Raw genomic sequence first — 55,464 nt, forward strand, 5'->3', positions numbered from 1 at the left:
CCCTGGGCATCACTGCACGGCATGCTCCTGCGACCTGCCCACTCCCGTCGCGGCCCGCCCCTCCCTGCTGGGTTTGTCGCCCGGCGCGGCGGTCGCCCTGGTCCTGGGTGGCGGCGTGCTGGTCGCCGTGATCGTGGTGGCGCTGTTGCTGTCGATTGCGATTGTCGCTGGCACCCTGGCGGTCACAGCCGTCTCGGTCACAGCCTGCGTGTTGGCGCTGCGGTCCATGGCCAATAACCCGGGCGGGCACCGCGGCCGCCGCCGCTGAAACGCCTATCGCTTTCTCTCTCTTCACTTGCTCGCGGGCACGCCCCGTTGCGGTTTGGCGTGCCCGCCCAGCCCTTCCTCGAAGGCGGGATCACCACTCATGACCACCGACCACACCACCCCCGATATCTCCACGCTCACCGGCGACCTGCAGCACCTGCAGACCCTGGCCATCGACACCCGAGCCCAGATCGACGCGAACTGGGAAGCGCAGCAGATCGAGCGCGAGACGGCTGAGCGTCACACTGCGGTCAGCAACGCCACCTCCTACGTACAGCGCGCCTTCCCCAACACCCTCGCGAAGGTGATCAACCCGCAGGCATGGCTCGGGTACCGCGGCCTGGACGCGCTGCAGGACGGCACCGAGACGCTGCCCTCAGCCATCACCTACCTCGGCGACGGGCTCTGGGTCCGGTATGTCTCCGCTCCTGGCCTGGGCACCATGGGCGACCCTTTCGACGTCCTGACCCTCTGGTTCGCCTGCGGCTGCGGCAACTACATCGGCGCGGTGATCGGCGAGGAATACGACCTCGCCGACGTCCTAACCGATCTCGACCACTCCGAGTGCGTCGGCGCCTGCGAGCCGAGCACAGCCCTGTACGGCCCGGACGACGATGACGAGGACTACGAGGACGAGGGTCCGCAGGTCGAAGACGTCATCGCCGACCTCGCGCACTATGACGGCCCCATCGGACGGGCGTCATGAACACCCCGCTGCCTGACGGCATCACGGTCCTGGATCCCGTGATCCGCGACGGCGTCTACCTGGCCGCCGCCGTCCAGACCACCGGATCTTTCGGGCAGCGCTGGCACGTATGGCACGCCAGCGGCGCCTACGTCGGCTTCGCCACAGCCGCGGATCTGATTCCGCTGGTCATCGCCCGCCACCGCACCGCATAGCCGTACCTCTCGGCTCCCGCCCGGCGCGCCGGCCCCGACGCCCGCGCCGGGCGGGCACCACCACCCCTCCCCCGCTCTGCCCAGGAAGGTCCGCTGATGTCCATCGCCCTGTACACCGCCGCTCCGGCCGCTACCGCCGCACCCGTGGTGACCGTGTCCCTGACCCTGCTGCTGATCGTCGTCGGCATCGTGCTGTGCATGTGGGTCGGCCACCGCTGGTCCACCCTCATCGTCGGCCTGCTCATCGGCCTGTTCCTCACCGGCACGAGCATCGCTGACGGCATCAAGTCCACGGTCACCACCACCGTCACCTCCGTCGTCACGTCCCTGTCGAACACGGTCCAGTGACGGCAATGAACACCCCTACCGCTGCTCCCACTCCGGTCGAACCGGTAGGTCGGGACTGGCTGTTGGCCGGCGGGATGCTCCTGGTCGGTCTGGCCGCCGCCGCGTCCTCCTTCTCCGGGCTGTTCGACCTCGCGTTCCGCACCGGCTGGCTGCAGGAGCTGTGCGCGCTGCTCCCGCTCACGGTCGACGCGTACGCCATGACCGCCACCCGCGTCTGGCTCGCGAAATCCACCCGCAACCCGGCCGCCCGCCGCTGGGCCAAGTTCAACGCGATCGGCGCCATCACCGTCTCCGTCGCCGGCAACGCCCTCGACCATGCGGTCAGCGCGCACGTGATCCCGCTGGGCTGGCCGCTGGTCGTGGCTGTGTCCGCGATCCCCCCGGTCGTCCTGGGCCTGCTCGTGCACATGGCCCATCTCCGTACCCTCACCCCGCAGACCGATAGTCCTGCCACCGACACCCCTACCGCTAACCCGCAGCAGGGGCCCGGCCCTGAGGCATCGGCGCCCCCGCCGCCACCGCCTGCGGCACCCCCTGCCGCACCGTCCCCGCCGAAGCCTTCTCACCAGTCCCGCCGCCCGGTGCAGCAGGGCAAGACCCGGCAGGCCCTGCCCCCGGGCAAGACGGACGCCGAACTGATCGCTGCCGCACGGGAGTACGCGGCTACCGGAGCCGAAGCGTCCGCAACGTGGCTGATGAAGACGTTCGGCATCGGCACCGGCCGCGCCGCCCGGATCCGCGACGCAGCACAGCACTCCCCGGAGGCCGGTCCCGCCCTCGCGGTCCCGGACACCACCACGACCACCACCACCGAAACCGACACCGATGAGGAGTCCGCAGCATGAGCGCCATACTCGCCTTCCTCCCCGCCGCACCCCTGGCCGGATGGGCTGCCCACGCGGCCTTCCTCGCCGGACGGCTTCGCCTGGCCCACACCGACCCCCTCACCGGTCTGCCGACCCGGGCCGCGTTCACCGCCCGTGCGCACCGCGCGATCCGCCACCCGCACGCCGCCGTCCTGCTCCTGGACCTCAACGGCCTGAAGTACGTCAACGACCAGTTCGGGCACTCCGCAGGGGACCAACTCCTGGCCACCTTCGGACAGCGCCTCGCGGTGTGGAGCGAGCAGCACGGCGGGATCGCCGGGCGGCTGGGTGGCGATGAGTTCGCCGTCGTCGTCCGCCTGGCCCCTGACGCCGACCTGCACGCCGAGTTGACCGACGGCCTGGCCGCCGATCTCGCCGAACGGCTCGACCTCGCTGAGTCGGTGCTCTCGCCCCGGGCGGCGATCGGCGTGTGCCTGGCCGGCCACCGCCCCGGCACCCCGCTGACGGTCCGGCTGCGGGCGGCCGATGAGGCGATGTACCGGGCCAAGCGCGGAGGGCACCGCTGGCAGGCCGCTGGACGTCCGGACACCTTCCGCTCCGTCAACGGCCGCCGCATCGGCCGCACCGGTACCCACCACACCCCCTCCCACGGACAGGACACCGCCGCATGACCACCCCGTCCTCCAGCACCGGCAGCCCCCGCCGGTCCTACGCCGACCTGCTGGCCGCCGCCCGCGCCACTGTCGCCGCTCACTTCGACAGCGACCCGCGGGCCATCGACACCCTCATCGACCACCTGGACGCCATCGGCGAACTCCCCGCACCTACCTACTGGCCCACCGACGCCGCCGACCTGGCTTCGCTCAACAGCCCCGTCACCGCACGGCGCATCGCATGAGTGCCCGCACCCGCTGCCGGATCTGCGGCTGGCACCGCCACTACCGCAACCAAAGCGCCGGCCTGCGCGCCGCCCGCGACCACATCTGTCCGACCCGCACCCGTACCGGCACCCCAAGGAGCCAGTGATGGCCCGACGCATCACCACCCGATCCCGCCGCATCCCCGGCGGCGGCACCACCATCCACATCCCCACCCAGCGCGGGCGCCGTGGCCGCCGCGGCACCCCGCAGGTCCTGCTGGTCATGCCCGAACGCCACGCCTCGCTCACCGAGCGGGCCGCTGCAGCCGCATTCCACAAGCTATGGCTGAGCCGCCGCGCCTTACTCCCGCTGTGGATCGCGATAGCCACCTTCCTCGCCACTGGCGTCCTGCACGTTCTGACACCGTGGTTGTGGATCCCTCTGGCCGCCATCACCGCTGGCGGGCCGTGCGGAGCCGCATGGCTGCACTACCGGCGACCGGCGGACCAACGCACCTCCCGCTGGCGCCTGGCCGCTGCGATCGCCGCGTTTATCACCGGGCTCTGGCTGACGGCCGCCGTCGCCTCCGGGCCCCTGGCCCCCGGTCTGCCCGCTTTCTGGCTGCTGCTCACCGCTGCAGGCCAGACCGTCTGGCACTGGCTGCGCCGCTCCACACCGGACGCCCCCACCGACGACGTGCTTTCCGCCGACGTGGCCGCCGCTGATGAAGGAGTCTCCAAATGACGACGCCCCCTCCCCAGAGCAGCAGCGGCGGTGCGCACCGCCGGACCACGTCCAGCAGCCGCGGGGAGCGTGACCGGGCTACCCGGGAGCGGAACTCCTATCGCTCGCGCGAGCGCAACATTCACTTCCACTTCGGCGGCGGGGGTGGCGGTGATGGACAGGCACCCCGCGGCGGCGGTGCCGGCGGCGAGCGGAGCCAGGGTCCGGGCGGGATCGGGAGCCGCCAGCGCTCTCACAGCCCCCTGGCCGATCCGGAGTTCTTCACCAACGCCGACATCCGCAACTACTGCGACATCGCCCGCCAGGGCTTCCTGCAGCTGTCGTTCGAGCTGTCGATGGCGGCGGAAATCCTGCAGGCCGTGCTGAAGGAAATCCCGGACCCCGACGGGCGGGCGTTCGGGTCGCAGATGCGGGCGCGCCGGGTCGCCAAGCACCTCAGGAAGGTCGCCGACGACGCCAAGGACGCGGCAAAGAACAGCGCCCGCACCTACGCAGCATTTCAGCGCGAGTTCTCCCCCGAGCTGGAGGTCACCGCTCATCGGCGACCCCGTCAGACCCGCCGCAAGTTCGACTTCGGCAGCTGATCAGCCCATGAACCGACCCAAGAATGAGGACCAAGGCCGTGGCTGACACCGAACTGGACGCGTACGAAGCGCAGCTGCGTGCCCCCGACGGCGCCGGCGGTCTCGGCGCCTACCTCGCCCACCGTGCCAAGCCCCACGCCCCGCCCTGGCTGACCGTGATCGTCACCGGCGTCGTGTCGATCCCCGCGCACCTGTTCTGGGACGACAACGCCGCCGCGACCGCCGGCCTGACCCTGGCCTCCGTCGCCCTGACCGGGGTGACCTGGTGGGCGGGCAAAGCCACCACCGCACAACGCCGTCTGCACTCCGCGATCACCGTCGCCTGTGGCACGGGCTGGCTGACCGCCGCCTCGATCGCCGGGCCCGGCGCGGGGCCGCTGCCGAGCCTGTACGCGATCGGCGGCGGGGGTCTGGCCCTGTCGTGGAACATCCGACAGATCCTGCGCCGCAACCCCGACTCCCTGGGAGCCGGGGCCGGCGGCGGCCTGCTGGAGAAGGTCGGTCTGGCCAAGACCATGGTCACCAGCTCCGACGTCCAGCCGAACAAGGCCACGTTCAACCTGCAGCTGCCGCGCGGGGAACTCACCCACGACGACGTCACCAAAGCCCTGCCGAAACTGGCATCGGCCCTGGACGTCGCGCCCAACGCGGTCCGGGCGATGGGTGATCCCGATTCCGCGTCCCGCGCGCAGATCACCGTGGTCCCCCACGACCTGCTCAAGAACACCACCCCGGTCCCCGGACCCTCCTCGCCCGGCGGCTCCATCGCCGACGCGGTCGTCACCGGGATCTACGAGGACGGCACTCCCTGCGTCCTGTTCTTCCCTGGGGACTCCACCCGGGCCCGCAACGCCATGCACCTGCTCATCATGGGAATGACCGGGTCCGGCAAGTCCGAGGGCGGCCTGACGGCGCTGGCGGAGATCCTCACCCGCCGCGACGTCGTCGTGTGGGCCTCCGACCCCGCCAAGGCTGACCAGACTTTGGGCCCGCTGCTACCCGCCATCGACTGGGCAGCTCTCGACATCAAGTCCACCGCCGCGATGCTCGAAGCGCTCAAGGCCGCCATCCCGGCGCGCACCCGCTGGCTGGCGAAGTACGGCTACAAGCAGTGGGAACCTGCCTGCGCCAAGACCCAGGCCGACGGCGCCCCCGGCATGCCCTACCTGGTCGGCTGGTTCGAGGAAGCCGCCAAGACATTGCGGGAGATCGACGAGGACGCCTTCACCGGCATCGCGCAGGAAGCCCGCTCCGCCGGCGTCTCCCTCGTGGTCTCCATGCAACGCGCATCCGGCACCCAAGTCTCCACCGACACCCGCGCCTCGCTCGGCTCCTCCTGGTGCTTCGGAGTCCGCTCGGAAACCGACGCCGGTTTCGCGCTGCCCGGCGAAGTCCTGGACGCAGGCGCCGCACCGCACACCTGGAAGGACAAGAAGCCCGGCTACGCCTACCTGGTCGCCAACGGCATCCCCGAAACGTTCTGGGCCACCCCCGCCCGCTCCTACCTCACCGGCCGCGAATACCTCGACTGGGTCGTCATCACCTTCGGCCCCACCCGCTCCGCACTCGACCCGATCACCACCAAGGCCGCCACCACCGCCGCCGGAAAGCTCTTCACCGACCGCACCCGCTACCCCGTACCCGGCACCACCCCTACCATCACCGACGCGGATCCGGAGCTGGGCATGGACGACGACACCGGCCACGACGAGTACGACGGCGACCAGGCCGACGACGGATTCGACGATGAGGACCTGGACGACGTCGACCCCCAGGAGCAACTGGCCGGCGTCACCCACGTCGTGCAGCTCGCGGACCGGGCGCCGACCAAGCCGCGAACCGACGTCACCCCCGAGCAAGCCCGCCAGGTGATGGAAGAACTCCTGACCGAGTTCGAGGACGAAGGCCGCACGGTCGTCGGCCCCAAGGACTTCATGGAGCACTGCGACCGCCACGGCCGCAGCCGCCAATGGATCTCCGGACAGATCCCCGCCTTCGTCATGGCCGGCCGCCTCGCCGAAACCGACGTTGCAGGGCGTTACCGAATCGTCCGCGACGAAGCAGCCGCCTGACCCCCGGAACTGTCGGACAGCCGTCTGACACCTGTCTGACGCCGCAGCCCCCAGCACAGGTCACATACGCCCGCGACCCCCGTCTGACAGACGTCCGACACCTGTCAGACAGCTGATCTTGCACCGGGCTGACAGCTGCCCAACGCGCCCGAACTCTCCCTGACACCCACCTCCGCCATCACTGTCCGTAGCGAAATTGAGGAGCACCTGCCGGTGTCACACCGCGACCATCGCCACGCCGTGGCCGCCGCCCTCCTGGCCGCAGCACGTGGTCTCCCCGTCATCCCGCTGTCCCGGACCAAACTGCCCGCCGTGCGCTCCCCCCACCGCGGCGAGCGCCGCCCCTCCCCCTGCAGAGGTGAATGCGGCCAGATCGGCCACGGCATCCACGACGCCACCACCGAACCCGGCGCCGTACACGCCCTGTTCGCCGCAGCCCCGTGGGCAAGTGGCTACGGCATCGCCTGCGGCCGGGCCCCGCACCACCTCATCGGCCTCGACCTGGACGTCAAGAACGGCCTGAACGGCATCACCGCCCTGGACGACGTCGCCCAGCAGCACGGCTTCGCCGTCCCCGAGACCGTAACCATCCTCACCCCCAGCGGCGGCCGCCACCTCTGGCTGGCCGGCCCCGCCGACGTCCCTGTGCCGAACTCCGTCGGCACACCACGCAAGGGCCTCGCCCCCGGCATCGACGTACGCGGATCAGGCGGCTACCTGGTCGGCCCCGGCTCCCTCACCACCGCCGGCCGCTACACCCAGGCCCCCAACTCTCCCCACCTGCCCGCCGCTCCAACACCTGACGCCCTCCTGCAGCTTCTGCTCCCCTCGCCCCGCGCTGCGGGCCCCCATAGCCTCCGGCCCGCGGCTTCCGGAAAGCAGGACACCGCTCTGGTGCAGTTCGTCCTCGACTCCCAGGAGGGGCAGCGGAACGGGCGTCTGTACTGGGCTGCTTGCCGGGCCTTCCAGCACAGCGGACCGGACGTACGTGGCGTGGCGGCCGCGCTCGTGGATGCCGCGGTCCTGGTCGGCCTGCCCGAATCAGAGGCCCGCGCCACCGTCGACTCCGCATCACGCACCACCCGGAGCCACGTATGAGCACCACCACCGCCGCCGTCGCCGCGCAGCTGCTCGCCGACAACGGCGTGGACCCCAGTAAGAAGGGCCCTTCCCAGGCGTCCCAGCTCGTGGTCCTGGCCCGCGAGCGGTACTGGCTGTTCATGTCCGAGGACGGCCGCCCCTACGGCATCAAGAGCGACGGCCCCAACATCGCCCTCCCGCTCCGAGGCAAAGCCGGCCTGCGCTCCCAGCTCGCCCGGGTATTCACCGACACCACCGGCGGCACCGTCCCGTCGCAATCCGCTCTCGCGGACGCCATGACCGTTCTGGAAGGAATCGCCGCCGTGGCCGACCCCCAAGTCCCCCAACTGCGCGTCGCCCGCCACCACGACCGCATCATCGTCGACCTCGGCACCACTGACGGGGGTTGCGTCGCCGTCAGCCCCCACGGCTGGCAGCGCCTGGCCACCTCACCCGTGGTCTTCCGCCGTTCCGGCGCGATGAAGCCCCTGCCGGCACCAGTAAGCGACGGCGACGGCCTGGCCAAGCTCAGCGGCCTGATGAACACTACCGAGGACGGCTTTCACCTCCTGGTCGCGTGGATGGTCGCCGCCTTCATCCCGGACCTGCCTCACCCGATCCTGTCCTTCCGAGGCGAGCAAGGCACGGGCAAGTCCAAGGGTGCCGCCATGGTCATCGGCATCATCGACCCCTCCGGCGCCCCCAAGCGCACCGCACCGCGCGACCTGAAGTCCTGGTCGGTGCAGGCGTTCAACTCCTGGGCCCTCTGCATAGACAACGTCTCCCAAATCGCCGACTGGCTTTCCGACGCCCTGTGCCGAGCCGTCACCGGCGACGGCGTCGTCGACCGCGCCTTGTACTCCGACGACGACGTCGTTGTGCTGGAGTTCCGCCGGGTGCTGGCCATGACCACCATCGACGCCGGCGCTTTGGCGGGCGACCTGGCCGAGCGGCTGCTGACCATCGAGCTGCAGCTCATCCCCGACAGCAAGCGCCGGGAAGAAGCCGAACTCGACTCGGTCTACGCCGAGGCCCACCCCGCGATCCTGGCTAGCCTCTTCGATCTGCTGGCCAAGGTCCTCAAAGCTCTGCCGGACGTGCGGCTGACCGAGCGGCCCCGTATGGCCGACTTCGCCCGCGTCCTAGCCGCCGTGGACCACGTCACCGGCTGGCACACCACCGCCACCTACGCCGCCACAGCCAGCGACGCCGTCGCCGACGTCCTCGAAGGCGAACCATTCGCCCAGGCCGTTATCGAACTCCTGCGCGCCGCCGGCCCCGACGGGCTCACCCTCACCGCCCACGAGCTCCTCGAAGTCGTCCCCACCCCCGAAAAGCTCCCGAAGAAATGGCCAAAGGACCCCACCCGCGCCGCCGGCCAACTCAAGCGCCTCGCCCCCGCCCTGCGGACCGTCGGCATCGAGGTCGACGACACCCAGCGCCAGCCCAACGGCAACCGCTCTCGCCTCTACCGCCTGACCCCAGCAGAGAGAAGGCGCGAAACAGCGCCCGGAGCGCCCGCAGCACCCGCAACCCCTGCTGACCTGCACAACTCTGCGGGTGCTAGCGCAGGCCCCAGCACCCGCGCCCACCCGACTGCCGAAAATCCGGGTGCTGGAGGCCCCGCAGCACCCGCATCCGACACCCTCTCTGACCTGCTCGAACACGAAAGTGCGGGTGCTGCGGGTGCTCCGGGTGCTGATTTGCAACTTCTCTCTGGGCCTACCTCATGCACCGGCTGCGCACTCCCCCTAGACCCCGCGCAGGCCACTTCAAGCAGTCGCTTTCACCGCGACTGCAACCCGACCCACGCCACTCCGCACGTCCCGAAGGAGGACTGATCGCCTTGCGCCGTGACCCACGTCTGAAACTCGCCGAGGTCTTGGAAGAGCTCGATATGTCCCGTGCCGCCTTCTACCGCATGCGCGCCCGTGGCCAGGCTCCCAAGTGCGCCAAGCTCCCCAACGGCCAGCTGCGCTTCCGACGCTCCGCCGTCGACGAGTGGTGGGCGCAATGCGAGGACAGGGACAACTGATGACCATGAGCTACGACGTCAAGTTCTGGGAGATCCGCGAACGCCCCGACCGCCGCAAGCCCTACCAGGTTCGGTGGACGGTCAACGGCAGAGAGAAGTCTGAATCCTTCATCGCCAAAGGCCTCGCGGATAGCCGCCGCTCCACCCTCATGTCGTCCGCCCGCCGCGGCGAACCCTTCGACGTCGACACCGGCCTGCCGGCCTCAGAACTGCGAGCACGGCAACACGGCATCACCTGGTACCAACATGCTCAGGACTACATCGACCAGAAGTGGGACCGAACCCCTGGCAACTCCCGCCGAACTCTCGCCGACGCGCTGGCCACCATCACGCCGACGCTGGTGAAGTCCGAAGCAGGCAGGCCCGACGCCGGCGTCTTACGTCGGGCGCTATACAGCTGGGCTTACAACAAGAACGCCTGGAAGGCAGCTCCCCCGGATGATTGGCGCCGAGCGCTCGACTGGATTGAGCGGCAATCTCTGCCTGTCCGCGATCTTGAGGACCCGATCATATTGCGGCGCGCTCTCGACGCTCTGACCCGCAAGGTCGACGGCACCCCAGCAGCGGGAAAGACGGCAACTCGCAAGCGCGCCACGCTCAGCGACGCCCTAGGACTCGCCGTCGAGCGCGGCTACTTCACGATGAACGTCAACCCGCTCCTGGCCGTGAAATGGCGAGCACCGAAGGTCACGGACGAGCTGGATCCTGAAGGCGTTCCCAATCCGGCCCAGGTGGTTCAGCTCCTCGCCGCGGTCCGCGATCAGGGAGGGCGCGGTCCACACCTCGAAGCGTTCTTCGGCGCCCTCTACTACGCAGCGATGCGTCCGGCCGAAGCCATCCAGCTCCAGCTATCTCAGTGCCACCTTCCCGACTCTGGCTGGGGACTGCTCACCCTGCGCGGCGGCACCGTGCTCAGCGGGCGCGAATGGACGAACCACGGAAACGCCCACGAGGAACATCCGCTGAAGCACCGGGCCCCCAAGGAGACACGGCCAGTCCCGATCCCTCCCGCCTTCGTCGCCATGCTTCGCTCCCACCTCGATCGGTACGGCACCGCGCCCGACGGTCGCCTCTTCCGCAGCGGCAAAGGCCTGTACGTCCAGTCCGCCGCCTACGGCAAAACGTGGAAGAAGGCCCGTAGCATCGTGCTGTCCGACCAGGAGCAGACGTCCCAACTGGCGAAGAGGCCGTACGACTTACGCCACGCTGGCATCTCCTTCTGGCTGAGCTCCGGCGTCGACCCAGCAGAGTGCGCCCGCCGAGCCGGCCACAGCCTGTCGGTGATGTTCCGCATCTACGCCAAGGTGCTGGCCCAGGGACGCGACCGAGCCAACCGGCGGATCGATGACGCTATGAAGGAGTGGTCTGAGCCGACCGTGAGCGGTTCCGGCGCACAACCCACCCCATGACCGCCAGGCTTCTGCGGCTGACATGGGGGCCCGCACTCTTTCCAAGCCTGTTTGCCCTGGTCGGTGGCCTATTCGCCTGGGTTCATCTGCCTTCAGGCCCGTTCTGAGCGACAGACGCGGCAGCGATGCGTACGGCCCTGAACCGAGCCGTACGGTGGCGAACGAGACGGAAACTGAGACGACCACAGCCAACCTGACCTCTCACGTCGAGGAGCCGCTCACCAGTCTCGCCACTGGTCCGTGAGATCGAACTGGCCGAGGCCGCGCCTGGCGGTCAGGGCTGCGACATCGACTCCCTGCTCCGTGAGGGCCTCATCGATGTAGGCACACAACTGTTCGCGCTCATCGGTCTCGAAGGCGCATTCGCCGTGAGCCCCGTTCACCGCGTTCAGCGCAAGGACGACACGCTCCACTACGGCGAAGACCTGCGCGTCGTCTGCGCCGGCAGTTGTGGACAACTCCGCCTCGAATGTGTCGAGGACGGCATCGGTCTCCAGCAAGGGCTCAACGGGGAAGAGTTCAACCATGCGCGCGCAGTCGGGATCAAGAGTGCCAGCGGCAAGTTCTGCGGCTTCCAGCGAGGTCCGCTCCCAGAGCTCATTGAGCTCACGAGGGACCTGAGCTTGGGAATCACCCCTGATCCAGGGGCACTTGGCGCCGTGACCAGTTAAAAGAGGACCTGACGTCGAACCTCGCGACGTGGCGTCAGCCCACCTGTTGACCGTCGTCAGCCCCATAGGTACCCAGTGCAAGAGAGGCACATCGCGTCAGCCGGGCCCACGCGCGGTTTCACCCGTTCGGGCTAGCTCCTCTCGCCAGGTGTGCGGCTGCTAAGTCATGCTTACGATCAAGACGTGTGGTTCCGACGCAGGTGGGTGCTTATGCGTGTTCTAGTGCAGATACGGCTAGCCCCGGACGTCACCTCTGCGGTCATCGACGCACCGGGCAAGCAGACTGCTGAGGACGTTGCGGGCTATATGTCGGGCCTACAGCTAGACCCGTCGTATCCACCGCTTGCCATGCCGATGCCCCTTCCCAAGCTGGAGGGTGGCGACCCCCTGTCGTTGCGACAGCCATTGACCTTCTCAATGGAACCCGACGAAGCCAGCGTGTTGGTCCGCGGAGAGATCGCGGATGATGAGGTCGCGCAACGGCTAGTGATACTAAGTACGCATCATCCAGAGATCGTCGGCGTATTCTCCGACCCAGTCATCGACGTGCTCCCGAATTGCCCAGAAGGTCAAGATCCCGTAGGCACGTGGGAAGACGTACACCACGCGCTCCACGTTGCCGATCTTCGTAAGAGAGGTCTCGACGGCAATGGGGTCGCCGTTGCGATCGTAGATACCGGGATCAACGCTGCACAACTTGGCGAATCGCACCAGGATGTCAGGGTCGACGAGGATCGCAGTTGGAGCCCCTCTGGAGTTCCGCACGTTCCGGGGCGCTTCCCTGTAGGACACGGGACCATGTGTGCCTTTAATGTGCTCATCGCAGCCCCGAAAGCCGAACTCCTTGACCTTTCAGTCTTGCGATCCCAAGCGCCGGGCCGGACTGTAATGGAAGGGCTACTGTCTGATGCTGTTCGGGCGTACGCGCACCTTCGGCACGTACTTGAGTCGATGCCCGAAGGCGGTCGACTGGTGGTGAGCAACAGCTGGGGGCCTTACAAGCCGCAATGGGACTTCCCCCCCGGCCATCCCGGTAACTACTCCGACAGCCTCGTCCATCCGTTTAACCAGGCTGTAACGAACCTGGAGAGCGCAGGAGCGGATGTCCTGTTCGCCGCCGGTAACTGCGGGAGGGAATGCGCGTCAGCCACGTGCAGTTATACGAGTCGCCCCATCGTGGGTGCTAACTCGCACCCACAAGCGCTCTCGATCGGAGGCGTCGATGTCAACGGGGACAGGGTGGGGTACTCGTCACAGGGGCCAGGACGACTCTCCCGCCATAAGCCAGATATATGCGCATACACTCACTTTCTCGGCTCCCAGGCGCGTGGTGTGGGCCTCCCGGATACCGGGACCTCGACAGCCTGCCCCCTAGCGGCCGGCGTCGTCGCGGCGCTGCGATCCCGCTGGTCAGCGGGATCGCTGAGCCCCGAAGCGATGCGGCAGGTGATTACGCACACAGCGCGTAGCCGTAACGGTTTGGGCTTCGACGACGATTACGGGTATGGGGTCCTTGACGTCCTAGCGCTACTCGAGAAACTTCCGTCCGATTAACTGGTGGTGCAGAATGATCAACGGTCGCACACTTCTCGTCACTGTGACCATACCGCCTGGCATGACTTTCAGGCAGGTTCGAGACCTCCTGGATCTTGCCGCTGACGAGATCGACGAAGAGTACGGCCTTGTGCCCCTCAACGCCGACCAGGGCAAGTATGTGCTTCTCGTGTCGGAGCAAGCCGCTGAACGCCTTGAGGGCCCAGCGGCTTCCGACGGCGTGGAAGGGGTCTACTCCAATCCCGCGATCTACCCGTACGTGTAGGAGCTGACCAGGAGTTTGGTAATCGAATCTGTGATGGTCTCACCCGACACGGGACCTCACGCTGACCTTGAATACGTGTTGTTGTTGGGGCTTACGGACTGTGGCCCCGGCGGTATGCGGTCTGCATGAGACGTGTGCAGGGCGGCGGGCTGACCGTCGTCCGTCGGGATGGGAGCCCCGACGCCCGCCACGATTCAGCCGCACTCGCCAACGAAGCCCCATCCATCCCGGAGCCTGAGCGCCCCGCCGGAGGCATGTCTTTGGCTGGCGATCGGGTCTCGTCTCGCGCCCTCGGGCCAATCCAGCCGGCGCGCGTCGGCGGCGGCAGCGCGAAGCGGGCCGGAGGCAGGAGCGCACGCGCGGGCCAGAGCCGGGAAGCGCGCCCGGCGGAGCGGCAGCGCAGCCGGGTGCCTTGAACCCGTAGGGAAAGCACGGCCGCTCCTGCAGGCATTCCGCGCGGCGCTCCCCCTCACCTCAGTCGCTCTGGACCGAGCCTGGTCCGGAACTGCTGGTCAACGGCGGGAATCGGGTGAGACAGGGCGAGACATTGCCGTCCTTTCGATTCTTGTGCGAACACCGGTCGTTGGAACGGACTGAGGCCCTCCGGGCTGCGTTTTCGCAGCTGGGAGGGCCTCTCGCTCGGCCTAGAAGAAGCCCAGTGCGTTCGGGCTGTAGCTGACCAGCAGGTTCTTGGTCTGCTGGTAGTGGTCGAGCATCATCTTGTGGTTCTCGCGGCCGATGCCGGAGTTCTTGTAACCGCCGAAGGCCGCGTGGGCCGGATAGGCGTGGTAGCAGTTGGTCCAGACGCGGCCGGCCTGAATGGCGCGGCCGGCGCGGAAGGCGGTGTTCATGTCGCGGGTCCAGACGCCGGCGCCCAGTCCGTAGAGGGAGTCGTTGGCGATGGAGACGGCGTCGTCCAGCTGGTCGAAGCGGGTGACGGAGACGACGGGGCCGAAGATCTCCTCCTGGAAGATCCGCATGCTGTTGTCGCCCTCGAAGATCGTCGGGGCCACGTAGTAGCCGCCGGAGAGGGCGCCGCCGAGGTCGACGCGTTCGCCGCCGGTGAGGAGCTTGGCGCCCTCCGCGGTACCGATGTCGATGTAGGAGAGGATCTTCTCGAGCTGGTCGTTGCTGGCCTGGGCGCCGATCATCGTGCCCGTGTCGAGGGGGTTGCCCTGCTGGATCGAGCGGGTGCGCTCCAGGGCGTCGCCGAGGAAGCTGTCGTAGATCGACGACTGGATGAGGGCCCGGGACGGGCAGGTGCAGACCTCGCCCTGGTTCAGGGCGAACATCGTGAAGCCTTCGAGGGCCTTGTCGTAGAACTCGTCGGGGGCGGACGCGACGTCGGCGAAGAAGATGTTGGGGCTCTTGCCGCCGAGTTCGAGGGTGACCGGGATGATGTTCTGGCTCGCGTACTGCATGATCAGCCGGCCGGTGGTGGTCTCGCCGGTGAAGGCGACCTTCGCGACGCGGGGGCTGGAGGCGAGCGGCTTGCCGGCTTCGGTGCCGAAGCCGTTGACGACGTTGACGACGCCCGGCGGGATGAGGTCCTGGACCAGATCCATCAGGTACATGATCGAGGCCGGGGTCTGCTCGGCCGGCTTGAGGACCACGCAGTTCCCGGCCGCGAGCGCCGGGGCGAGCTTCCAGACGGCCATCAGGAGCGGGAAGTTCCACGGGATGATCTGCGCGACCACTCCTAACGGCTCCTGGAAGTGGTAGGCGATGGTGTCCTCGTCGATCTGCGAGATCGCCCCCTCCTGGGCGCGCAGCACACCGGCGAAGTAGCGGAAGTGGTCGATCGCCAGCGGCAGGTCGGCGGCCAGCGCCTCACGGACCGGCTTGCCGTTGTCCCAGACCTCGGCGACGGCCAGTTCGGTGAGGTGCTGCTCCATCCGGTCGGCGATGCGGTTGAGGAGGGCCGCCCGTTCGGCGGGGGCGGTACGCGACCACGCGGGCGCCGCCGAGTGCGCCGCGTCCAGGGCGAGTTCCACGTCCGCGGCGGTGGAGCGGGCTATGTCCACGAACGCCTGACCGGTGACCGGCGTCGGGTTCTCGAAATAACCTCCCTCGACCGGGGCGGTCCATTCGCCACCGATCCAGTTCTCGTAACGGGAGGGGAAGGAGGCGGGGCTTCCAGAGTTTCCAGGGGGCTGATAGACCGTCATGAGCCTGCTCCTTTGGTCGTGCCGAGAGCTGATGCCGCGCACGCTACTGCTAGTGAACGCGCTCGGCCAGATGGCTTACGCACTCTCGCGTGACGGTCAGGTCGGCGAGCATGATGGGGTCTTGCGCGTTTAACTGACACGCGTCGGACAGCGGTCGGCAGGGAAGGGACGCCAATGACGGCACCTGCGAAAGAGGAGGCCGCAACCGGAACCGCGCGTGAACGGCGGCCGGGCGGCGTGGTGGTGGACTGGCTCACCACGACCGATCACAAGAAGATCGGCCATCTCTATCTGATCACGTCATTCGGGTTCTTCCTGGCGGCCGGGCTGATGGCGCTGATGATGCGCGCCGAGCTGGCCCGCCCCGGACTGCAGTTCATGTCGAACGAGCAGTTCAACCAGTTGTTCACGCTGCACGGCACAATCATGCTGCTGCTCTTCGCGACGCCGGCCTTCGCCGGTTTCGCGAACGAGATCATGCCCTTGCAGATCGGTTCGCCCGATGTCGCGTTTCCGCGGCTCAACATGTTCTCGTACTGGCTGTATCTCTTCGGAGCGCTGATCGTCCTGGGCAGCTTCCTCGTCCCGGACGGGCCCGCCGGCTTCGGCTGGTTCGCGTACGCGCCGTTGAACAGCGCGATCCGCTCGCCCGGAGTCGGCGCCGATATGTGGATCATGGGACTGGCGCTGGCCGGTTTCGGCACGATCCTCGGTGCGGTGAACTTCCTGACCACGATCATCGGAATGCGCGCGCCCGGCATGACGATGTTCCGGATGCCGATCTTCACCTGGAACGTCCTGTTCACTTCGATCATGGTCCTGATGGCGTTCCCGGTGCTGGCCGCGGCGCTGCTGGTGCTGGAGTCCGATCGGCGCTTCGGCTCGATGGTGTTCGCGCCGCAGAACGGCGGGGCGCTGCTGTGGCAGCACCTGTTCTGGTTCTTCGGCCATCCGGAGGTCTACATCATCGCGCTGCCGTTCTTCGGGATCATCTCGGAGATCCTCCCGGTGTTCTCGCGCAAGCCGATCTTCGGCTATCTGACGCTGGTCGGCGCGACCATGGCCATTACCGGGCTCTCCATGGTGGTGTGGGCCCACCACATGTTCGTGACCGGCTCCGTGCTGCTGCCGTTCTTCTCGTTCATGTCGTTCCTGATCGCGGTGCCGACCGGAGTGAAGTTCTTCAACTGGATCGGCACGATGATCAACGGTTCACTGTCGTTCGAGACGCCGATGCTGTGGTCGATCGGCTTTCTGGTGAGCTTCCTCTTCGGCGGGCTGACCGGCGTCATTCTTGCCTCCCCGCCGCTGGACTTCCACGTCAGCGACACCTATTTCGTCGTTGCGCATTTCCACTACGTCGTCTTCGGGACCGTGGTGTTCGCGATGTTCGCCGGTTTCTACTTCTGGTGGCCGAAGTTCACCGGGAAGATGCTGGACGAGCGGCTGGGGAAGATCCATTTCTGGACGCTGTTCTTCGGATTCCACATCACGTTCCTGGTGCAGCACTGGCTGGGCGTCGAGGGAATGCCGCGCCGCTACGCGGACTACCTGGCCGCCGACGGATTCACCACGCTCAACACGATCTCGTCGATCGGCGCGTTCCTGCTGGGAATGTCGACGCTGCCGTTCCTCTACAACGTCTGGAAAACGGCGAAGTACGGCGAGAAGGTGACGGTCGACGATCCCTGGGGATACAGCCGCTCCCTGGAGTGGGCCACCTCCTGCCCGCCGCCCCGGCACAATTTCGCGACGCTGCCGAGGATTCGCTCCGAATCCCCCGCCTTCGATCTGCACCACCCGGAAGTGGTGGGCATGGCGCCATCGGTGCTGGACGCCGACAAAGCGCCACTGGACAAGCCTCACTGACCCGGCCGGCCCGGCTGACCGGCCGGCCCGGCTGACCCGCCGTCACCGACCCGCAGTCACCGACCCGCCCTCACCGACCCGCAGTCAGGCCACCCTGCGTCACTTCCGCAGCGTCCGCCGGGCCTTGCGTCCCGCTGCCAGCGCCACGTCGCCGACGGTGTACGCGGCGCCCAGCAGTTGTCCGCCGGCCGACACCACGGCGGCGCGCCCGCGACCGCCGCGCCGGGCCCGCGTGTCGAGCAGCCGCTGGAAGAGGGTCTCGTGCAGCCGGGCGATGCGGTCCGGGTCGTACTGCTCGCCCTTGGCCGATGCCGCGCGGCCCATCGTGGCGCGCAGTTCGTCGTCGTTGATCAGCCGCAACAGGGCGGCCGCCATCGCGTCGATGTCGCGCGGCGGTACCAGCAGGCCGTCCACACCGTCGGAGATGATCTCCCGCGGGCCGAGCGGGCAGTCGGTACTGACGACGGGCAGGCCGGCCCGCATGCCCTCGACGATCGTCATGCCGAAGGACTCCATGCTGGAGGAGACGGCCAGGATCGACGCCTTGGCCAGCTCCGGCTCCAGCGGCGAGGCGGGTCCCATCAGCTGGACGGCGTCCTGCGCCCGGAGCTCGACGACGAGGTCGGCCAGCTTCTTCCGCTCTGCGCCCGCGCCGTACAGCCGCAGGGTCCAGTCCGGCCGTTCCGCGGAGACCTTGGCGAAGGCCCGGATCAGGTCGTCGTAGCACTTCGCGGGGGCCAGCCGGCCGGCGGCAACCACGACCGGTTCGGTGCACGGCGAGGGATCGGTGCCGGAGGCGGGCACGCTGTTGGGCACCGGGGTGACCCGGACCCCCGGAATCCGGCGGCGGTAGGCGGCGGCATCGGCCGCGGTCGTGGTGACCACCGCGTCCAGCCGCGGGTACAGCCGCCGCAGCAGGAGGACGAGCTTGGTGGAGTGGGTGTCCAGGGTGAGGTGCTCCTGGGCGACGCGCACCATGGTGCGCGGGGCCTGCCGGGCGATGTGCACGTTGAGCCCCGGGCGGGTGCCGACGACGACGTCCGCGTCCAACCGCGCCAGGTGGCGGGCGATCCGTTCGTCGGTGAGGGCGCTGTAGTGGTCGTGACGGCGGTCGGACGACGGGAAGACCGTGGCGGGGGTGCGGCGCCGGGGATCGTCGAGGTCGGAGTCCTGGCTGTCCTTGCGCAGATCGACCAGGTGCCGCAGCCGGACGCGGGGGTCGTAGGCGAACAGCGGCTCGTCCAGGTGCCGGAAGACGGAGACGATCTCCACATCGTGCCGCTCGGCCAGCTTGCCGGCGAGGTTGCACGTGGTCCGGATGGTGCCGCCGATTCCGTACGCGTTGTGGATCAGGAATGAGATGCGCATGCGTTTGTGTGTCTCCCCGTTGCCCGGCGGATCCCCCGCCCTTCGTCGTCCGCGGACGACAGACGGACGATAGCAAGATCTGGCCCATTTCCCCGGCCGCGCCCAAGGGGTGACGGTCACGCCCAAGGGGTGACGGTCACGCCCAAGGGGTGGCTGCGGCTGGACACCGCCGGACAGGCACTAGGGGCGGTAGGGCAGCTGGGGCACGGTGAGGCAGTCGCTGTCCATGTCCCCGCCCTGGGTGACCCAGCCGCCGTGGCCGCCCGGCGCGCCGTCCGACCAGCGGGCGACGGACAGGCAGGTGCGGCGGGTGGCGGGCGGATCCGGCAGCGCGGCGAAGGTGACGGGAGCCAGCAGTCCCCGGGCGTCGTAGGGCTGCGCGCGGTCCATGAACCGCTCGACGCAGCCGCGGTCCGCGGCCGCCCCGCCCGCGGTGCAGCCGGTGAGGGCGTCGGTGAGCCACATCGCGGCGGCCCAGCCCTCCAGCTGCCACTGGGAGAACTGCCCGGCGTCCTTGCCGTGCGCGCGCTGCCAGGCGGTCATGCCGTCGCGGAAGGCGGCGACGGCCGGCTGTCCCGTCTCGTCGTAGTTGCGGCTGGCCGAGGTGGCCCACAGCGCGTTCCGGCAGCCGGCCGCGTCCTGGTAGTCGGCAGGCACGGTCGACGCCCAGTTCTGGACGTTGGTGACCTTGGCGGAGACCGTGACACCGGCCGCCTGCATGGCCCGGCACAGCTGGCCGTTGCCGTGGGTGTCCATGGCGTCGAAGAGGATGTCGACACCGCGGGCGCGCAGATCGGCGGCGACGGCGCGGAAGTTGGGCAGGGCGAAGTCGACTTGTTCACTGATCGTCTTGTATCCCTCGGCGCGCAGCCCCTGCAGAAGCTGCTGCGCGTACCGCGCCGAGGCGGACTGGTTGTAGTAGACGACGGCGGCGGTGCGGGCCTGCTGCCGGTCCTTGAACCAGCGGTAGACCTCGGTGCCCGCGTACAGCGTGCCGCCCCAGCCGGGGGTGCCCTCGCGCGGGGCGTCGCTGCCGTAGATGCCGTACAGGTGCGGATAGGTGTCGTACGCCGTGCCGATGGGGATGCCGCCGATGTCGGGAACACCCTTGCCGCTCACGTACGAGGCTCCGGCGTAGTCGAGGGCGCTGGTCGCCACCAGGGCGAACACCTTGTCCTGGTCGACAAGTCGGCGTACGCACTCGTTGTTGCCCACCCCGCTGCCGCCGTCGTCGCAGGTGACCGCCTCCACCCGGTGCCCGTTGACGCCGCCCCTGGCGTTGAGCGCGTCGAGGTAGGCGAGCGCGCCGTCCCGCGGCCCGCTGAACGCTCCCCCGCCGACCGGGCTGGTGGCGCTCGTGACGATCCCGACGCGGACCGTCGCCGGAGTGGAGGCCGTCGCGGACGGCGGGTCGGCGAAGTCGCGTTCCGGCAGCCGGCTGCCGCAGCCCGCCGCGACGAGGGCCGCGGCGAGAGCGAGCGCCACCACGGCGGTACGGGACGAGGCCATCGGCGTACGGGACGAGGGCATCGTCGTACGGGACGAGACCGTCGGTGTACGGGACGAATGCATCGACGTACGGGACGAGGCCGTCGGCGTACGGGGCGAGGCTGTCACCGGACGGTCAGCAGCCCGGCGCGGGAGTGCCGCCGGAGTCGAGGGCGGTCAGGGCGCAGAGGCTCTTGACCGACACCTTCCACACCTGGTCCTGCAGCACGGACGTGCCCAGGGTGTTCGGCAGCACGTCATTGCCCTCCAGCGAGAGCGTGTACGTCACCTCGGCGGCCGTGGCCGAGGTGAGATGGACCTGGCTGACCTTCGCCCGGACCTGTCCGACCCGGGGGTCGCCCGAGAACGCGGCGAGCAGCAGCCCGAGTTGGTCGCCGTTCTCCAGCAGCTTGCTCTTCTCGGGGATGCTCGTGCCCGGGGCGAAGAACTTCTCCCAGTTCTGCCGGATCTGCTGCTCGGCCGCGCCGCTGTCCGCCGGCGGGGAGCCGCCGGTGGTCGAGGGCATGGTCGAAGCCGTGTCCGAGGGGGCGCCGGTCGGGCCGCCGGACGCGGAGGTCGGTGATTTCGACGGCGTGTCCCCGCCATCCCCGCCGCCCCCACAACCGGTCAGGGCGACCAGCATCGCCGTGGTCAACGCCATCGCGACCAGCGTCGCGCGTGCGGAACGGACCATGTGCCCCACCATCCCCCGGCTCGGACCGTACGGTTCGGGGTATTGCCCCCAACGGCATATTGGCGCTAATCGGTGAACATGCCCATACGCGGTGAGAAGCAAGATGACGCCACACCCGCATTCGTCCCGTGGGGCGCGTACGTACACCGGGCCGGCTGGCTCCTTCTCGCGGCGGGCGCCGTGCTGTGCGTGCTCGGCTGGTACGGGGTCGCGGGCGAGAGGTACGCGGAGCGTCAGATTCCGTACCTCGCCTCCTCGTCGATCCCCGGCGCCGCCCTCATCGTGGCGGGCGCGCTGCTGATCGCCCGGCCGCCCGGCCCGCTGGAGCGGACGCCGCTCGGAGAGGCTGCGCCCGGCGCCGGGGCCCGGGCGGCGGAGCCGGCGGTGGACGGCGCGGGGGCCGGGCCGGTCGCCGCTTCCACCGGCCCGCCCGTCGCGGTCCCGGGCGGCACCCTGTTGCACCGCCCCGACTGCCCGCTGGTGCAGGGCAAGCCGGAGGCGGCGCCGGCCGCGCCCGGTGACATCAGGTCCAGGGCCCTGACGCCGTGCCCGGTGTGCGAGCCGGGCCGCTGACGTGGCGTCGCTGACCTACGACCTCACCCTCGCCGGGCTCTCGGTCGGGAGCGCCGCCGCGCTCACCGGTATCGGTCTGGTGGTCACCTATCGCGCGACAGGGGTGTTCAACCTCGCGCACGGCGCCATCGCGATGGTGACCGCGTACGTCCTGCGGGAGCTGGTGGTGGTCCACGGCTGGCCGCTCGCGCCCGCTGCCGCCTTCAGCCTGCTGGTGGTCGCGCCGGGCATCGGACTGGCGCTGGACCGCGCCGTGTTCCGGCCGCTGGCGGCCCGCGAGGCGGGCCCGGCCGAGACGCTCGTCGCCACGCTGGGGGTGTTCGTCCTGCTGGTCGGGGCCGCGTACCTGGCGTGGGGAGGCGACGCACGCGGCGACGCGCCCGTCATCGTGCCGGACGATCCCTGGGCGCAGCTCGCCGCGGTGGCCGCGCTGGCGGGCGCGGTCGGCGCCGTCACCCGCTGGACGCGGTTCGGTACCCGGCTGCGGGCGGTCGTCGACGACCGGCGGCTCGCCGTGCTGGGCGGGATCGACGCGGACCGGGTCGCGGCGGCCGGCTGGGCGTTCGGTGCCTTCACCGCCGGTCTGGGCGGGGTGCTGCTCGCGCCGTATCTGCGGCTCGATCCGTACGGGCTGTCGCTGCTGGTCATGGAGACGATGGCGGTCGCCGTCGCCGCCGGGATGCGCAGCCTGCCGGTGGCGGTCGGTGTCGCACTGGCGGTGGGCGTCGGGCAGAGCCAGCTCACCCGGCTGCATCCGCGGGGCAGCTGGCAGGAGCCGCTGCTGCAGGCGGTGGGCGCCAACCTCTTCGTGGTCGCGCTGCTGATGGCGGCCCTGCTGATGCCCGCGATCGGTGAGGCGTCGCCGGGCGCCGCTCCCCCGCCACCGGTCACCGCCCGGTTCCGGACCCCGCCCTGGGCGTGGGCGGTCTGCGGGATCCTCTTCCTGCTGCCGCTCGGCCTGGCGGGCACCGATCTGACCACCTCCGTCCAGGTCCCCGCCATGGGTCTGATCCTGCTCTCGCTGGTCGTGGTCACCGGTCTCGGCGGCCAGATCTCCCTCGGGCAGGCCGCCTACGCCGGGCTCGGCGCCCTGTTCACCGCGCTGCTCGCGGCCGGCCGTTTTCCCGCGGTGCCCGCGCTCCCCGAACTGCCCGCGCTCGCCCTCGCGGTGCTCCTCGTCGCTCCCCTCGGGCTGCTGACCGGTGCGCCCGCCGTCCGGCGCCGCGGCCTGGCGCTCGCGCTGGCGACGTTCGCGGTGGGGGTCGCGGTGAGCCGCTTCGTCTTCGCGCAGCCGTACGCCACTTCGGGGCTCGAGCTGCGGCGCCCGGCCGGGTTCACCGCCGACCGGGCCTACTACGTCCTCGAACTCGTCCTGCTGGCCGCCGCGCTGGCCGCCGTGCACCTGCTGCGCCGTGGCAGGACGGGCCGCGCCCTGGCGTCGATACGCGATCACGAGGCGGGCGCCGCGGCGGCGGGGGTGCCGGTGCCCGTTCTGAAGCTGTGCACGTTCGTGGCGGGTGCGGGGTTCGCGGCACTGGGCGGCGGGCTGCTCGGAATGGGCGTCCGGGCCTTCGACGTCGCGGCCTTCGACCCCCTGCGCGGGCTGCTGTGGTTCGCCGCCGTGCTCGTCCTGGGCGCGGACAGCCCGCTGGGCGCGATGGCCGCTGCGGCCCTCCTCGTCGGCCTCGACGCCGGCACGAAGGAAGGCGTCGCCGCCGCGGCCGTCGGAGTCCTCGCCGTCGTGCTCGGCCGCACCCCCGGCGGCCTCCCCGCCCTCCTGCGGCTCGGACACCACCCTCCCGTCGCGGCTGTCCCGCCGCCGCGCGGCCGCGGACGGCTCCCGACCCGCCGCGGAAAGGCCCGCGGGGCCGCGGCAGCCGGCGGAGCACGGCTGACCGCGCGGCGGATATCGCTGAGCTACGACGGCATCGCGGCCGTCGACGGAGTCGACCTGATCGTGCCGCCCGGCCGGGTGACGGCGCTGACCGGGCCGAACGGGGCCGGCAAGAGCACGCTGTTCGACTGCCTGTGCGGAACGGCCCGCCCGCAGCGCGGCCGGGTGCTGCTGGACGGCCGGGACATCACCCGGCTGCCGCCGCACCGCCGGGCCCGGCTCGGACTGGCCCGCACCTTCCAGCAACTGGCCGTCTTCCCGGGGCTGAGCGTCGCCGAGAACATCAGGATCGGCGCGGAACAGGGCGCCGTACGCGACCCGGAGGCGGTCGAACGGATCCTGCGGCTGCTCGCGCTGGGACCCGTACGCGACGCGCCCGCCGCGGGCCTGCCGACCGGCACGCTGCGCCGGGTGGAGCTGGGACGGGCGCTGGCGGGCGCGCCCCGGGTGCTGCTGCTCGACGAGCCCGCCGCCGGACTCGACAGCGCCGAGGTCGGGGCGCTGGGCGACGTGCTGCGCGCGCTGGCCGCCGACGGCATGGCACTGCTGCTCGTGGAGCACGACCTCGAACTCGTCGGCGCGCTCGCGGACATCGTGTACGTGATGGCCGACGGTCGGATCACCGCGGCGGGCCCGCCCGGCACGGTGCTCTCCACCCCGCCGAGGCCGGCGGCGGCGCCGGAGACCGCGCCGGAGACGTGGGGCTCGCGATGAGCATCGAGATCGCGCTGCACGGGGCGAGGGTGCGCTACGGCCCGCTGGAGGCGTTGCACGGGGTCGACCTGGCGGTCCCGCGCGGCAGCGTCACCGTGCTGCTCGGCCCCAACGGCGCGGGGCGCACCACCGCGCTGCGCGCGCTGGCGGGCTCGGTGCCGCTGAGCGCGGGCCGGGTGCTGTGGCGGGGCACCGACGTGACGCGGCTGCCTGCGCACCGGCGGGCGCGGCTCGGGCTGGCATTCGTACCGGACCGGCGCCCGGTCTTCGGCTCGCTGACCGTGGCCGAGAACCTGGCGCTGTTCACGGACGACGGGCCAGGACCCGGCGCGGGCCCCGGATCGCTGGACCCCGGATCGCCGGCCGCCGGTCGGAACGGCAGCCGGCAGCGCGCGCTCGCGGTGTTCGAGGTGTTCCCCGAGCTGCGCCCGCTGCTCGGCCGCCGGGCGGGGACGCTCTCCGGCGGCGAGCAGCGGATGTTGGCGCTCTCCCGCGCGCTGCTGACCCGGGCCCGGCTCGTCCTGCTGGACGAGCCGGGCCTCGGGCTGTCACCCGGGGCCGCGGACCGCGCCTACGGGGCGCTGGCGGGCCTCACGGCGGGCGACGGGAGCACCGTCGTCGTGGCGGAGCAGCGGCTGCCCGCCGCGCTGCGCCCGGCGACCACCGTGGTCCACGAACTGCGGCGCGGGGCTGTGGTGTTCACAGGCGAGCCCGTTGAGCGTCCGGAATGAGCAGCGTCGTGCCCACGTCGAGCTGGTCCGGGTCGGAGCCGATCGCCTTCTGGTTGACCCGGTACAGCTCCTGCCAGCCGCCGCTCACCTTGAACCGCGTGGCGACCGACTGCAGGGTGTCGCCCGCCTCGACGACGTGCACCCGGCCGGTGAGGCCCTGTTTCTTGGCGCAGACCGGCCAGGCGGACCAGCCCTGGGCCCGCAGTACCTCCTGGGCCACGGCGATCTGCTGGGCCGGAGTGGCCAGGTCGGCCCGCGGTGCGTACTTCAGGCCGCCGAACTCCTCCCAGGTCGGCTGCCAGAACTGCAGGCCGCCGTAGTAGCCGTTGCCGGAGTTGATGTGCCAGTCGCCGCTGCTCTCGCACATCGCGAGGCTCTCCCACACCGCTGGGCGGGGGACCTCCGGGGTGCCCGCGTGGACGGCGGCTCCGGTGGTGGGGGGCGTGTCGCCGTGCGCCGGTGGGGTGTCGGCGCGGGCGGACGCGGCGGAGAGCGGGAGCAGAGCGGCCAGGACGGTGGCGGCGGCTGCCGCGAGGACCATCGCCCGGCGCCCGACAAGTACGTTCATGCGATGAAATGAGGACTGGTCGTTCATAGCGGGTCACGCTAAGCACGTCCCGTCCGTTTCCGGCCCGCGCCGCGCCCGGCGCGCCGGGCACCCCACCCGGTCGGAGCAACCACCGCGAGCCACCATCAACGCCGGACGTCGCGCCGGACGTCGCGCCGGGTCGTCACGCCGCGGAGGACGTCACCAGTTGGGCCACCAGGCGGGCAGTCGGACGGCCAGCGGAGCTCCCGCCGCCCCGGACGTGACCGCGATCGCGGCGCGCTCCTGGCCGCGGCTCGGCTGCTCGGCGGCCCGCGGCTGCTGCGCCTTCGGCCGCACCGTCTTCGTCTTCGGGGGCGTCGCCTTGGGGGTGCCCGCGGACGGCGCGCTGCCGTACGCTCCGGCACGGCGCGCGCAGACCGGCCACGCTCCCCAGCCGCTCGACCGCTGCACCTTGGTCGCTATCGCGATCTGCTGCTCGCGGGAGGCCCGGTCGGCGGTCGGGGCGTACTGCGTGCCACCGTTCGACCGCCAGGTTCCGGCGGCGAACTGCAGTCCGCCGTAGTAGCCGTTGCCGTTGTTGATGTGCCAGTTGCCGCCGCTCTCGCACTGGGCGATGCGGTCCCACACTCCGCTGTCGGCTGCCGCGGCCTGCCCACCCGCGGCCAGGACGGCCAGCGGGCTCAGTGCCGCCACGCCGGTGAGCACAGCGATCATTCGGTACTTGGCCAAGACCATGGATTTCCTCTCCACGGACCCGGGGTTCCCCCTCGTGCCTTCAAGAACGTCCACCGGCGCGTCGAACGCCGGTGCCCGTCCGAACCCGGGCGGTGCACTTTGCACACGAGCCGAGAACCTAGACACCCCAGGTGCCCCGAATCAACCAAATCCGGTTCGTTGCAGGCCACTTGACGGTTACCCGAAGTAAGGACGTATTTTCGCCGCCCGGTTGACGCGTCCTTGTCAGGCTAAATCGGTATTGGCCCCGAGCCGGCTGTGACTCAGCTCACCGCTGCAGGAACTTCCCTCCGTGCGGAGGTTCGACATGGAGTGAGCCCTTCCGGGTAATCCGTCACCCTGCGCACCCGGCGGCGGGATCGGATGGGCCACAGGGCGTGACCCTCACCACAGGTCGTCCGTTGTCACTATGCGCCGGGGAACGCCCTGCGCAGCAAACCGCAGCCGCACAGTCAAGGAGGCCTCCGTGCCGCCCATGCTCGACGTCAGCGCCGAGGTACGCGCCGAGATCGGCGAGGAGGAGGCCACGCGCCTGCTCGCCGGGGAGAACGCCCCGGGGACGTACGACTGCACCTCCTGCCGCACCCCCGGCGACACCGGCCAGGAGCGCACCAGCACCGTCCTGTTCGTCAGCGACGAGACCGCGGTGCTCGCCTTCGCCCACGCCACCTGCATCCCCTCCCAGGTGGTGCCGGTCTCGGAGGAGCAGCTCCAGGGCGCGGTGCGCAGCATCACCGCGGACGACGCGGCCGGCGGCCCCGTGTCCGCCCTGGTGGACGGCGCGCGGGAGACCGCGGCCACGCCGCGCCAGGCGGTGCTGGGCATCACCTGCGGGCTCGTCCTGGTCGAGGGAACGCTCCGCCCGGCCCTGGTGGTCGAGCCGACCGGCGCCATCAGCCGCCCGGGGTCCACGGCCGACGGGGACGACTTCCTCCCGCTCATGATCGAGCAGGGCTTCATGCCCCAGCTCGACCTGGCGGTGCCGCCGCCGGCCCTGAGCGGCTGGTCGGTGCTGCTCGCCATGGGCCAGCTGCACGCGGTCCTGCAGCCCGGCACGAACGGCGGCCCTGCTGTCTCCTGGTGGCAGGCCCACCAGCCGCTGCAGGTGAGCGACGGCTGGCGCAGTGCGGTGAACCGCACCAACGAGGTGTACGTCTACGCGGCCCCGGCCGACTCCATCGGCCGGCAGCCGCGCGAGGACCTGATGCGGGACGCGCTGGAACGCGCGTCCGGGCGCGGCCTGCTGGTCGGTGCGACGATGCCGCTCTCGGGCACCTGAGCGGGCGGCGGAGCGTTCGAACTGAGGCGCCACCGACGGAAGGGGCGCGTACGGAAAACCGTACGCGCCCCTTCTCGTGCGACCAAAGATCCGCATTTACCCCGCACTGCCCGCATCTTGGACGGTAAGCAGTCGTTGGCACATTCGTGCACACCTTTGACGCCTTCTCCCGAGCCCCCTACCAGAGCCAGATTCCGTCGATGCGCAGCGCGCAGGAGCCCTCCGGGGTCGGCACGGGCACGCCGATCTACGACGCTCTCTACTCGGAGTACCGCAGGCTGTTCCGGGCCCTGCCGGGCGACCGCTCCGGTGAGGAGGCCATGCAGTTCAACGCGTTCTCGTGGCACGAGCAGCCGTACGACGTCGCGCCCGGCCGGCACCGCGGCAACCGTCCGGCCGCGGCGCTGCCGCCGGGCCGCACCGACAACCGCATGTACGGGCTCTGACAGGTCGTGGGAAGCGGGCCGCAGGGGCCCGCTTCCCACCGACCCGGACTACTTGTTGCGGCCGCGCTTCTCGCGGACCCGCACCGAGACCTGGATCGGAGTGCCGACGAAGCCGAACTCCTCGCGCAGCCGGCGCTCGACGAAGCGCCGGTAGCCCGCCTCCAGGAAGCCCGAGGCGAAGAGCACGAAGCGCGGCGGCCGGGTGCCGGCCTGCGTCCCGAACAGGATGCGGGGCTGCTTGCCGCCGCGGATCGGGTGCGGGTGGCCGGCGACCAGCTCGCCGAGGAAGGCGTTGAGGCGGCCGGTGGGGATGCGCGTCTCCCAACCCGCGATGGCGGCCTCGATCGCCGGGACGAGCTTCTCCATGTGACGGCCGGTGAGCGCCGAGACGTTCACCCGCGGCGCCCACTGGACCTGGACGAGATCCTGCTCGATCTCGCGCTCCAGGTAATAGCGGCGCTCCTCGTCGATCTGGTCCCACTTGTTGTAGGCGATGACGACGGCGCGCCCGGCCTCGACGGCCATGGTGATGATGCGGGTGTCCTGGACGCTGATCGACTCGGTCGTGTCGATCAGGACCACCGCGACCTCCGCCTTGGTCAGCGCGGCGGCGGTACGCAGCGACGCGTAGTAGTCCGCGCCTTCCTGCAGGTGCACGCGGCGGCGGATACCGGCGGTGTCGATGAACTTCCAGGTGATGCCGCCGAGCTCGATCAGCTCGTCGACCGGGTCACGGGTGGTGCCGGCGACCTTGTCGACGACGACGCGGTTCTCGCCGGCGACCCGGTTGAGCAGGCTCGACTTGCCGACGTTCGGACGGCCGATCAGCGCGATACGGCGCGGGCCGCCGATGCCCTCGCCGAAGGTCATCGCGGGGGCGTCGGGAAGGACGGCCATGATCGCGTCGAGCAGGTCGCCGGTGCCGCGGCCGTGCAGCGACGAGACGGCGTGCGGCTCGCCCAGGCCCAGGTTCCACAGCGCGGCGGCGTCCGCCTCGCCGGACTGGCCGTCGACCTTGTTGGCGGCCAGCACCACGGGCTTGCCCGACTTGCGCAGCAGCCGGACGACGGCCTCGTCGGTGTCGGTCGCACCGACCGTGGAGTCCACGACGAAGACGACCGCGTCGGACGCCTGGATGGCGAATTCGGCCTGGGCGGCGACGGAGGCGTCGATGCCGAGGACGTCCTGCTCCCAGCCGCCGGTGTCGACGATCCGGAAACGGCGGCCGTTCCAGTTCGCCTCGTAGTTGACCCGGTCGCGGGTGACGCCCGGCTTGTCCTCGACGACCGCCTCTCGGCGGCCGATGATGCGGTTGACCAGCGTCGACTTGCCGACGTTCGGGCGGCCGACGACGGCGAGGACCGGGAGCGGGCCGTGGCCCGCCGCCGCCAGGTCGCCTGCGACCTCTTCGAGGTCGAAGCCCTCCTCCGCCGCGAGTTCCATGAACTCCGCGTACTCGTCTTCGCCGAGCGCGCCGGCGTCGCCGTGTTCGTTCTGGTTGTCCATGAAAGCTTCTCCGTCGATCAACAGTGGTGGCTGCGGTACCTGATGTGGTTCAGCGGCCGGTGGCTTGCTTGGCGTGGGCCAGGTGCGCGGTGAGGTGCTCCTGGATGCGCGACGTGGCGGTGTCCATCGCCGTACGGGTCCGTCGGCCGCTGCCGTCGCCCGCCTGGAACGGGTCGCCGAAAACGATGTCGATACGGCTGCGCAGGGGTGGCAGCCCGGATATGACCTGTCCCTGGCGGGCGCTGCCCAGGACCGCGACGGGTACGACGGGCGCGCCGGAGCGCACCGCGAAGTACGCGAGCCCGGAGCGCAGCTCCGCGAAGTCGCCGTCCCCGCGGGTGCCCTCCGGGAAGATCCCGAGCACTCCGCCGCGCTCCAGCACGCCGAGTGCGGCGGTGATGGCGGTGCGGTCGGCGCTGGCACGGTCGACGGCGAGCTGGCCGATACCGCGCAGGAACGGGTCCAGCGGGCCGATGAACGCTTCCTTCTTGACCAGGAAGTGCACGGGCCGCGGGGAGGTGCCGATGATCATCGGCCCGTCCACGTTGTGCGAGTGGTTGCCCGCCAGAATGACCGGCCCGTGGGCCGGCACCCGCCAGGCGCCGAGAACGCGGGGCCGCCACAGGCCGTTCATCAGGCCAATGCCGATGCGGCGGCCGACCGCCGCTCCGCGCGGGCCGGGCGCCGTCAGGTGCTGGGACGTCACCGAGCCGCTCGCTTCTCCTCGATCAGGGTGACGATGCACTCGATGACCTGGTCGAGGGAGAGATCGGTGGTGTCGACCTCTATGGCGTCGTCGGCCTTGGCCAGCGGCGAGGTCTTGCGGCCGGAGTCGGCTGCGTCCCGCTTGACCAGGGCGTCCTGGGTGGCCTGCACGCTCTGCGCGCCCTTGAGCTCACCGCTGCGCCGGGACGCGCGGGCCTCGGCGGAGGCGGTCAGGAAGATCTTGAGGGTGGCGTCCGGCAGCACCGTGGTGCCGATGTCCCGGCCCTCCACGACGATGCCTTCCGGCGCGGAGGCAGCGGCCGCGCGCTGCAGCCCGACCAGCCGGGTGCGCACCTCGGGCACCGCGCTGACGGCGCTGACCGCGGCGGTGACCTCCTGGGTGCGGATCGGCCCGGAGGCGTCCTCGCCGTCCACGGTGATGGTCGGGCCGACGGGTTCGGTACCGGAGACGATGACGGGCTTGGCGGAGGCGTTGGCCACGGCCTCGGTGTCGCTCACGTCCACGCCGTTGCTCAGCATCCACCAGGTGATCGCCCGGTACTGCGCGCCGGTGTCGAGGTAGCTGAGGCCGAGCTTGGCCGCGACGGCCTTGGACGTGCTGGACTTACCCGTGCCCGAGGGGCCGTCGATGGCGACGATCACCGGAGATTCCACAGCGCGAGGGCCTTCCTTGGGCACGGTTACGGGGTGAGGACGGCCCGGCTGTCGCCGGAGGCCATCCCATAAGGTTACCGGCCGGGCACCAGCACACGTACCACAGCCGTTCTCCCCGGCGGCCGGAAGCCGTCCCGGCCGGCCGCGGAACCGGCCGCGGGGCCCGTCGGACCGCCTCGGGCCCTGTCGCACGGGGTCCGTCGCGGGACCTCACGACCGGATGGACCAGCCCCGTTCGCGCAGTGCGGTGGTCAGGCCCGGCGCCGCCGCCGGCTCCACCATGAGCTGCACCCGGCCGGCCTGCTGGCCCGTCGAGTGCTCGATGCGGACGTCCTCGATGTTCACGCCGGCCGCGCCCGCGTCGGCGAAGATCCGGGCCAGTTCGCCCGGCTGGTCGCCGATGAGGACCGCGACGACCTCGTACGCCTTGGGAGCCGTCCCGTGCTTGCCCGGGACCCGGTCCCGGCCGGCGTTGCCGCGCAGCAGGATGTCCTCGATCCCGGCGGCTCCGGTGCGGCGCTTGTCCTCGTCCGCGGACTGCAGCCCGCGCAGCGCCTCGACGGCGCCGGTCAGGTCGGTGGCGACCGCGGCGAGCACATCGGCCACCGGGCCGGGGTTGGCGGCCAGGATGTCCATCCACATGCCCGGCTCGGAACCGGCGATACGGGTGACGTCGCGGATGCCTTGCCCGCACAGCCGCACCGCGGTGTCCTCGGCGTGCTGGAGGCGGGCCGCGACCATGCTGGAGACCAGCTGCGGGGTGTGCGAGACGAGCGCGACGGCCCGGTCGTGCTCGTCGGCGTCCATCACCACCGGCACGGCGCGGCACAGGGCGACCAGTTCCAGGGCGAGGTTGAGCACCTCGGTCTCGGTCTCCCAGGTGGGGGTCAGCACCCACGGGCGGCCCTCGAAGAGGTCGGCGGTGCCAGCCAGCGGGCCGGAGCGCTCGCGGCCCGCCATCGGGTGCGTACCGATGTAGCGGGACAGGTCGAAGCCGAGCGCCTGCAGGTCGCGGCGCGGGCCGGCCTTGACGCTGGCCACGTCCAGGTAGCCGCGGGCCAGGCCGCGGCGCTGCGCGTCGGCGAGGGTGGCCGCCACGTGCGCGGGCGGTACGGCGACGACAACGAGGTCGACCAGTCCCTCGGGGGGCAGCGCGCTGCCCGCCCCGAGCGCGGCCGCGGTGCGCGCGACGGACGGGTCGTGGTCCTCCAGGTACACCTCGACACCGCGCGAGACCAGGGCGAGCGCGGCGGAGGTGCCCATCAGGCCGGTCCCGATGACCAGGGCGGTCCTCACTGGGCGATGTCCTTGCGGAGTGCGGCCGCGGCGCCGAGGTAGACATGCCCGATCTCGCTCCTGGGCAGCTCGCTCTCGACGTGCGCGAGGATGCGGACGACGCGCGGCATGGCGCCCTCGATGTCCAGTTCCTGCGCGCAGACCAGCGGCACGTCGACGATGCCGAGGCGGCGCGCGGCCACCGCCGGGAAGTCGCTGTGCAGATCCGGGGTGGCGGTGAAGATCACGCTGATCAGGTCGTCCACCGCGAGCCGGTTGCGCTCCAGGATGGCGGTGAGCAGCTCGGACACCTGTCCGTGCATGTGCTCCGCCTCGTCCCGCTCCAGCTGGACGGCTCCGCGGACCGCTCGTACCGCCACGTCACTGCTCCCTCGTGCCCTCGCATCCGAACCCGGCAAGCCTAACCACGTGATCAGGCGCACGGTCACGGCGACCGCCCTGCGAGACGGGAGGACCGGTCGGGGCCGCTTCCCGTGTCTGTCCCGGCGACGAACAGGGCCAATCTCCCGCAGAGCGGACAGCTGCGCCACTTGGACGACGCCGGCGTCCGGTACAACACTGCACATGATCCTTCACCTGGTTCCGCTGGACGCCTGGCTCCACGAACCCGACCGCCCGTACGCGCCCGCCTCCCTCGCCGAGGACGGCTTCGTGCACTGCTCGCCCGACGAGGCCGTCACCCTGGCCGTCGCGGAGGCCTTCTACCGGAACACGGCGGGGCCGCTGATGGCGCTGCTCATCGACGAGTCGGCGCTGGACCACCCGGTGCGCTGGGAGGCCGCCGACCCGGCCCCGCCGCCCGGCGTCGCCGCGGGCACCCTCTTCCCCCACGTGTACGGCCGGATCAACCGCGCGGCGGTGACCGGGATGCTGGAGGTCGAACGGGACGCGGGGGGCCACCCGTTGCGGCTCACCCCCTGGTCATAATCGCGGTATGCCCGGACACGATCTCGTACGCCACCACACCGTCTACTCCTGTGTCATGGGCTCGCGCGCCTTCGGCCTGGCCACCGACGGCAGCGACACCGACCGCCGGGGCGTGTACGTGGCGCCCACCCCGCTCTTCTGGGGGTTCACCAAGCCCCCGACGCATGTGGAGGGCCCTGCGGAGGAGCAGTTCTCCTGGGAGTTGGAGCGCTTCTGCGAGCTGGCGCTGCGCGCCAACCCCAACCTCCTCGAATGCCTGCACTCCCCGCTCGTGGAGCGGCTGGACGACACCGGCCGCGAGCTGCTCGACCTGCGCGGCGCCTTCCTGTCGCGGCGGGTCGACGCCACCTTCCGTGGGTACGCGGCCCAGCAACTGCACAAGATCGAGCGCGACATCAGCAACCACGGGGCGCCGCGCTGGAAGCACGCCATGCATCTGCTGCGGCTGCTGATCAGCTGCCGTGACGTGCTGCGCAGCGGCGAGCTGCGGATCGACGTCGGCGAACACCGGGAACGGCTGCTGGCCGTCAAGCGCGGCGAGGTCTCCTGGGACGAGGCGCGGGCCTGGATGACGGAGCTGCACGAGGCGTCGGACGCGGCGGCCGGCCGCTCGCCGCTGCCGGCCGAGCCCGACCGGGCCCGCGTCGAGGACTTCCTGGTCCGGGTGCGGCGCGCCTCGGCCGCCGCCCCGGACCCGATCCCGGCTCCCGCCTCAGATCCCGTCCCACAGGGCGCCGAGCTCCAGTAGCTCCTCCCGGTACTCGATCCGTCCGGCCCACTCGGCGGGCCAGGCGGCCGCGCCGAGGTGGGCGCCGGCGAAGGCGCCGGCAAGGCAGGCGATCGAGTCCGAGTCCCCCGAGGTGCAGGCCGCCCGCCGCAGGGCGGTCACCGGCTCGTCGGGGAAGAGCAGGAAGCACAGCAGCCCGGTGGCGAGCGCCTCCTCGGCGATCCACCCCTCGCCGGTGGCCAGACAGGGGTCCGCCTCCGGGTCCGGGTCGCGCAGCGCCGCCTCCAGCCGGTCCAGCGCCGCCAGGCAGTCGTCCCAGCCGCGTTCGATGAAGCTCGTCGGCAGCGGGTCCTGCGCGTACGTCCACAGGTCGTCCAGCCACCGGTGGTGGTAGACGGACCGGTTGGCGGTCGCGTACCCGCGCAGCAGGCCGACCAGTTCGTCCGGCCGGGCGCCCTGGGCGAGTAGCAGCACCGCGTGCGCGGTGAGGTCGCTCGCCGCGAGCGCAGTGGGATGCCCGTGGGTCAGCGCCGACTGCAGCTGCGCGGCGCCCGCGCGGGTCTCCTCGTCGAGCCCGGGCACCAGTCCGATCGGCGCCACCCGCATGTTGGCGCCGCACCCCTTGGAGCCGGTCTGGCTGGCGTCCTGCCAGGCGCGCCCCTCATGGCTGAGCCGCTCGCAGGCCACCAGGCAGGTCCGGCCCGGCGCCCGGTTGTTCTCCGGCGACCGCCACCACTCGACGTACTCCTCGCGCACCGGGCGCGCCATCCGCAGCGGTGCCAGCGGTCCGCGCTCCATCGCGGTGCGCAGACCGCGCCCGAGCGCGAGCGTCATCTGCGTGTCGTCGGTGACGATCGCGGGCCACAGCAGCCCCATCTCCCGCCACGGGCCCATCTTCTTGAGGATCGAGGGCACATCGTTGAACTCGGTCGGGAACCCGAGCGCGTCCCCGATGGCCAACCCGATCAGCGCCCCGGTCGCCGGCTGCCGCGCGTCCCCGCTCATGCCGCCACCCGCGTCCGGACCACGAGGTCGTGCAGGGCGTCGTACGCGGTGGTCTCGTCCGGCAGCCGGGAGGCGGCCTGCGCCTCGTCCAGCACCGCGTGCAGCGTCTCGACGTCCCGGGCGACGTGCGCGATGCCCATGCCGGTCGCCGGCCCGTGTTCGGCCACCGCCTTGGCCTCGATGAGCTCGACGAGGTAGGCGGGGGCGGTGACCTGGCCGAGCAGCGTCGGCAGATGAGCCTCGACGCCGCCGCCGCGCATCAGGTGGATACCGGTGAGCAGCGCACGGAAGGTGTAGAGCAGCGGTTTGAGCTCGCCGTTCTTCTCGTACAGCCGCCACTGCGTCGCTGCGAAGCCGCGGTAGTGGTGGGCGTGATGGCGGGTGATCACTCCGGGCGCCAGGGCGGCGAGCTCGCCGTGCACCTCGCTGGTGTGCACGACCAGCGGGGAGAGCAACTGCTCCAGCACGTAGCCGTTGCGGCGCAGCATCAGCCGGCAGAACTTCCGCAGGTCATGGGTGACCAGGTCCAGCTCCAGGCCCTCCCGGTCCCACATCCGGGTCTGGGTCTCCTCGCCCTCCCGCAGGCCGACGAGGTCGGCCAGTGGCAGCAGGTGGACGCCGCGCAGATCGACGTCCGAGTCACGGGACGGGAATCCGTACAGGTGCGCGCCGGAGACGGTGGCGAGGAGCAGGGGTTGGCCCCGGTCGGTCACCTCGGCGAGGACCGGGCGCAGATCGGGCACTCCCGCGGCGCTGAGCGGGTCGGCGTGGATGGTCATGGTCACCATCCTCGCCGGACCGCGGGCCGCCGGGCCAGTGGTTTCGGTGTCGGGTCCGCACGGAAACGGCCGGTCGGAACGGCCCGGAGGACCGTTCCGACCGGCCGGAACGCGTGGTGGTGGAGCGTGGCGGGACGACCTAGAGGTCGACCTCGCCCATCAGCATGCCGACCTCGGTGTTGGTGAGGCGGCGCAGCCAGCCGGACTTCTGGTCGCCGAGCGGGATCGGTCCGAAGCTGGTGCGCACCAGCCGCTCGACCGGGAAGCCGGCCTCGGAGAGCATCCGCCGCACGATGTGCTTGCGGCCCTCGTGCAGGGTCACCTCGACCAGGTAGTTCTTGCCGAGGTTCTCCACGACGCGGAAGTGGTCGGCGCGCGCCAGACCGTCCTCCAGCTCGATGCCGTCCTTGAGCTGCTTGCCGAGGTCACGCGGCAGCGGGCCCTGGATCGCGGCCAGGTAGGTCTTCTTGACGCCGTACCGCGGGTGGGTGAGGCGGTGGGCCAGCTCCCCGTGGTTGGTGAGGAGGATCAGGCCCTCCGTCTCGGTGTCGAGGCGGCCGACGTGGAAGAGCCGGGTCTCACGGTTGGTGACGTAGTCGCCGAGGCACTGGCGGCCGTCGGGGTCCTCCATGGTGGAGACGACGCCGGCCGGCTTGTTCAGCGCGAAGAACAGGTACGACTGGGTGGCGACCGTCAGGCCGTCCACCTTGATCTCGTCCTTCTCCGGGTCGACGCGCATGCCCTGCTCGACGACGATCTTGCCGTTGACCTCGACGCGGTGCTGGTGGATCAAGTCCTCGCACGCGCGGCGCGATCCCATCCCGGCACGGGCGAGGATCTTCTGCAGCCGCTCGCCCTCCTGGTCGTTGCCGAAGGTCTTCGGAGTCTTGATCTCCGGGCGGTTCTCGTACCGGGAGCGGTTGCGCTCCTCGATCTTCGCTTCGAGCTCGCGCGACTTCGCGGGGATCGGCTTGCGGCCGAGGTTGCCGGTCGCGCGGTAGCGCGGCTTCTCGGGGGGCACGCCGCCGGGCCGGTTCGCGCCCGACTGGCCGGTGTTCCCGACGTCGTAGCGGCGCTCCTCGGGACGGGGGTTCTGCGCGCGCCGCTCCTCGTCACGCTGCTGGCCGCTGCCCGAGGTGCGGGGCGTGCTGCCACCGCCACGGGGGTAGCCGCCACCGCGGGAGCCCGGGCCGCCGGCGCCGCTGCCACCGCGGGAGCCCGCGCCACCGGCGCCGCTGCCACCGCGGGAGCCGCCACCGCTGCCGGCGCTACCGCCACGGGAGCCGCCGCTACCGGTGCCCCCGCCCGCGCCGCGGGGGTTGCCACCCCGGGGGTTCCGGTTGCCGCCGCTGTTCCTGTCGCTGCTTCGCATCAAAGTTCCGTCGTCGAGTGAGTCGTCGTATCTGCATCGTCCGGTGCATCCGGGTCGAACGACGGAACCCCTTCCAAGGAGTCCGCCTCGACGGCGTCCGCCTCCGGCAGGAAGGGGGCGAGCTCGGGTAGCTCGTCCAGGCCTCGCAGGCCCATCCGCTCCAGAAAGTAGTTCGTCGTCCTGTACAGGATCGCACCTGTTTCGGGTTCCGTCCCACCCTCCTCCACCAGACCGCGCTGCAGGAGGGTGCGCATCACACCGTCACAGTTGACTCCGCGGACCGCCGAAACGCGTGATCGACTGACCGGCTGGCGGTACGCGACGACCGCCAGCGTCTCCAGCGCGGCCTGGGTGAGACGCGCCTGCTGGCCGTCGAGAACGAACTTCTCCACAGCAGGCGCGAAGGCCGGCCGGGTGTAGAACCGCCAGCCGCCGGCGACCAGCCGCAGGTCGAAGCCCCTGCCCTGGGCGGTGTACTCCTCGGACAGCGCGCGCAGGGCGGCGGCGACCGCGCGCTTCGGGCGCTGGAGCACCGTCGCCAGCTGCTCCACGGTGGCCGGCTCGTCCACAACCATCAGGACGGCCTCCAGTGCGGGCCTGAGCTCGAGGGCGGCCACCTCGGCGGAGAGCGGGCCGGCCGGCGCCGCTGCGTCTTCCGTCATTTTTCTTTGCCCTCCGGGTCGAATTCATCGGTGACGAGCCGCCGCGCGGTCTCCTGATCGCCGCCCGTCCAGCGCACCAGCAGCGCGCCGAGCGCCTCCTCCTGGTCCAGCGCGACCACTTTCTCCCGGTACAGCTCCAGGAGGGCCAGGAAACGCGCGACGACGGTCAGGGTGTCCGGTGCGTCCGCCGCGAGGTCGGCGAAACTGGTCTCCCCCAGCTCGATCAGCCGGGCCACCACCAGCTCGCCCTGCTCCCTGACACTGACCAGCGGCGCGTGGATGTGGTCGGTGTAGATCTGCGGCACGGGCTTGGGCTGCATCGCCTTCACGGCCAGCTTCGCGAACCGCTCAGGGCCGACGCTGAAGACGACCTCCGGCAGCAGGTCCGCGTGCTGCGGTTCGAGACCGACCGTGCGCGGGTGGTGCAGCGCCTCCGCCTCCAGCCGCTCGGCGAAGATCGCCGCGATCCGCTTGTACGCGCGGTACTGCAGCAGCCGGGCGAAGAGCAGGTCGCGTGCTTCCAGCAGCGCCAGGTCCGCCTCGTCCTCGACCTCGGCGGTCGGCAGCAGCCGGGCCGCCTTCAGGTCGAGCAGCGTCGCCGCGACGACGAGGAACTCGGTGGCCTGGTCGAGGTCCCAGTCGGCTCCCATGGCCCGGATGTGCGCCATGAACTCGTTGGTGACCGTGGACAGCGCGACCTCGGTCACGTCCATCCGGTGCTTCGAGATCAGCTGCAGCAGCAGATCGAACGGCCCCTCGAAGTTCGCCAGCCGCACGGTGAAGCGGCCGTCGGCCGGGGCGTCGGGGGCATCGGGGACGTCGGGGGTCCCGGCGGGGGCGGCGTCAGCCGGTGTGCCGGAGGGCGCGTCTGACGGAGCCGCCGGCCCGACGGGCTCCGGTACCTCGACGGACTCCGGTGCCTCGACGAGTGCCGGATCCGCCGCGGGTACCGCCACGCTTGCCGGATCCGCCGCCGGTACCGCGACAGGGGCCGTTGCCGCGCCCGTGCGGCCCGGACCGCGGCCGAGGGCGCGGCGGGGCGGCTGGGGGGCGTCGTCGTCGGTGTTCGGCATCGCTGTCCATCGTGCGGGGTCGGCGGGGGCGGCCCCCCGGCAGGGAGCCTACTGAGCCGCCCCGTACGACGTCGCCATGGCCACGCCGACCACCGCCCGCCGGATCAGCGGCCCCGCAGCCGGCGCACCAGGATGCTGGCGTCCCCGCGGGACTCCAGGTCCGCCAGCACCACGGCGACCGCCTCGCGGACGATCCGGCCGCGGTCGATCGCCAGGCCGTGTTCACCGCGCAGCACGAGCCGCGCGTGTTCGAGATCCATCAGCTCCTCGGCGGAGACATAGACGGTGATCTTCTCGTCGTGCCGTTCACGGCCGCTGGGACGCGGCCGCTGCTGTTTGCGACGCGTCTGCTGGACCGGTACCGGGGCCGTGGGCGGCTGGCCGGCGGTCTGCGGACGACGGCCCTGCGGGATCCCCTCACGGCCGCTGTGCTCGGCCGGGGTCCCGTCCTGGCCGGCGCCGTCGGGCGCTGTGCCCGTCTGCGGCTCGTTCCCGTCCGCCGGGGCGTCGGGTACCGGCCGCAGCCGTCCGTCGCCCTGAGGGGCCTTCTGGGCTTCCCCGTTGACGTGCTTACGGGGCTGGGAGGCTTGCAGCCCCATGCCCCCGGTGGTGCGGAACAGTTCGTCCGCACCCGGGAGACTCACTCGGCGTGACACCGGGCGAGCACCTCCCTGGCGAGCTGACGGTAGGCGGCGGCACCAACGGAGTTGGACGCGTACGTGGTGATCGGCTCGCCGGCGACGGTGGTCTCCGGGAAGCGCACCGTACGGCCGATGACCGTGTGGAACACGTGCTCGTCGAAGGCCTCGACCACCCGGGCGAGCACCTCACGGCTGTGCACCGTGCGCGAGTCGTACATCGTGGCGAGGATGCCGTCGAGTTCGAGTTCGGGGTTGAGCCGTTCCCGGACCTTCTCGATGGTCTCGGTCAGCAGAGCGACACCGCGCAGCGCGAAGAACTCGCACTCCAGCGGCACGATCACCGAGTGCGCCGCGGTGAGCGCGTTGACGGTCAGCAGGCCGAGCGAGGGCTGGCAGTCGATGACGATGTAGTCGTAGTCGGCCATCAGCGGCTTGAGGGCACGTTGGAGTGTCGACTCGCGCGCCACCTCGCTGACCAGTTGGACCTCGGCCGCCGACAAGTCGATATTGCTCGGCAGCAGATCCATACCGGGCACCGCGGTCTTCAGCAGCACCTCGTCCGCCGCCAACCCGCGTTCCATCAGCAGGTTGTAGACGGTGATGTCGAGTTCCATCGGGTTGACGCCGAGTCCGACCGAGAGCGCGCCCTGCGGATCGAAGTCGACGAGAAGTACCCGGCGGCCGTACTCGGCGAGCGCGGCACCCAGGTTGATGGTCGAGGTCGTCTTGCCGACCCCGCCCTTCTGGTTGCACATCGCGACGATTTTCGCCGGGCCGTGGTCGGTGAGCGGATTGGGGATCGGGAAGTACGGAAGCGGGCGTCCCGTCGGACCGACCCGCTCGCGGCGCTGACGGGCAGCGTCCGGGGCGAGTGTGGCCGCGTATTCGGGATCCGGCTCGTACTCCGCGTCTGGGTCGTAGAACTGACCGTCCTGCAGATCGTCCTCGTATGGCGCCATGGCGTGTGTGGGGTGCGTCTCCGTGTTCTTGTCGGCCCGGCGTGCCTCGAAGGTGCGGACCGCGACGGAACCGACGGTCTCGAGCCTGTTGGGGCTCTCGACCTGAACGGTCATTCCTGGTTGACCACCCCCGGGAGCAAATGTCGACTCATTCACAAGTCGTCTTACCTCCTTGGTGACCAGGAAACTTCTCGATAGGTCAGCGCGACAGCATGCCGACGGTTGGCGACTCTATGGCGTGTCAGTGGTCCACAGCAACACAATCCGCCGGACACGGCACGATGTGTCGGTAACCGAACACCCCGCTGTCAAGGGCGTAACCGCCTCATCGCCGATGTTTCAGCGAGGTACGAAACGGTGAAACTGGTACGTTCGACGCACTCGGCCGGGCCTTGAGTCTCCAAGGCCCGGCCGTTGTCGCCGTGTTGACGTGTAGACGTTTCGCGCGCCCGTCACACGCCCGCTGATCAGCCCAGCAGCGTGTGCAGGTCGGTGCTGTGCAGGTCGTGCGCCTCGGCGACGGGGCCGTAAACGACCTGTCCCTCATGGGTGTTGAGGCCGAGCGCCAGCGCGGCGTCGCGGCGCAGCGCCTCGCGCCAGCCGCGGTTGGCCAGTTCCACGATGTACGGCAGCGTGGCGTTGGTCAGCGCGTAGGTCGAGGTGTTGGGCACCGCGCCCGGCATGTTGGCGACGCAGTAGAAGACCGAGTTGTGGACCTCGAAGGTCGGGTCGGCGTGCGTGGTCGGACGCGAGTCCTCGAAGCAACCGCCCTGGTCGATCGCGATGTCGACAAGAACCGATCCCGGCTTCATGCGGGAGACCAGCTCGTTGGTGACGAGCTTGGGGGCCTTCGCGCCCGGGATCAGCACCGCGCCGATGACCAGGTCCGCGTCCAGGACGGCCTTCTCCAGCTCGAAGGCGTTGGAGGTGATGGTCTGGACCCGGGTGCCGAAGATCTTGTCGGCCTCGCGCAGCTTGTTGATGTCCTTGTCGAGCAGGGTCACGTGGAAGCCCATGCCCAGCGCGATCGTGGTCGCGTGCCAGCCGGAGACACCGGCGCCGATGACGACGGCCTTGCCGGCCTGGACGCCGGGGACGCCGCCGGGGAGCACGCCGCGGCCGCCGACCGAGCGCATCAGGTGGTACGCGCCGACCTGCGGGGCGAGCCGGCCGGCCACCTCGGACATCGGGGCGAGCAGCGGCAGGGCGCGGTTCGCGGTCTCCACCGTCTCGTACGCGATGGCGGTGGTGCCGGACTCGAGCAGCGCGTCCGTGCACGCGCGGGAGGCGGCCAGGTGCAGGTACGTGAAGAGCGTCTGGTCCTTGCGGAGGCGGTGGTACTCCTCGGCGATCGGCTCCTTGACCTTCAGCAGCAGGTCGGCGGTGGCCCACACCTCGTCGGCGGTGCCGAGGATGTTCGCGCCGGCGCCGGTGTACTCGGCGTCGGGGATGGAGGAGCCGAGACCGGCGCCCTGCTCCACGTAGACCTCATGTCCGTGGCGCACGAGCTCATGCACGCCGGCGGGGGTGATGGCCACGCGGAACTCGTTGTTCTTGACCTCGCGGGGGATGCCGACCTTCACGTCGATCACGGTCCTTGCACTCATTGGAAGACAGGAATGGCTGCAGCTGTCCGTACATGGCGCGAGAAAGCGTCACACGTCGGACCTGACCGCGATGTGCGCGGCGGAGCCCAGTCTAGTGAAGGAAGACTCTCTGTCTAGCCTTACAAAGTGATTAGTTTTACCGAGACCATTGGCAGTTTCGTAGGTATACAGCGCTGACGCCTTCAGGCCACCGCTTTTCGGGCCCGTTCAGCCGGGGACTTCACCCGGGCTGAGCAGGCGCTTCGCGGCCGCGCGCTGCAGACGTGCGCCGCCCGGGTCTCCGAGCCGGTCGAGGGTGTCGGCCATCCTCAGCAGCACCGCTCCTTCGAGCCGTCCGTCGCCGGCCTGCCGGGCCCAGTACAGGGCGTCACGGCAGGTCCGCAGAGCGTCCTCGGGGTGTCCCGCGTACTCCTGGACGCGCGCCGCCTCGCTCAGCGCACGGGCCTGGGCCGGCACGTCGCCGAGCCGCCGGTGGGCGCCCGCGGCGGCCCGCCACTCGCGCAGCGCGGTGCCGTACCGGCCGCCGTAGGTGTGCAGCGCGCCGAGGCGTCCGTGCAGCCGGGCCGCGTGGGCGGTCTCCCCGCGGGCCTGCCGCAGCGCGAGCGCCCTGCCGTACCAGTCGGCGGCCCGCTGCGGATCGTCCAGCTCCAGGTACGTGCCGCCGATCGACTCCATCGCGCGGCCCTCGGCCTCCCCGTCGTCTCCGGCCCGCGCCTCGCCGAGCGCCAGCCGGTAGCGGTCCAGCGCCTCCCGGGTCCGGCCGGCCTCCACGTCGAGGTCGGCGATGTTGATCAGCGCTGCCGCCTTCTCGCGCGGCAGTCCGCGGCGGGTCGCCACGTCGAGCACCAGGGCGTGCAGTTGGTAGCGCTCCCCCGCCGTCTCCGCGTCCCCGGGGTCCACGCCCAGCGCCCGCACCAGGTTGGCGACCAACCGTCGTGCCAGGGTGTCGAGTTCCCCGTCGGCGACCGCCGCGTGGGCCGCGGCGAGCAGCGCCGGGAGGCGGGCCCGCAGCCATGCGGCCGCGGCGGCACGCGACTCGAAGCGCATCGAGCGCGGCAGCCCCTCCAGCGATGCCCGGCCGGGGGAACCGTCGGGCTCCAGCGTGATGCGGCACGACTGCAGCAGCCGTACCGTCCGCTCCAGCATCCGGGCCCTGGCCAGCTGTACCTCGGCCGCCCGGTCCCGGGTCTCCAGCAGTGCCCGCAGCAGCGGTTCGAGGCAGCCGGGCACCCGGTACTGCGGCGGCAGCGGCGGTTCGACCGGATCCGCGTGCAGCAGCCCGTGCGCGGCGAGGTCGTCCAGCGTGCTCTGCGCGGCGGTCACCGAGCAGCCCGCCAGCGCGGAGGCGATGTGCGAGTCCACCAGTCCGGCCGGCGCGAGCGCCAGCAGCCGCAGCAGCCGGGCGGCGGTGGACGGCAGCGAGTCGTAGACCAGCCGGAAGGCGCGCACCAGCTGGGGCGGCGCGGTGGCGCGCGGCGCGGCCTCCGGCTCAGGGGCGGTGCCCGCCACGGGGGATGCGGAGTCCTTCTCGGCGCCGCTCGCAGGAGCGGCCGGGGCGGCGTCGGAAGCGGCCTTGGGCCCGGTCTTGGGTGCGGCTTTGGGCTCGTCCGGTACCGCGCGCAGCCGGCTGGTGGCGTCGGTCACCGACAGCCGCGGCTGGGCGGCCAGCCAGGCGGCGACCAGTCGCAGGGCGGTGGGATGCCCGGCACATTCCTGGACCAGGGTCTCGGCCGCCCGCGGGTCGCAGGTGACCCGGGTGGGGCCGATCGCCTGCGACAGCAGATCGACGGAAGCGGCGGTGTCCAGACCGCCGAGGGTGCACGGCCGGACGTCCGGGACGCCCGGCAGCGGTCCCTCGGACGTCGCCACCACCAGGCTGCCGGGCCCCTCCGGGAGCAGCGGCAGCAGCTGGTCGGCGTGCGAGACGTCGTCGAGCACCAGGACGGTACGACGGCCCGCGAGTGCCGCGCGCAGCGCCGCGAACACCTCGTCGGGTTCGGCCTGCGGCAGCGGCGATGGGGCACCGAGGGCCCGCAGCAGGGCCCGCGCGGCCTGTTCCGGAGGGGTGCGCTCGCCGCCGCTGCCGGTGAGCCGTACGAAGTGCTGCCCGTCGGCGTACCGTGCGGCGACGTCCCGGGCAAGGTGGACGGCGAGCGCGGTCCGCCCGGAACCCGGCCGTCCCGCCACGAGCAGGACGCGACTGCCGTCGGGCACCTTGCCGCCCAGCGTGGCCAGGCCCGGCCGGTCGATGTCGGCCCGCAGTCCGTCCAGTTCGCGGCGGCGCCCGACGAAGTGCGGCAGATCCTCGGGCAGGGCGCAGCCGGGCACCGACGGTGGTGACGGGGCGGGGGCCGTCGCTTCCGGCCCATGGCCGGGTGACGGCACGAAGTCCGCGTCGGTCACCGATTCACCGGCGTCCAGCACCTGATCCGCCACGGGCACTCTCCCGTTCTGCCTGCGCGCACGAGCCCGCCGCCGCTGCGAGCGGGGACACCATCGAGCCTAGGCCCTGTCCGGGCGATCACGAACGGCCACCGCGCGGCGCGCGCGGAGCCGGGACGGTCGCCCGGACGGCCGGACCCGGTGCACGGGGACATGCCCGGCCCGGGGCCCCCGCGCAGCCGATCCGCGCAATGATCACTCCATCGGATCAGCGGCGCGCCGACACCGGTTACGCCGTGAAAGGCCTGGCCGGCCAGGGCGCGTCGGCGGGCCGCAGCGCGTCCACCCCGTCGCCGGAAAGCGTGGCCTGCAGCGCGAGGACGCCGGCCACCAGGCAGCTGTTGTGCAGATGTCCGGCCAGCACGTCGCGCACCAGCTCGGCCAGCGGAACCCGGGCGAACTCCATGTCGGCCTCCTCCCCGGAGACCTCGAACCGCTCGCCCTCCGCCTCGGAGATGTCGCGTGCCAGGAAGATCCGGATGGCTTCGTCGGTGCCGCCGGGCGAGGGGTAGAGATCGGTGAGCACCCGCCACTCCCCGGCCTTGACGTGCGCCTCCTCGTACAGCTCGCGCTGCGCGGCGTGCAGCGGGTTCTCGCCGGGTACGTCGAGGAGTCCGGCGGGCACCTCCCACAGCTTCATCCGTACCGGGTGCCGGTACTGGCGCAGCACCAGGACGCGGCCGTCCTCGTCCAGCGCGACCACGCCCACCGAGCCCGGGTGGACCTGGTAGTCGCGCTTGGCGGTGGCGCCGTCCGGCATGACGACCTCGTCCGTGCGGACGCTCGTCTTGCCACCGGTGAACGGCGTCGAGGTCGCGGTGACCTGCCACTCCTCGGCGATATCCTGCAGCATGATGCCCTCCGTGAACCGGTGCGAACGTAAGCGGCCTGGTGCGTAAGAAAAAACGGTGCTGGGGACGGATCCCGAAGATCCGTCCCCAGCACCGTACCGATCAATCGGTGATCAGCCCTGCTGGCGCTTGACCGCTGCCGCGACCAGACCCGCGAAGAGCGGGTGCGGGCGCGTCGGGCGGGACTTCAGCTCGGGGTGCGCCTGAGTGGCGACGAGGTACGGGTGCACCTCGCGCGGGTACTCGACGTACTCCACCAGCTTGTTGTCGGGCGAGGTTCCGGAGAAGACCAGTCCGGCCTTCTTCTCCAGCTCCGCCCGGTAGGAGTTGTTGACCTCGTAGCGGTGCCGGTGGCGCTCCTCGGCGTACGGCTCGCCGCCGTACACCTCGCGCACGATGGAGCCCTCGGCGAGCTTCGCCGGGTACAGGCCCAGCCGCATGGTGCCGCCCAGGTCGCCCTTGCCGTCGACGATGTCGAGCTGCTCGGCCATCGTCGAGATGACGGGGTGCGCGGTCGCGGGGTCGAACTCGGTGGAGTTCGCGTCCGGGATGCCGGCCAGCGAGCGGGCCGCCTCGATGACGACGCACTGCAGGCCCAGGCAGAGACCCAGCAGCGGGATCTTGTTCTCCCGGGCGTAGGTGATGGCCGAGACCTTGCCCTCGACGCCGCGGTCGCCGAAGCCACCGGGTACGCAGACCGCGTCGACGCCGGCGAGGTGCTTCTTGGCACCGGCCGGGGTCTTGCACTCGTCCGAGGTGACCCACTTGATGGTGACCTTGGCGTTGTTGGCGAAACCGCCGGCGCGCAGCGCCTCGGTCACCGACAGGTACGCGTCGGGCAGGTCGATGTACTTGCCGACGAGCGCGACCGTGACCTGGTGCGCGGGCTGGTGGACCCGCTTGAGCAGGTCGTCCCACTGGGTCCAGTCCACGTCGCGGAACGGCAGGTCCAACTTGCGGACGACGTATGCGTCCAGACCCTCGGTGTGCAGCACCTTGGGGATGTCGTAGATGGACGGGGCGTCGATCGCGGCGACGACCGCGTCCTCGTCCACGTCGCACATCAGCGAGATCTTGCGCTTGATGGCGTCCGGCACCGGGCGGTCGGCGCGCAGCACGATCGCGTCGGGCTGGATACCGATGCTGCGCAGCGCGGCGACCGAGTGCTGGGTCGGCTTGGTCTTCAGCTCGCCCGACGGGCCGATGTACGGCAGCAGCGAGATGTGGACGACGAAAACGTTGTCGCGGCCGACCTCGTGCCGGACCTGGCGGACCGACTCCAGGAAGGGCAGCGACTCGATGTCGCCGACGGTGCCGCCGACCTCGGTGATCACCACGTCCACGTCGTCGGTCGCCATCCGGCGGATCCGGGACTTGATCTCGTTGGTGATGTGCGGGATGACCTGGACGGTGTCGCCGAGGTACTCGCCGCGACGCTCCTTGGCGATGACCGTGGAGTAGATCTGGCCGGTGGTGACGTTGGCCGAACCGTCGAGGTTCACGTCCAGGAACCGCTCGTAGTGGCCGACGTCGAGGTCGGTCTCGGCGCCGTCGTCAGTGACGAAGACCTCACCGTGCTGGAACGGGTTCATCGTGCCCGGATCCACGTTGAGGTACGGGTCGAGCTTCTGCATGGTGACCCGGAGGCCGCGCGCCTTCAGCAGCGCACCGAGGCTGGAGGCCGTCAGCCCCTTCCCGAGGGAGGAGGCGACACCCCCGGTGACGAAGAGGTGCTTGGTCGTCGTGGATTTGGGCGCAATTGCCAAGAGGGGGCTCCCGTGGTCGCGAGGTGAGGGTCGGGACGGCACGGAATCGGGGGGAGTGCCGTCGCGGCGGTTCAGTGGTTCAGCCCACCGGCCCACGGGCTACCAGGGTATCAGCGACCGTGGGCGGCTGCGTCCGGCGGCGACGTCACTAGCCCGCTTTTAGCAGCTCGCAAGGGGACTAATGGCATGCTCGGGCATGAGCGGAACAAGTGCACCCGACCGGCCCAGTGAAGACAACCGTCACGCGCGCACCTCCCTCCCCGACGACGTATCCTGCTCGGACACATCGCTGCGAGCCGGCCGGCACGGCACCAACCCCGCCCGCTCCCGGACCAAGAGCTCGTCGAAAATCCCCAGACCGCAAGACCGGCCCTCCGAGGCCGGCGCCGTCATTCGACTGGAGATGCAGGTGGCCGGGCGCATCGAGGATTACGCACTCATCGGCGATATGCAGACCGCTGCACTGGTCTGCCGGGACGGGACGGTCGACTGGCTGTGCCTGCCCCGGTTCGACTCCCCCGCGGTCTTCGCCGGCCTGCTCGGAACCGAGCAGCACGGATTCTGGAGGCTGGGCCCGGCCCACGCCGCCGGAGCCGGACCGCCCGCGGCGACACGACGGCGCTACCGCGGCGACTCCCTCGTGCTGGAATCCGAATGGGACACCCCGCGCGGCACGGTCCGGGTGATCGACTTCATGCCGCCGCGCGACGGCGCCCCGCAGGTGATCCGGATCGTGGAGGGCGTCAGCGGGCGGGTGCCGATGCGCTCCGCCCTGCGGATGCGCTTCTCCTACGGACAGATCGTGCCATGGGTGCACAAAGTCGGCGACCGCACGGTCGCGGTGGCCGGGCCCGACTCCGTCTGGCTGGACACCGAGGTCGACACGTACGGCAAGGACCTGACGACGTACGCGGACTTCACCGTCTCGCCCGGTGAGCGGGTGGCCTTCACCATCAGCTGGGAGCCCTCGCACCGCCCGCCGCCGTCGCTGCCGGAGCCGGAGGCCTCGCTGGAGTCCACCGAGCAGTTCTGGCAGGACTGGGTCGACCAGTGCACGTACCACGGCCCCTACCGGGACGCCGTGGTCCGCTCGCTGATCACCCTCAAGGGCCTCACGTACGGGCCCACCGGCGGCATCGTGGCCGCGCCGACCACCTCGCTGCCCGAGGACATCGGCGGGGTCCGCAACTGGGACTACCGCTTCACCTGGCTGCGCGACGCGGCGATCACGCTCTCCTCGCTGCTGCGCACCGGCTACCGGGACGAGGCGCGGGCCTGGCGCGAGTGGCTGCTGCGCGCGGTGGCCGGCGACCCGGAGAACCTGCAGATCATGTACGGCATCGCCGGCGAGCGCGAGCTCGGCGAGAACGAGCTGCACTGGCTGCCCGGCTACGAGGGCTCCACCCCGGTCCGGATCGGCAACGGCGCGGCCCACCAGCTGCAGCTGGACGTCTACGGCGAGGTCACCGAGGCCCTGCACCTGGCCCATATGACGGGGCTGGCGCGCAACGACTACGCGAGCCTGCTGCAGCTCAAGCTGATCCGCTATCTCGAATCGCACTGGAACGAGCCGGACGAGGGCATCTGGGAGGTGCGCGGCCCCCGCCGGCACTTCGTGCACTCCAAGGTGATGACCTGGGTCGCGGTGGACCGCACCGTCAAGCTCATCGAGTCGGGCGAGGCCGACGGCCCGCTGGAGCGCTGGCGCGAGCTGCGCGACGACATCCACCGGGACGTCTGCGAGAAGGGTTACGACAAGGAGCGCAACACCTTCACCCAGTCCTACGGCTCCCAGGAGCTGGACGCCTCGCTGCTGCTCATCCCGCAGATGGGCTTCCTGCCGCCGGACGACAAGCGCGTCATCGGCACCATCGAGGCGATCCAGCGCGAGCTGAGCACCGAGGACGGCTTCATCCTGCGCTACCCGACCAGCAGCGGCGACGAGAACCTCGACGGGCTGCCGGGCGACGAAGGGGCCTTCCTGGCCTGCTCGTTCTGGATGGCCGACGACCTGGCGATGATCGGCCGGGTGGACGAGGCCCGCCAGCTGTTCGAGAAGCTGCTGGCGCTCCGCAACGACCTGGGGCTGCTCGCCGAGGAGTGGGACCCGCGGCTCAAGCGCCAGGTCGGCAACTTCCCGCAGGCGTTCAGCCATGTGCCGCTCATCGACACGGCCCTGCGGCTGAGTGCCTGCGGAGCGTACGGCGGCGGCTGAGCCCGTACGGGCGGCGGGACCGAACGGTCCCGCCGCCCGTCGCCCGCCCGCCGCTCAGGGGTTCAGCGCTGCGCCAACTCGTCGTAGATGCTCAGCACCTGGGCGACCGTGTCGTCCTCGGTCGGCCAGGTGGCGGCCTGGGCCCGCCCGGCGGCGCCGAGCGCCAGCCGGCGCTCCGGATCGTCGAGCAGCCGGGCCACCATCCGGGCGAGCGCCACCGGATCGCCGAACGGCACCAGCTCCGCCGCGTCGCCGACGAGTTCGGGGATCCCGCCGACCGCGGTGGCGACCAGCGGCACACCCGCGTGCAGGGCCTCCTGCGCGATGAGGGCGCGCGCCTCCCAGCGGCTCGGCAGCACCACCACGTCGGCGGCGGCCAGCAATTCCCCGATGTCGTCCCTGCGGCCGATCAGCCGGACGGGCAGCCGCTCGGTGTCGATCCGCTGCTCCAGCGCGGCCCGCCGGGAACCCTCTCCCGCGACGACCAACAGCGGCCGGGGGTCGTGGTCCGCCAGCAGGCGGCAGGCGTCCAGCAGCAGGTCGTACCCCTTGTGCGGCTCCAGCCGGCCGACGGCCAGCACCAGCGGCCGGTCCACCGCCCCGAACTCGGCCCGCGTCTTCTGCCGCATCCGCTCGGCGTCCCCCGGCGGCTCCTGCGCCACGGCCCCGGGAACGGGCACCGCGACCGGCGCCAGCCGCGCGTCCCGGGCGCCCAGCGCCCTGGCCCGGTCCACCAGGTCGGACGAGGCCCCGAGCACCACGGCCGCGGCCCGCACCACCCGGCGTTCCAGCCAGCTCAGCAGCCGGGCCCTGGCTCCCTCGGCGAGGACCGCGCTGTGCCAGGTCACCACGAGCGGAGTGGGACGGCCGCTGATCGCCAGCGACGACAGCAACCCGGCGCGCAGCCCGTGCGCGTGCACGACATCGGCGTCCGCGCAGGCCACCCGCAGTTGCGCGATGACCGTCGCGTCGGACCTGGCCGCCCGGTGGGCGATCTCCACGGGCGCGAACCGGGCGCCGGTGCCCGCGAATCCGTAATCGTTTTCGGTGGCGGCCGGAGCGCACACCGTCACGCGTACACCGCGCGCGACGAGGCCACCCGCGAGCGAGCTGACGTGCGCGCCGGCGGGACCGCCCGCCCCGCCCAGCACGAGGACGGCGTGCAGCTGTCCCCGCACGGGGATCGGAGTGCTGCTCACCCGGGTACAGCTCCTGACTCGGCGTCGGACGACGGCTGTTGCGCCATACCCCAAGGATGCCAGGCCCGCACGGCATGCCGTGGGCACCGACGGCCTCCCGGCCCGGGTACGGGCGCCGTGGATCACTCGAACGAGTAGCGCTTACGCGCCGGGACGGCCGCGGCCTCAGCTGGTGGCGCGGGCCGCGGCCAGCAGCTCCTCGGCGTGGGCGCGGCCGAGTTCGGAATCCTCGAGCCCGGCGAGCATACGGGAGAGTTCGCGCACCCGGTCCTCGCCCTCGAGAACGGTGACACCGCTGCGGGTCACCGAACCGTCGTTCGTCTTCTCGACGAGCAGCTGCCGGTCGGCGAACGCCGCGACCTGCGGGAGGTGGGTGACCACGACGACCTGCGCGGTCCGCGCCAGCCGCGCCAGCCGGCGGCCCACCTCGACCGCGGCCTTGCCGCCGACACCCGCGTCGACCTCGTCGAAGAGATACGTCGGCACGGGATCGGAGCCGGCGAAGACGACCTCGACGGCGAGCATCACGCGGGAGAGTTCACCACCGGACGCGCCCTTGGCGATCGGCCGGGCCGGGGCTCCTGGGTGCGGGGCGAGCTGGAGCTCGACCTCGTCGGCGCCGGTCGCCCCGAAGGCGACGAGCTGCCCGCCGACCGGGATCCCCTCGGGATCGGCGGTCTGCCGGATCGCCACACCGACCCGCGCGTGCGGCATCGCCAGTTCCGCCAGCTCCGCGGTGACCGCGGCGGCGAAACGGTCCGCCGCCTCCGTACGGGCGTCGGTCAGCGCCTGCGCGAGGTCCCCGAGCTCGGCCCGCAGCGCGTCCCGTTCCCCGGCCAGCTCCGCGATCCGCTCGTCGTCGCCCTCCAGCTCACCGAGCCGGGCGGCGCTCTGCTCCGCCCAGGCCAGCACGCCGTCGATGTCCGACCCGTACTTGCGGGTCAGATGCGAGAGCACCGCACGCCGTTCCTCCACCGCGGCGAGCCGCAGCGGATCGGCGTCCAGGTCGTCCGCGTAGCCCGCGAGCTCCTGGGCGACGTCGCCGACGAGGATGCCGATCTCGCCGATGCGTTCGGCGAGCGCCGCGAGCGCCGGGTCATGGGCGCGGACGGCCTCCAGGGCGCGCTGGGCGCCGGAGACGAGGGTATTGGCGTCGTTGCCCTCGGGGTCCTCGGGATTGCCCGCGAGCGCGGCGTGCGCGACGGCCGCGGCGGAGGCCAGCGCCTCGGCGTGGCCCAGCCGCTCGGCCTCGGCGGCCAGTTCGGTGTCCTCGCCGGGCAGCGGCTCGGCGTCGGCGACCTCGCCGATCCCGAAGCGGATCAGATCCGCCTCCTGGGACCGCTCGCGGGCTCGGGTGGTCAGCTCGTCGAGCTCGCCCGCCACCTCCCGCAGCCGCCGGTACGCCGCCCCGTACTTCGCCAGCGGGACCGCGACGGCGTCGCCCGCGTACCGGTCCAGCGCCTCGCGCTGCCGGGCGGGACGCAGCAGGCCCTGCTGATCGGTCTGGCCGTGCACCGCCACCAGGTCGTCGGCGAGCTCGCCGAGCAGCCCGACCGGCACCGAGCGCCCGCCGACATGGGCCCGCGACCGCCCCTCGGCCGAGACGGTACGGCTGATCAGCAGCGCGCCGTCGTCGAGTTCCGCCCCCGCCTCCTCGGCGCGGACGGCGGCAGGCGAGTCCCGGCCGAGCGTGATCCGCCCCTCGACCACCGCCGCCTTCGCGCCGATCCGCACCAAAGCGGGATCGGCCCGACCGCCCAACAGCAGGCCGAGACTGGTGACGACCATGGTCTTGCCCGCGCCGGTCTCGCCGGTCACCGCGGTGAAACCGGGTGAAAACTCCACCACGGCATCCTCGATGACGCCCAGCGACCGGATCCGCATCTCCTCCAACACGGATACGACCATACGAGGTTTGCTGCCCGCCGCGCGACGGGCATCCGCCCCTGGCGCTCCCCGGTTACTGCGGGGCGCCCCGCCAGCCCGCGACCGGCAGGGCGAACTTCGCCACCAGACGGTCCGTGAAGGAGGCGTGATGCAGCCGGGCGAGGCGTACCGGCACCGCGCCCCGCCGTACCTCCACCCGGGCTCCTGCGGGCAGCTCCACGGTGCGCCGGCCGTCGCACCACAGCACGCCGTGCGGCGTCTTGGGCTGCACCTCGACGGCGAGAACCGAGCGCGGCGAGGTCACCAGCGGCCGCGCGAACAGCGCGTGCGCGCTGATCGGCACCATCAGCAGGGCCTCGACCTCGGGCCAGACCACCGGGCCGCCGGCCGAGAAGGCGTAGGCCGTAGATCCGGTCGGGGTCGCGCAGACCACGCCGTCGCCGCCGAATCGTGACACCGGACGTCCGTCGACCTCGGTCACGACCTCCAGCATCCGCTCCCGCGCCTGCTTCTCCACCGACGCCTCGTTGAGCGCCCAGTCGGTGTGCACCACATGTCCGTCGTTGCGGACGAGGACGTCGAGCGTCATCCGCTCCTCGACCTCGTACTGCTTGGTGACCACCCGGTCCACGACCTTGTCCAGGTCGTCCCGCTCCGCCTCGGCGAGGAACCCGACCCGCCCCAGGTTCACCCCGAGCATCGGCACACCGGACGCCCGCGCGAACTCCGCACCGCGCAGCAGCGTCCCGTCACCACCGAGGACGATGATCAGTTCGCAGCCCGCGACGGCCCCGGGGCCGCCCTCCGTCACCAGCTCCACCTCGGCGGGCAGCGGCAGCTCCGCGGCCAGGTCCGCGGCCTCCTCCGTCAGTACCCGCACTCCGATCCCGCAGCGCAGCAGGCCTAGTACGACCCGTTCCGCGCTGCGGATCGCCGCCGGGCGGCCGGTGTGGGTGAGCAGGAAGACGGTGCGTCCCTGAGGTTCGGCACGGTCCTGCGTTTCGGTGTTCGTGGTCAACGGGGCCCCTCCGCCACAGCACGGTCGACATCCGCCGGGTCCAGTTCTGGCGCACCGGCGCGCAGCCAAAGAAAGTACTCCACATTGCCGGAAGGTCCCGGCAGCGGACTTGCGGTGACACCCATGACGCCCAGCCCGAGCGCCGCGCCCTGCCCGGCGACCGTCCGCACGGTCTCGGCGCGCAGCTGCGTGCTGCGCACGACACCGCCGGTGCCGAGCCGCTCCTTGCCCACCTCGAACTGCGGCTTCACCATCAGAACGAGATCCGCGTCGGGGGCGGCGCACCGCACCAGCGCGGGCAGCACCAGACCGAGGGGGATGAACGACAGGTCGCCGACGATGAGGTCCGCGGGCTCGCCGTCGATGTGCTCCAGCGTCAGCTCGCGCACGTTGGTGCGGTCCTTGATGACGACCCGGTCGTCGCTCTGCAGCGACCAGGCCAGCTGGCCGTAGCCGACGTCGACGGCAACGACGCTGGCGGCGCCGTTGCGCAGCAGCACATCGGTGAAGCCTCCGGTGGAGGCCCCGGCGTCGAGCGCGCGCCGCCCCTCGACCTTCAGGCCGAGCGGGGTGAACGCGGCCAGGGCGCCGGCGAGCTTGTGGCCCCCGCGCGACACGTAGTCGGGTTCGTTGTCGTCCTTGGCCACCACCACGGCCGCGCTGGTCTCCACCTGGGTGGCGGCCTTGGTCGCGGTCGCGCCGCCGATGGTGACCCGCCCCGCGGCGATCAGCTGGCTGGCGTGCTCGCGCGAGCGCGCCAGGTTTCGGCGCACCAGCTCGGCGTCGAGTCGGCGTCGTGCCACGTACGGTTCAGCTCCTGTTGTCGTCGAGTGCGGTGAGCGCTTCGCGCAGCCCACGGTGCACATCCTCGTACACCTCGATGTGATCCGCGGTCGGCAGGTCGTCGGCGTCGCTCAGCCGCGTGATCAGCGCGTCCACGGCGGCCTGCCCGGTGGGCGCCGGCGCCAATCCCAGCGGGGCGATACCGGCCGCCGGCCCCTCCGCGGGCAGGGGCTCACTCATCGGAGACCGTCTTCTTCCTGGGGGCGGTCTTCTTGGCGGCGGCCTTCTTGGTGGGGGCGGCCTTCTTCGCGGGTGCGGTCTTCGTGGCGGGTTCGGTCTTCTTCGCGGCGGGGGCTTTCTTCGCCGGAGCGGTCTTCTTGGCCGCGGGGGTCTTGCCGGCCGCAGGTGTCTTGCCGGCCGGAGTCGCCTTCTTGGCCGCGGGGGCCTTCTTGGCGGGAGCCTTCTTCGCCGTCGGCTGCTGCGCGGCCGTCTTCTTCGCGGGTGCGGCCTTCTTGGCGGGAGGGGCGGCCTTCTTCGCCTTCGGCGGGGCCTTCCGCTCGGGCTGCTTCACCGGTTGGACGGGCTTCACGGGCTGGACGGGCTCTACGGGCTGCACGGGGCGCTTGGCGGCGGCCGGCCCGGAAGGAGCCTCCGGATCCACCGGGTAGATCCGATCGACCGACTCGACCGTCTCGAACGTCTTCACGGGATCCGCTGTCTCCACCGGTTCGACCGGATCGACCGCATCGACCGTGATCCGCTCGAAGAGCGGTGAACCGGTCTCGGCCGGAGCTGCCGCATACCCGGCGCCGTCCTCGTCCTCGTCCTCAAGGTTCCGTACGCGGCGCTCCAACGTCTCCAGGACCACGCCGACCTTCGTCACCTCGTCGGCGACGCGTCCGACCCGGCCCATCGCCTTCTCGACCTCTTCGCGGATCAGCCCGATCAGCAGATCGCGGTTGGCCCGTCCGGCCGCCATCAGCTCGTCCGCCAGCACCTGCACCTCCGGCGGAATGCTCTCGCCGATCTTGCGCTGGACGGCGTCGACATCTATCCCCGTCTGGTCGAGCAGCTCTCTGGCCACCCCCACCGCCCGCCGCCGGGTCGCCTCGGTCAGGCCGCCCGCGATCTGCAGACAGGTACGCAGCGCGTCCCGCATCGCCCTCACTCCTCGCCTCGCCATTGACGTATCCGCACCTGACGCTACCCGTACTGCCCCGCCCACGGCGTACGGTGCCCTGAGG

56 protein-coding genes (1 of these 56 only partly in view) are annotated in these 55,464 nt (G+C 71.2%); 26 read left to right on the plus strand and 30 right to left on the minus strand.

Annotated elements, in window-relative coordinates; translation table 11 throughout:
* From AC07DC_RS35545 to AC07DC_RS35615, 15 genes are all read left to right on the plus strand, one after another.
* Window positions 1–268 carry the 3' portion of a hypothetical protein gene (locus AC07DC_RS35545; RefSeq protein WP_478918681.1) on the plus strand. It extends 119 nt beyond the left edge of the window, so only the last 268 of its 387 coding nucleotides appear in the window; the start codon falls outside the window, past its left edge; the stop codon is at window positions 266–268.
* Window positions 269–367: 99 nt separating this feature from the next.
* The gene (locus AC07DC_RS35550) at window positions 368–973 is read left to right on the plus strand and encodes a hypothetical protein (RefSeq protein ID WP_478918682.1); all 606 of its coding nucleotides are present in this window, start codon (window positions 368–370) and stop codon (window positions 971–973) included.
* Window positions 970–1,167, plus strand: a complete 198-nt coding sequence (locus AC07DC_RS35555) for a hypothetical protein (protein ID WP_478918683.1) — start codon at window positions 970–972, stop codon at window positions 1,165–1,167. The genes AC07DC_RS35550 and AC07DC_RS35555 overlap by 4 nt, the downstream gene beginning before the upstream one ends.
* Window positions 1,168–1,263: 96 nt before the next feature.
* Window positions 1,264–1,515, plus strand: coding sequence for a hypothetical protein (locus AC07DC_RS35560; RefSeq protein WP_466423819.1), 252 nt, complete (start codon window positions 1,264–1,266; stop codon window positions 1,513–1,515).
* A 5-nt stretch (window positions 1,516–1,520) separates the two neighbouring features.
* Entirely contained in the window at window positions 1,521–2,360 is an 840-nt protein-coding gene (locus AC07DC_RS35565; RefSeq protein ID WP_478918685.1) for a DUF2637 domain-containing protein, read from the plus strand.
* Window positions 2,357–3,013, plus strand: coding sequence for a GGDEF domain-containing protein (locus AC07DC_RS35570; RefSeq protein ID WP_478918686.1), 657 nt, complete (start codon window positions 2,357–2,359; stop codon window positions 3,011–3,013). The genes AC07DC_RS35565 and AC07DC_RS35570 overlap by 4 nt, the downstream gene beginning before the upstream one ends.
* Entirely contained in the window at window positions 3,010–3,240 is a 231-nt protein-coding gene (locus AC07DC_RS35575; protein WP_478918687.1) for a hypothetical protein, read from the plus strand. The genes AC07DC_RS35570 and AC07DC_RS35575 overlap by 4 nt, the downstream gene beginning before the upstream one ends.
* Window positions 3,237–3,368: a hypothetical protein gene (locus AC07DC_RS35580; protein ID WP_478918688.1), complete on the plus strand. Its 132-nt coding sequence runs from the start codon at window positions 3,237–3,239 to the stop codon at window positions 3,366–3,368. Before AC07DC_RS35575 ends, AC07DC_RS35580 begins: the two co-directional genes overlap by 4 nt.
* On the plus strand, window positions 3,368–3,946 hold the full coding sequence (locus tag AC07DC_RS35585; protein WP_478918689.1) for a hypothetical protein: 579 nt from the start codon (window positions 3,368–3,370) through the stop codon (window positions 3,944–3,946). Before AC07DC_RS35580 ends, AC07DC_RS35585 begins: the two co-directional genes overlap by 1 nt.
* Complete coding sequence (traA, locus tag AC07DC_RS35590; RefSeq protein WP_478918690.1) at window positions 3,943–4,530, plus strand: plasmid transfer protein TraA; 588 nt, start codon at window positions 3,943–3,945, stop codon at window positions 4,528–4,530. The genes AC07DC_RS35585 and traA overlap by 4 nt, the downstream gene beginning before the upstream one ends.
* 38 nt (window positions 4,531–4,568) lie before the next feature.
* Window positions 4,569–6,602 carry a plasmid transfer protein TraB gene (gene traB, locus AC07DC_RS35595; protein WP_478918692.1) on the plus strand — a complete coding sequence of 678 codons (2,034 nt, stop codon included), beginning with the start codon at window positions 4,569–4,571 and terminating at the stop codon, window positions 6,600–6,602.
* Window positions 6,603–6,815: 213 nt separating this feature from the next.
* On the plus strand, window positions 6,816–7,700 hold the full coding sequence (locus tag AC07DC_RS35600) for a bifunctional DNA primase/polymerase (RefSeq protein WP_478918694.1): 885 nt from the start codon (window positions 6,816–6,818) through the stop codon (window positions 7,698–7,700).
* Complete coding sequence (locus AC07DC_RS35605; protein WP_478918696.1) at window positions 7,697–9,523, plus strand: ATP-binding protein; 1,827 nt, start codon at window positions 7,697–7,699, stop codon at window positions 9,521–9,523. The genes AC07DC_RS35600 and AC07DC_RS35605 overlap by 4 nt, the downstream gene beginning before the upstream one ends.
* 5 nt (window positions 9,524–9,528) lie before the next feature.
* The gene (locus AC07DC_RS35610; RefSeq protein ID WP_466423829.1) at window positions 9,529–9,717 is read left to right on the plus strand and encodes a helix-turn-helix transcriptional regulator; all 189 of its coding nucleotides are present in this window, start codon (window positions 9,529–9,531) and stop codon (window positions 9,715–9,717) included.
* On the plus strand, window positions 9,717–11,126 hold the full coding sequence (locus AC07DC_RS35615) for a tyrosine-type recombinase/integrase (RefSeq protein WP_478918697.1): 1,410 nt from the start codon (window positions 9,717–9,719) through the stop codon (window positions 11,124–11,126). Before AC07DC_RS35610 ends, AC07DC_RS35615 begins: the two co-directional genes overlap by 1 nt.
* Before the next feature lie 218 nt (window positions 11,127–11,344).
* Here AC07DC_RS35615 and AC07DC_RS35620 read toward each other — a convergent pair whose 3' ends face one another.
* Together AC07DC_RS35620 and AC07DC_RS35625 are read right to left on the minus strand one after the other, a co-directional pair.
* Window positions 11,345–11,653: a hypothetical protein gene (locus AC07DC_RS35620; protein ID WP_478918699.1), complete on the minus strand. Its 309-nt coding sequence runs from the start codon at window positions 11,651–11,653 to the stop codon at window positions 11,345–11,347.
* A 636-nt stretch (window positions 11,654–12,289) separates the two neighbouring features.
* Entirely contained in the window at window positions 12,290–12,589 is a 300-nt protein-coding gene (locus tag AC07DC_RS35625; protein ID WP_478918768.1) for a hypothetical protein, read from the minus strand.
* Here AC07DC_RS35625 and AC07DC_RS35630 point away from each other — a divergent pair.
* Together AC07DC_RS35630 and AC07DC_RS35635 are read left to right on the plus strand one after the other, a co-directional pair.
* The gene (locus AC07DC_RS35630) at window positions 12,479–13,351 is read left to right on the plus strand and encodes a S8 family serine peptidase (protein ID WP_478918756.1); all 873 of its coding nucleotides are present in this window, start codon (window positions 12,479–12,481) and stop codon (window positions 13,349–13,351) included. The two genes, AC07DC_RS35625 and AC07DC_RS35630, sit on opposite strands and share 111 nt — an antisense overlap.
* A gap of 61 nt (window positions 13,352–13,412) precedes the next feature.
* Entirely contained in the window at window positions 13,413–13,616 is a 204-nt protein-coding gene (locus tag AC07DC_RS35635; RefSeq protein ID WP_478918701.1) for a hypothetical protein, read from the plus strand.
* A 644-nt stretch (window positions 13,617–14,260) separates the two neighbouring features.
* On the opposite strand, the gene adh is transcribed toward AC07DC_RS35635, so the two are convergent.
* The gene (gene adh, locus AC07DC_RS35640) at window positions 14,261–15,784 is read right to left on the minus strand and encodes an aldehyde dehydrogenase (RefSeq protein WP_478918702.1); all 1,524 of its coding nucleotides are present in this window, start codon (window positions 15,782–15,784) and stop codon (window positions 14,261–14,263) included.
* 174 nt (window positions 15,785–15,958) lie between these two features.
* Between adh and ctaD the strand changes: the two genes are divergently transcribed.
* A complete protein-coding gene (ctaD, locus tag AC07DC_RS35645) occupies window positions 15,959–17,653 on the plus strand; it encodes an aa3-type cytochrome oxidase subunit I (RefSeq protein ID WP_478918703.1) in 1,695 nt (564 codons plus the stop codon).
* Window positions 17,654–17,752: 99 nt separating this feature from the next.
* Here ctaD and AC07DC_RS35650 read toward each other — a convergent pair whose 3' ends face one another.
* The 3 genes from AC07DC_RS35650 to AC07DC_RS35660 form a co-directional block, all read right to left on the minus strand.
* Window positions 17,753–19,021 carry a glycosyltransferase gene (locus AC07DC_RS35650; RefSeq protein WP_478918704.1) on the minus strand — a complete coding sequence of 423 codons (1,269 nt, stop codon included), beginning with the start codon at window positions 19,019–19,021 and terminating at the stop codon, window positions 17,753–17,755.
* Between the two features lie 180 nt (window positions 19,022–19,201).
* On the minus strand, window positions 19,202–20,530 hold the full coding sequence (locus AC07DC_RS35655) for an ABC transporter substrate-binding protein (protein WP_478918758.1): 1,329 nt from the start codon (window positions 20,528–20,530) through the stop codon (window positions 19,202–19,204).
* Window positions 20,531–20,645: 115 nt separating this feature from the next.
* A complete protein-coding gene (locus AC07DC_RS35660; RefSeq protein WP_478918705.1) occupies window positions 20,646–21,203 on the minus strand; it encodes an MTB12 C-terminal domain-containing protein in 558 nt (185 codons plus the stop codon).
* 78 nt (window positions 21,204–21,281) lie between these two features.
* Here AC07DC_RS35660 and AC07DC_RS35665 point away from each other — a divergent pair, with 78 nt between their 5' ends.
* Genes AC07DC_RS35665 through AC07DC_RS35675 form a run of 3 tightly spaced genes read left to right on the plus strand, consistent with a single transcriptional unit; the run spans window position 21,282 to window position 25,115 of the window.
* On the plus strand, window positions 21,282–21,776 hold the full coding sequence (locus tag AC07DC_RS35665) for a hypothetical protein (RefSeq protein WP_478918707.1): 495 nt from the start codon (window positions 21,282–21,284) through the stop codon (window positions 21,774–21,776).
* A 1-nt stretch (window position 21,777) separates the two neighbouring features.
* The gene (locus tag AC07DC_RS35670) at window positions 21,778–24,384 is read left to right on the plus strand and encodes an ABC transporter permease subunit (RefSeq protein ID WP_478918709.1); all 2,607 of its coding nucleotides are present in this window, start codon (window positions 21,778–21,780) and stop codon (window positions 24,382–24,384) included.
* The gene (locus AC07DC_RS35675) at window positions 24,381–25,115 is read left to right on the plus strand and encodes an ABC transporter ATP-binding protein (protein ID WP_478918710.1); all 735 of its coding nucleotides are present in this window, start codon (window positions 24,381–24,383) and stop codon (window positions 25,113–25,115) included. Before AC07DC_RS35670 ends, AC07DC_RS35675 begins: the two co-directional genes overlap by 4 nt.
* Here AC07DC_RS35675 and AC07DC_RS35680 read toward each other — a convergent pair.
* Both AC07DC_RS35680 and AC07DC_RS35685 read right to left on the minus strand, forming a co-directional pair.
* Window positions 25,084–25,683, minus strand: coding sequence for a LysM peptidoglycan-binding domain-containing protein (locus AC07DC_RS35680; protein ID WP_478918711.1), 600 nt, complete (start codon window positions 25,681–25,683; stop codon window positions 25,084–25,086). The two genes, AC07DC_RS35675 and AC07DC_RS35680, sit on opposite strands and share 32 nt — an antisense overlap.
* 180 nt (window positions 25,684–25,863) lie before the next feature.
* Window positions 25,864–26,379 carry a transglycosylase family protein gene (locus tag AC07DC_RS35685; protein ID WP_478918759.1) on the minus strand — a complete coding sequence of 172 codons (516 nt, stop codon included), beginning with the start codon at window positions 26,377–26,379 and terminating at the stop codon, window positions 25,864–25,866.
* 487 nt (window positions 26,380–26,866) lie between these two features.
* Between AC07DC_RS35685 and AC07DC_RS35690 the strand changes: the two genes are divergently transcribed.
* Entirely contained in the window at window positions 26,867–27,679 is an 813-nt protein-coding gene (locus tag AC07DC_RS35690; RefSeq protein ID WP_478918713.1) for a hypothetical protein, read from the plus strand.
* A gap of 200 nt (window positions 27,680–27,879) precedes the next feature.
* The gene (locus AC07DC_RS35695) at window positions 27,880–28,125 is read left to right on the plus strand and encodes a hypothetical protein (protein WP_478918715.1); all 246 of its coding nucleotides are present in this window, start codon (window positions 27,880–27,882) and stop codon (window positions 28,123–28,125) included.
* A 48-nt stretch (window positions 28,126–28,173) separates the two neighbouring features.
* Here AC07DC_RS35695 and der read toward each other — a convergent pair whose 3' ends face one another.
* The 5 genes from der to aroH form a co-directional block, all read right to left on the minus strand.
* The gene (der, locus tag AC07DC_RS35700) at window positions 28,174–29,631 is read right to left on the minus strand and encodes a ribosome biogenesis GTPase Der (protein WP_478918716.1); all 1,458 of its coding nucleotides are present in this window, start codon (window positions 29,629–29,631) and stop codon (window positions 28,174–28,176) included.
* 49 nt (window positions 29,632–29,680) lie between these two features.
* Window positions 29,681–30,265, minus strand: a complete 585-nt coding sequence (locus AC07DC_RS35705) for a lysophospholipid acyltransferase family protein (protein WP_478918760.1) — start codon at window positions 30,263–30,265, stop codon at window positions 29,681–29,683.
* 68 nt (window positions 30,266–30,333) lie between these two features.
* On the minus strand, window positions 30,334–31,011 hold the full coding sequence (gene cmk, locus AC07DC_RS35710) for a (d)CMP kinase (protein WP_478918717.1): 678 nt from the start codon (window positions 31,009–31,011) through the stop codon (window positions 30,334–30,336).
* Window positions 31,012–31,221: 210 nt separating this feature from the next.
* Window positions 31,222–32,307, minus strand: a complete 1,086-nt coding sequence (locus tag AC07DC_RS35715) for a prephenate dehydrogenase (protein WP_478918718.1) — start codon at window positions 32,305–32,307, stop codon at window positions 31,222–31,224.
* Complete coding sequence (aroH, locus tag AC07DC_RS35720) at window positions 32,304–32,666, minus strand: chorismate mutase (RefSeq protein WP_478918719.1); 363 nt, start codon at window positions 32,664–32,666, stop codon at window positions 32,304–32,306. Before aroH ends, AC07DC_RS35715 begins: the two co-directional genes overlap by 4 nt.
* A 205-nt stretch (window positions 32,667–32,871) precedes the next feature.
* On the opposite strand from aroH, the gene AC07DC_RS35725 reads away from it, so the two are divergent.
* Window positions 32,872–33,234 (plus strand): DUF952 domain-containing protein, encoded by a 363-nt coding sequence (locus tag AC07DC_RS35725; RefSeq protein WP_478918721.1) that lies wholly within the window; start codon window positions 32,872–32,874, stop codon window positions 33,232–33,234.
* 7 nt (window positions 33,235–33,241) lie between these two features.
* Window positions 33,242–33,982, plus strand: a complete 741-nt coding sequence (locus AC07DC_RS35730) for a nucleotidyltransferase domain-containing protein (RefSeq protein WP_478918723.1) — start codon at window positions 33,242–33,244, stop codon at window positions 33,980–33,982.
* Here the strand turns inward: AC07DC_RS35730 and AC07DC_RS35735 are convergent.
* From AC07DC_RS35735 to AC07DC_RS35785, 11 genes are all read right to left on the minus strand, one after another.
* Window positions 33,947–34,966, minus strand: coding sequence for an ADP-ribosylglycohydrolase family protein (locus AC07DC_RS35735; RefSeq protein ID WP_478918725.1), 1,020 nt, complete (start codon window positions 34,964–34,966; stop codon window positions 33,947–33,949). The genes AC07DC_RS35730 and AC07DC_RS35735 overlap by 36 nt on opposite strands.
* On the minus strand, window positions 34,963–35,745 hold the full coding sequence (locus AC07DC_RS35740; protein ID WP_478918726.1) for a nucleotidyltransferase domain-containing protein: 783 nt from the start codon (window positions 35,743–35,745) through the stop codon (window positions 34,963–34,965). Before AC07DC_RS35740 ends, AC07DC_RS35735 begins: the two co-directional genes overlap by 4 nt.
* A gap of 139 nt (window positions 35,746–35,884) precedes the next feature.
* Window positions 35,885–37,117, minus strand: coding sequence for a pseudouridine synthase (locus tag AC07DC_RS35745; RefSeq protein ID WP_478918728.1), 1,233 nt, complete (start codon window positions 37,115–37,117; stop codon window positions 35,885–35,887).
* Complete coding sequence (gene scpB / locus AC07DC_RS35750) at window positions 37,117–37,779, minus strand: SMC-Scp complex subunit ScpB (protein WP_478918729.1); 663 nt, start codon at window positions 37,777–37,779, stop codon at window positions 37,117–37,119. The genes AC07DC_RS35745 and scpB overlap by 1 nt, the downstream gene beginning before the upstream one ends.
* Window positions 37,776–38,852 (minus strand): segregation and condensation protein A, encoded by a 1,077-nt coding sequence (locus AC07DC_RS35755; protein ID WP_478918730.1) that lies wholly within the window; start codon window positions 38,850–38,852, stop codon window positions 37,776–37,778. Before AC07DC_RS35755 ends, scpB begins: the two co-directional genes overlap by 4 nt.
* Before the next feature lie 104 nt (window positions 38,853–38,956).
* Window positions 38,957–39,496: a hypothetical protein gene (locus AC07DC_RS35760; RefSeq protein WP_478918762.1), complete on the minus strand. Its 540-nt coding sequence runs from the start codon at window positions 39,494–39,496 to the stop codon at window positions 38,957–38,959.
* Window positions 39,493–40,566 carry a ParA family protein gene (locus tag AC07DC_RS35765; protein ID WP_138353360.1) on the minus strand — a complete coding sequence of 358 codons (1,074 nt, stop codon included), beginning with the start codon at window positions 40,564–40,566 and terminating at the stop codon, window positions 39,493–39,495. The genes AC07DC_RS35760 and AC07DC_RS35765 overlap by 4 nt, the downstream gene beginning before the upstream one ends.
* A gap of 353 nt (window positions 40,567–40,919) precedes the next feature.
* Complete coding sequence (ald, locus tag AC07DC_RS35770; RefSeq protein WP_478918763.1) at window positions 40,920–42,035, minus strand: alanine dehydrogenase; 1,116 nt, start codon at window positions 42,033–42,035, stop codon at window positions 40,920–40,922.
* A gap of 231 nt (window positions 42,036–42,266) precedes the next feature.
* A complete protein-coding gene (locus AC07DC_RS35775) occupies window positions 42,267–44,495 on the minus strand; it encodes a tetratricopeptide repeat protein (RefSeq protein WP_478918731.1) in 2,229 nt (742 codons plus the stop codon).
* A 235-nt stretch (window positions 44,496–44,730) separates the two neighbouring features.
* Window positions 44,731–45,354 carry an NUDIX domain-containing protein gene (locus AC07DC_RS35780; protein ID WP_478918732.1) on the minus strand — a complete coding sequence of 208 codons (624 nt, stop codon included), beginning with the start codon at window positions 45,352–45,354 and terminating at the stop codon, window positions 44,731–44,733.
* 111 nt (window positions 45,355–45,465) lie between these two features.
* The gene (locus AC07DC_RS35785; protein WP_478918734.1) at window positions 45,466–47,118 is read right to left on the minus strand and encodes a CTP synthase; all 1,653 of its coding nucleotides are present in this window, start codon (window positions 47,116–47,118) and stop codon (window positions 45,466–45,468) included.
* A gap of 409 nt (window positions 47,119–47,527) precedes the next feature.
* Here AC07DC_RS35785 and AC07DC_RS35790 point away from each other — a divergent pair, with 409 nt between their 5' ends.
* Window positions 47,528–49,333: a glycoside hydrolase family 15 protein gene (locus AC07DC_RS35790; RefSeq protein ID WP_478918764.1), complete on the plus strand. Its 1,806-nt coding sequence runs from the start codon at window positions 47,528–47,530 to the stop codon at window positions 49,331–49,333.
* Window positions 49,334–49,395: 62 nt separating this feature from the next.
* Here the strand turns inward: AC07DC_RS35790 and AC07DC_RS35795 are convergent, their stop codons facing one another.
* From AC07DC_RS35795 to AC07DC_RS35820, 6 genes are all read right to left on the minus strand, one after another.
* Window positions 49,396–50,532, minus strand: a complete 1,137-nt coding sequence (locus tag AC07DC_RS35795) for a glycosyltransferase family 4 protein (RefSeq protein WP_478918736.1) — start codon at window positions 50,530–50,532, stop codon at window positions 49,396–49,398.
* 165 nt (window positions 50,533–50,697) lie between these two features.
* The gene (gene recN, locus AC07DC_RS35800) at window positions 50,698–52,440 is read right to left on the minus strand and encodes a DNA repair protein RecN (protein WP_478918737.1); all 1,743 of its coding nucleotides are present in this window, start codon (window positions 52,438–52,440) and stop codon (window positions 50,698–50,700) included.
* A 52-nt stretch (window positions 52,441–52,492) separates the two neighbouring features.
* Entirely contained in the window at window positions 52,493–53,437 is a 945-nt protein-coding gene (locus tag AC07DC_RS35805) for an NAD kinase (protein WP_478918739.1), read from the minus strand.
* The gene (locus AC07DC_RS35810; protein ID WP_478918740.1) at window positions 53,434–54,240 is read right to left on the minus strand and encodes a TlyA family RNA methyltransferase; all 807 of its coding nucleotides are present in this window, start codon (window positions 54,238–54,240) and stop codon (window positions 53,434–53,436) included. Before AC07DC_RS35810 ends, AC07DC_RS35805 begins: the two co-directional genes overlap by 4 nt.
* A 7-nt stretch (window positions 54,241–54,247) precedes the next feature.
* Complete coding sequence (locus tag AC07DC_RS35815) at window positions 54,248–54,460, minus strand: hypothetical protein (protein WP_478918741.1); 213 nt, start codon at window positions 54,458–54,460, stop codon at window positions 54,248–54,250.
* The gene (locus AC07DC_RS35820) at window positions 54,453–55,379 is read right to left on the minus strand and encodes a histone (RefSeq protein WP_478918743.1); all 927 of its coding nucleotides are present in this window, start codon (window positions 55,377–55,379) and stop codon (window positions 54,453–54,455) included. The genes AC07DC_RS35815 and AC07DC_RS35820 overlap by 8 nt, the downstream gene beginning before the upstream one ends.
* Between the last annotated feature and the right edge of the window lie 85 nt (window positions 55,380–55,464).

It is taken from the genome of Streptomyces sp. NPDC045021 (assembly GCF_056432645.1).

Excerpts from the sequence above, each read along its gene's own strand:
- AC07DC_RS35550 (WP_478918682.1), top strand. The coding sequence starts at position 368 with ATGACCACCGACCACACCACCCCCGATATCTCCACGCTCACCGGCGAC.
- AC07DC_RS35555 (WP_478918683.1), top strand. The coding sequence starts at position 970 with ATGAACACCCCGCTGCCTGACGGCATCACGGTCCTGGATCCCGTGATC.
- AC07DC_RS35560 (WP_466423819.1), top strand. The coding sequence starts at position 1,264 with ATGTCCATCGCCCTGTACACCGCCGCTCCGGCCGCTACCGCCGCACCC.
- AC07DC_RS35565 (WP_478918685.1), top strand. The coding sequence starts at position 1,521 with ATGAACACCCCTACCGCTGCTCCCACTCCGGTCGAACCGGTAGGTCGG.
- AC07DC_RS35570 (WP_478918686.1), top strand. The coding sequence starts at position 2,357 with ATGAGCGCCATACTCGCCTTCCTCCCCGCCGCACCCCTGGCCGGATGG.
- AC07DC_RS35575 (WP_478918687.1), top strand. The coding sequence starts at position 3,010 with ATGACCACCCCGTCCTCCAGCACCGGCAGCCCCCGCCGGTCCTACGCC.
- AC07DC_RS35580 (WP_478918688.1), top strand. The coding sequence starts at position 3,237 with ATGAGTGCCCGCACCCGCTGCCGGATCTGCGGCTGGCACCGCCACTAC.
- AC07DC_RS35585 (WP_478918689.1), top strand. The coding sequence starts at position 3,368 with ATGGCCCGACGCATCACCACCCGATCCCGCCGCATCCCCGGCGGCGGC.
- traA (WP_478918690.1), top strand. The coding sequence starts at position 3,943 with ATGACGACGCCCCCTCCCCAGAGCAGCAGCGGCGGTGCGCACCGCCGG.
- AC07DC_RS35605 (WP_478918696.1), top strand. The coding sequence starts at position 7,697 with ATGAGCACCACCACCGCCGCCGTCGCCGCGCAGCTGCTCGCCGACAAC.
- AC07DC_RS35615 (WP_478918697.1), top strand. The coding sequence starts at position 9,717 with ATGACCATGAGCTACGACGTCAAGTTCTGGGAGATCCGCGAACGCCCC.
- AC07DC_RS35620 (WP_478918699.1), bottom strand. The coding sequence starts at position 11,653 with ATGGTTGAACTCTTCCCCGTTGAGCCCTTGCTGGAGACCGATGCCGTC.
- AC07DC_RS35635 (WP_478918701.1), top strand. The coding sequence starts at position 13,413 with ATGACTTTCAGGCAGGTTCGAGACCTCCTGGATCTTGCCGCTGACGAG.
- adh (WP_478918702.1), bottom strand. The coding sequence starts at position 15,784 with ATGACGGTCTATCAGCCCCCTGGAAACTCTGGAAGCCCCGCCTCCTTC.
- ctaD (WP_478918703.1), top strand. The coding sequence starts at position 15,959 with ATGACGGCACCTGCGAAAGAGGAGGCCGCAACCGGAACCGCGCGTGAA.
- AC07DC_RS35650 (WP_478918704.1), bottom strand. The coding sequence starts at position 19,021 with ATGCGCATCTCATTCCTGATCCACAACGCGTACGGAATCGGCGGCACC.
- AC07DC_RS35655 (WP_478918758.1), bottom strand. The coding sequence starts at position 20,530 with ATGGCCTCGTCCCGTACCGCCGTGGTGGCGCTCGCTCTCGCCGCGGCC.
- AC07DC_RS35660 (WP_478918705.1), bottom strand. The coding sequence starts at position 21,203 with ATGGTCCGTTCCGCACGCGCGACGCTGGTCGCGATGGCGTTGACCACG.
- AC07DC_RS35665 (WP_478918707.1), top strand. The coding sequence starts at position 21,282 with ATGCCCATACGCGGTGAGAAGCAAGATGACGCCACACCCGCATTCGTC.
- AC07DC_RS35675 (WP_478918710.1), top strand. The coding sequence starts at position 24,381 with ATGAGCATCGAGATCGCGCTGCACGGGGCGAGGGTGCGCTACGGCCCG.
- AC07DC_RS35680 (WP_478918711.1), bottom strand. The coding sequence starts at position 25,683 with ATGAACGTACTTGTCGGGCGCCGGGCGATGGTCCTCGCGGCAGCCGCC.
- AC07DC_RS35685 (WP_478918759.1), bottom strand. The coding sequence starts at position 26,379 with ATGATCGCTGTGCTCACCGGCGTGGCGGCACTGAGCCCGCTGGCCGTC.
- AC07DC_RS35695 (WP_478918715.1), top strand. The coding sequence starts at position 27,880 with ATGCGCAGCGCGCAGGAGCCCTCCGGGGTCGGCACGGGCACGCCGATC.
- der (WP_478918716.1), bottom strand. The coding sequence starts at position 29,631 with ATGGACAACCAGAACGAACACGGCGACGCCGGCGCGCTCGGCGAAGAC.
- AC07DC_RS35705 (WP_478918760.1), bottom strand. The coding sequence starts at position 30,265 with ATGAACGGCCTGTGGCGGCCCCGCGTTCTCGGCGCCTGGCGGGTGCCG.
- AC07DC_RS35725 (WP_478918721.1), top strand. The coding sequence starts at position 32,872 with ATGATCCTTCACCTGGTTCCGCTGGACGCCTGGCTCCACGAACCCGAC.
- AC07DC_RS35730 (WP_478918723.1), top strand. The coding sequence starts at position 33,242 with ATGCCCGGACACGATCTCGTACGCCACCACACCGTCTACTCCTGTGTC.
- AC07DC_RS35735 (WP_478918725.1), bottom strand. The coding sequence starts at position 34,966 with ATGAGCGGGGACGCGCGGCAGCCGGCGACCGGGGCGCTGATCGGGTTG.
- AC07DC_RS35740 (WP_478918726.1), bottom strand. The coding sequence starts at position 35,745 with ATGACCATCCACGCCGACCCGCTCAGCGCCGCGGGAGTGCCCGATCTG.
- AC07DC_RS35745 (WP_478918728.1), bottom strand. The coding sequence starts at position 37,117 with ATGCGAAGCAGCGACAGGAACAGCGGCGGCAACCGGAACCCCCGGGGT.
- scpB (WP_478918729.1), bottom strand. The coding sequence starts at position 37,779 with ATGACGGAAGACGCAGCGGCGCCGGCCGGCCCGCTCTCCGCCGAGGTG.
- AC07DC_RS35755 (WP_478918730.1), bottom strand. The coding sequence starts at position 38,852 with ATGCCGAACACCGACGACGACGCCCCCCAGCCGCCCCGCCGCGCCCTC.
- AC07DC_RS35765 (WP_138353360.1), bottom strand. The coding sequence starts at position 40,566 with ATGACCGTTCAGGTCGAGAGCCCCAACAGGCTCGAGACCGTCGGTTCC.
- AC07DC_RS35780 (WP_478918732.1), bottom strand. The coding sequence starts at position 45,354 with ATGCTGCAGGATATCGCCGAGGAGTGGCAGGTCACCGCGACCTCGACG.
- recN (WP_478918737.1), bottom strand. The coding sequence starts at position 52,440 with ATGGTCGTATCCGTGTTGGAGGAGATGCGGATCCGGTCGCTGGGCGTC.
- AC07DC_RS35815 (WP_478918741.1), bottom strand. The coding sequence starts at position 54,460 with ATGAGTGAGCCCCTGCCCGCGGAGGGGCCGGCGGCCGGTATCGCCCCG.
- AC07DC_RS35820 (WP_478918743.1), bottom strand. The coding sequence starts at position 55,379 with ATGCGGGACGCGCTGCGTACCTGTCTGCAGATCGCGGGCGGCCTGACC.